Source organism: Microcoleus sp. C2D2 (assembly GCF_036702495.1).
Lineage (GTDB): Bacteria > Cyanobacteriota > Cyanobacteriia > Cyanobacteriales > Microcoleaceae > Microcoleus.
Genome location: NZ_JAUBTO010000051.1, coordinates 1 through 49,225, shown reverse-complemented (window position 1 = coordinate 49,225; position 49,225 = coordinate 1). Strand labels below are relative to the sequence as shown.

36 protein-coding genes and 4 pseudogenes are annotated in these 49,225 nt (G+C 46.0%); 24 read left to right on the top strand and 16 right to left on the bottom strand.

The annotated features are described in order from the left end of the window. Window positions 1-149 precede the first annotated feature (149 nt). The 3 genes from QUB61_RS17735 to QUB61_RS17725 form a co-directional block, all read right to left on the bottom strand. The gene (locus QUB61_RS17735) at window positions 150-1,217 is read right to left on the bottom strand and encodes an LOG family protein (protein WP_333124189.1); all 1,068 of its coding nucleotides are present in this window, start codon (window positions 1,215-1,217) and stop codon (window positions 150-152) included. 189 nt (window positions 1,218-1,406) lie between these two features. Next, entirely contained in the window at window positions 1,407-1,730 is a 324-nt protein-coding gene (gene trxA / locus QUB61_RS17730) for a thioredoxin (RefSeq protein ID WP_333124186.1), read from the bottom strand. Between the two features lie 499 nt (window positions 1,731-2,229). Continuing rightward, window positions 2,230-3,393, bottom strand: coding sequence for a GuaB3 family IMP dehydrogenase-related protein (locus tag QUB61_RS17725; RefSeq protein ID WP_333124183.1), 1,164 nt, complete (start codon window positions 3,391-3,393; stop codon window positions 2,230-2,232). Window positions 3,394-3,612: 219 nt separating this feature from the next. On the opposite strand from QUB61_RS17725, the gene QUB61_RS17720 reads away from it, so the two are divergent. Next, entirely contained in the window at window positions 3,613-3,894 is a 282-nt protein-coding gene (locus QUB61_RS17720) for a hypothetical protein (protein ID WP_333124180.1), read from the top strand. Window positions 3,895-4,389: 495 nt separating this feature from the next. Here the strand turns inward: QUB61_RS17720 and QUB61_RS17715 are convergent, their stop codons facing one another. After that, a complete protein-coding gene (locus QUB61_RS17715; protein ID WP_333124177.1) occupies window positions 4,390-5,025 on the bottom strand; it encodes a polysaccharide deacetylase family protein in 636 nt (211 codons plus the stop codon). A 366-nt stretch (window positions 5,026-5,391) separates the two neighbouring features. Between QUB61_RS17715 and QUB61_RS17710 the strand changes: the two genes are divergently transcribed. Both QUB61_RS17710 and QUB61_RS17705 read left to right on the top strand, forming a co-directional pair. Then, entirely contained in the window at window positions 5,392-5,607 is a 216-nt protein-coding gene (locus tag QUB61_RS17710) for a response regulator (RefSeq protein ID WP_333124175.1), read from the top strand. A 21-nt stretch (window positions 5,608-5,628) separates the two neighbouring features. Then, a complete protein-coding gene (locus tag QUB61_RS17705) occupies window positions 5,629-5,853 on the top strand; it encodes a hypothetical protein (protein WP_333124172.1) in 225 nt (74 codons plus the stop codon). A gap of 266 nt (window positions 5,854-6,119) precedes the next feature. Here the strand turns inward: QUB61_RS17705 and QUB61_RS17700 are convergent, their stop codons facing one another. After that, the gene (locus QUB61_RS17700) at window positions 6,120-7,319 is read right to left on the bottom strand and encodes a response regulator (protein WP_333124169.1); all 1,200 of its coding nucleotides are present in this window, start codon (window positions 7,317-7,319) and stop codon (window positions 6,120-6,122) included. An 890-nt stretch (window positions 7,320-8,209) separates the two neighbouring features. Here QUB61_RS17700 and QUB61_RS17695 point away from each other — a divergent pair. From QUB61_RS17695 to QUB61_RS17670, 6 genes and pseudogenes are all read left to right on the top strand, one after another. Next, window positions 8,210-9,556, top strand: a complete 1,347-nt coding sequence (locus QUB61_RS17695; RefSeq protein ID WP_333124166.1) for a sigma-70 family RNA polymerase sigma factor — start codon at window positions 8,210-8,212, stop codon at window positions 9,554-9,556. A gap of 934 nt (window positions 9,557-10,490) precedes the next feature. Then, complete coding sequence (locus QUB61_RS17690; protein WP_333124163.1) at window positions 10,491-11,480, top strand: serine protease; 990 nt, start codon at window positions 10,491-10,493, stop codon at window positions 11,478-11,480. A gap of 253 nt (window positions 11,481-11,733) precedes the next feature. Next, window positions 11,734-12,699, top strand: coding sequence for a hypothetical protein (locus QUB61_RS17685; protein ID WP_333124160.1), 966 nt, complete (start codon window positions 11,734-11,736; stop codon window positions 12,697-12,699). 257 nt (window positions 12,700-12,956) lie between these two features. After that, a pseudogene (locus QUB61_RS17680) lies at window positions 12,957-14,093 on the top strand (condensation domain-containing protein); the annotation flags it as partial. A gap of 60 nt (window positions 14,094-14,153) precedes the next feature. Continuing rightward, window positions 14,154-14,450 (top strand): AMP-binding protein, encoded by a 297-nt coding sequence (locus QUB61_RS17675; RefSeq protein ID WP_333124198.1) that lies wholly within the window; start codon window positions 14,154-14,156, stop codon window positions 14,448-14,450. Then, window positions 14,390-14,740 carry an AMP-binding protein gene (locus QUB61_RS17670; RefSeq protein ID WP_333124158.1) on the top strand — a complete coding sequence of 117 codons (351 nt, stop codon included), beginning with the start codon at window positions 14,390-14,392 and terminating at the stop codon, window positions 14,738-14,740. Before QUB61_RS17675 ends, QUB61_RS17670 begins: the two co-directional genes overlap by 61 nt. Here QUB61_RS17670 and QUB61_RS17665 read toward each other — a convergent pair. From QUB61_RS17665 to QUB61_RS17655, 3 genes are all read right to left on the bottom strand, one after another. Beyond that, window positions 14,723-15,328, bottom strand: coding sequence for a hypothetical protein (locus QUB61_RS17665; protein WP_333124155.1), 606 nt, complete (start codon window positions 15,326-15,328; stop codon window positions 14,723-14,725). The two genes, QUB61_RS17670 and QUB61_RS17665, sit on opposite strands and share 18 nt — an antisense overlap. Before the next feature lie 69 nt (window positions 15,329-15,397). Continuing rightward, a complete protein-coding gene (locus tag QUB61_RS17660) occupies window positions 15,398-15,619 on the bottom strand; it encodes a hypothetical protein (protein ID WP_333124153.1) in 222 nt (73 codons plus the stop codon). 34 nt (window positions 15,620-15,653) lie between these two features. After that, window positions 15,654-16,271 (bottom strand): hypothetical protein, encoded by a 618-nt coding sequence (locus tag QUB61_RS17655; protein ID WP_333124152.1) that lies wholly within the window; start codon window positions 16,269-16,271, stop codon window positions 15,654-15,656. Between the two features lie 923 nt (window positions 16,272-17,194). Here QUB61_RS17655 and QUB61_RS17650 point away from each other — a divergent pair. The 3 genes and pseudogenes from QUB61_RS17650 to QUB61_RS17640 all read left to right on the top strand — a co-directional run bounded on the left by QUB61_RS17650 (window position 17,195) and on the right by QUB61_RS17640 (window position 20,625). Continuing rightward, a complete protein-coding gene (locus QUB61_RS17650; protein ID WP_333124149.1) occupies window positions 17,195-17,542 on the top strand; it encodes a VOC family protein in 348 nt (115 codons plus the stop codon). 347 nt (window positions 17,543-17,889) lie between these two features. Next, window positions 17,890-19,149, top strand: coding sequence for a rod shape-determining protein RodA (gene rodA / locus QUB61_RS17645; RefSeq protein ID WP_333124146.1), 1,260 nt, complete (start codon window positions 17,890-17,892; stop codon window positions 19,147-19,149). Between the two features lie 358 nt (window positions 19,150-19,507). Then, window positions 19,508-20,625: pseudogene (locus tag QUB61_RS17640) on the top strand (transposase). 118 nt (window positions 20,626-20,743) lie between these two features. On the opposite strand, the gene QUB61_RS17635 reads toward QUB61_RS17640, so the two are convergent. Both QUB61_RS17635 and QUB61_RS17630 read right to left on the bottom strand, forming a co-directional pair. Next, complete coding sequence (locus tag QUB61_RS17635) at window positions 20,744-21,925, bottom strand: NarL family transcriptional regulator (protein ID WP_333124142.1); 1,182 nt, start codon at window positions 21,923-21,925, stop codon at window positions 20,744-20,746. A gap of 567 nt (window positions 21,926-22,492) precedes the next feature. Then, window positions 22,493-23,716 (bottom strand): NAD/NADP octopine/nopaline dehydrogenase family protein, encoded by a 1,224-nt coding sequence (locus tag QUB61_RS17630; protein ID WP_333124139.1) that lies wholly within the window; start codon window positions 23,714-23,716, stop codon window positions 22,493-22,495. Between the two features lie 152 nt (window positions 23,717-23,868). On the opposite strand from QUB61_RS17630, the gene QUB61_RS17625 reads away from it, so the two are divergent. Beyond that, window positions 23,869-24,450: an NADPH-dependent FMN reductase gene (locus QUB61_RS17625; RefSeq protein ID WP_333124137.1), complete on the top strand. Its 582-nt coding sequence runs from the start codon at window positions 23,869-23,871 to the stop codon at window positions 24,448-24,450. A gap of 64 nt (window positions 24,451-24,514) precedes the next feature. Here the strand turns inward: QUB61_RS17625 and QUB61_RS17620 are convergent, their stop codons facing one another. Beyond that, complete coding sequence (locus QUB61_RS17620; protein ID WP_333124136.1) at window positions 24,515-25,846, bottom strand: MFS transporter; 1,332 nt, start codon at window positions 25,844-25,846, stop codon at window positions 24,515-24,517. A 493-nt stretch (window positions 25,847-26,339) separates the two neighbouring features. Here QUB61_RS17620 and QUB61_RS17615 point away from each other — a divergent pair, with 493 nt between their 5' ends. The 3 genes from QUB61_RS17615 to QUB61_RS17605 all read left to right on the top strand — a co-directional run bounded on the left by QUB61_RS17615 (window position 26,340) and on the right by QUB61_RS17605 (window position 29,544). Further along, window positions 26,340-28,283 (top strand): FAD/NAD(P)-binding protein, encoded by a 1,944-nt coding sequence (locus QUB61_RS17615; RefSeq protein ID WP_333124134.1) that lies wholly within the window; start codon window positions 26,340-26,342, stop codon window positions 28,281-28,283. An 89-nt stretch (window positions 28,284-28,372) separates the two neighbouring features. Further along, window positions 28,373-28,870, top strand: a complete 498-nt coding sequence (locus tag QUB61_RS17610; protein WP_333124132.1) for a VOC family protein — start codon at window positions 28,373-28,375, stop codon at window positions 28,868-28,870. 311 nt (window positions 28,871-29,181) lie between these two features. Then, window positions 29,182-29,544 (top strand): hypothetical protein, encoded by a 363-nt coding sequence (locus QUB61_RS17605; RefSeq protein WP_333124129.1) that lies wholly within the window; start codon window positions 29,182-29,184, stop codon window positions 29,542-29,544. Between the two features lie 1,000 nt (window positions 29,545-30,544). On the opposite strand, the gene QUB61_RS17600 is transcribed toward QUB61_RS17605, so the two are convergent. Continuing rightward, window positions 30,545-32,311, bottom strand: a complete 1,767-nt coding sequence (locus QUB61_RS17600; RefSeq protein ID WP_333124126.1) for a multicopper oxidase family protein — start codon at window positions 32,309-32,311, stop codon at window positions 30,545-30,547. A gap of 625 nt (window positions 32,312-32,936) precedes the next feature. Between QUB61_RS17600 and QUB61_RS17595 the strand changes: the two genes are divergently transcribed. The 5 genes and pseudogenes from QUB61_RS17595 to QUB61_RS17575 form a co-directional block, all read left to right on the top strand. Next, entirely contained in the window at window positions 32,937-33,848 is a 912-nt protein-coding gene (locus tag QUB61_RS17595; protein WP_333124124.1) for a phosphate ABC transporter substrate-binding protein, read from the top strand. Beyond that, on the top strand, window positions 33,805-34,686 hold the full coding sequence (gene pstC / locus QUB61_RS17590) for a phosphate ABC transporter permease subunit PstC (RefSeq protein ID WP_333124120.1): 882 nt from the start codon (window positions 33,805-33,807) through the stop codon (window positions 34,684-34,686). Before QUB61_RS17595 ends, pstC begins: the two co-directional genes overlap by 44 nt. 52 nt (window positions 34,687-34,738) lie before the next feature. Then, window positions 34,739-35,674 carry a phosphate ABC transporter permease PstA gene (pstA, locus tag QUB61_RS17585; protein ID WP_333124118.1) on the top strand — a complete coding sequence of 312 codons (936 nt, stop codon included), beginning with the start codon at window positions 34,739-34,741 and terminating at the stop codon, window positions 35,672-35,674. Then, window positions 35,671-36,543: a phosphate ABC transporter ATP-binding protein PstB gene (gene pstB, locus QUB61_RS17580; RefSeq protein ID WP_333124115.1), complete on the top strand. Its 873-nt coding sequence runs from the start codon at window positions 35,671-35,673 to the stop codon at window positions 36,541-36,543. The genes pstA and pstB overlap by 4 nt, the downstream gene beginning before the upstream one ends. 495 nt (window positions 36,544-37,038) lie before the next feature. After that, window positions 37,039-37,323: pseudogene (locus QUB61_RS17575) on the top strand (helix-turn-helix domain-containing protein); the annotation flags it as partial. A 159-nt stretch (window positions 37,324-37,482) separates the two neighbouring features. Here QUB61_RS17575 and QUB61_RS17570 read toward each other — a convergent pair. The 4 genes from QUB61_RS17570 to QUB61_RS17555 all read right to left on the bottom strand — a co-directional run bounded on the left by QUB61_RS17570 (window position 37,483) and on the right by QUB61_RS17555 (window position 41,720). Then, window positions 37,483-38,493, bottom strand: coding sequence for an IS630 family transposase (locus QUB61_RS17570; RefSeq protein ID WP_333124112.1), 1,011 nt, complete (start codon window positions 38,491-38,493; stop codon window positions 37,483-37,485). A gap of 385 nt (window positions 38,494-38,878) precedes the next feature. Then, complete coding sequence (locus QUB61_RS17565; RefSeq protein WP_333124109.1) at window positions 38,879-39,025, bottom strand: hypothetical protein; 147 nt, start codon at window positions 39,023-39,025, stop codon at window positions 38,879-38,881. A 61-nt stretch (window positions 39,026-39,086) separates the two neighbouring features. Beyond that, window positions 39,087-40,448 carry a proton extrusion protein PcxA gene (locus QUB61_RS17560; protein WP_333124107.1) on the bottom strand — a complete coding sequence of 454 codons (1,362 nt, stop codon included), beginning with the start codon at window positions 40,446-40,448 and terminating at the stop codon, window positions 39,087-39,089. Window positions 40,449-40,505: 57 nt separating this feature from the next. Continuing rightward, window positions 40,506-41,720 (bottom strand): RNA-guided endonuclease TnpB family protein, encoded by a 1,215-nt coding sequence (locus QUB61_RS17555; protein WP_333124106.1) that lies wholly within the window; start codon window positions 41,718-41,720, stop codon window positions 40,506-40,508. A 193-nt stretch (window positions 41,721-41,913) separates the two neighbouring features. Here QUB61_RS17555 and QUB61_RS17550 point away from each other — a divergent pair, with 193 nt between their 5' ends. The 3 genes and pseudogenes from QUB61_RS17550 to QUB61_RS17540 form a co-directional block, all read left to right on the top strand. After that, window positions 41,914-44,124, top strand: coding sequence for a recombinase family protein (locus QUB61_RS17550; RefSeq protein ID WP_333124104.1), 2,211 nt, complete (start codon window positions 41,914-41,916; stop codon window positions 44,122-44,124). A gap of 363 nt (window positions 44,125-44,487) precedes the next feature. Continuing rightward, on the top strand, window positions 44,488-47,745 hold the full coding sequence (locus QUB61_RS17545; protein WP_333124102.1) for an Ig-like domain-containing protein: 3,258 nt from the start codon (window positions 44,488-44,490) through the stop codon (window positions 47,743-47,745). Between the two features lie 34 nt (window positions 47,746-47,779). Next, window positions 47,780-49,225 (top strand): annotated as a pseudogene (locus tag QUB61_RS17540) (calcium-binding protein); the annotation flags it as partial.

Sequence of the window (49,225 nt, the reverse complement as noted above, 5' to 3'; positions counted from 1 at the left end):
GACTAATGACTAATGACTAATGACTAATGACTAATGACTAATGACTAATGACTAATGACTAATGACTAATGACTAATAACTAATGACTAATAACTAATGACTAATCACTAATGACTAATGACTAATGACTAATAACTAATGACTAATAACTACTTTTGTGCTGGATGCGCCGCCGCTGGCGAAGCTGCACCCATTTGATTTATAGCAGCAATTAGCTGATAAAGCCGCCCCAAATCCCGCTGGTTAAAATGCAAAACTAGGCGCGGCAGCTCGAAAGTTGCATCTCCTATTTCCGGAGGCAAAGCTTGACTTTTTTCAATTTTTCCGGTGACAACAATATCGCTAAAATCAGCATTTAGCCGATCGACATTCTCCTCAGAAAGCTCTGTTTTCAAGCGAATTACCAATTTTTCGCGCACGTAGCGGCACGAGTGATAAACCAGATAAAAACTACCGATCGCCTCGCAAGCGACATTTACATCGTCAGTAATCGTATACAGGCTGCGATCGTCGGCTGAAATAAAACCCCGGCCCCGCATTTGTTTTTGCACAAAAATATTCCAATCGTGCCAATAATCTCCTCCCGGTCGATCGATCAATACCACAGGAGCAGGCCCGAACTTGCCAGTTTGAGTCAAAGTCAGACACTCAAAAGCCTCGTCCAGAGTGCCGAAACCGCCCGGAAACAGAGCTAAAGCATCGCTCTCCCGGAGAAAAAATAACTTGCGAGTGAAAAAATATTTAAAATTGAGCAATTTGGGATCGCCCGCAATAAAAGGATTAGAACTCTGCTCGAAAGGCAACTGAATGTTGAGCCCAAAAGAACGTTCAGCAGTCGCCCCCTCGTTCCCCGCCTGCATAATCCCGCCACCGCCGCCAGTAATCACCATAAACCCCTGCTGGGCCATCGCCCGCGCAAAGTCTCTCGCCATCAAATATTCCGCCGATTGCGGTGACACCCTCGCCGAACCAAAAATCACAATTTTGCGAACGTGGCGGTAAGGATAAAACAGCTCAAAAGCGCTCTCCATATCTCGGAGCGAGGCGGCAATAATCTTCCAGTCTAGGCGATCGAGATCCTCTCCGGCCATTTGCACTATAGTAGAGAGCGATCGTTCGATCCACTCAGAGTGCTTCAACATGGGGAAGCGATGGATCAAATCGATCAATTCAGCTTGGAGGGACTCAAAACCTTGACCAGACCCTGAAGGAATCATGAATTTTTCCGAAACGGTAACAATTTGTCGCTACTAAAAATTAAGGGGCAAGCCAAACTTAGAAGCCAATAGCCACCAGCAAATAGCCCTGCAGGTCACTAATAACTTTTCCAGTAGCTTTGCCCCGGTTCTGAAGCGAGTTAGCTTTCGCGGCCCAAAAAGAACAGCGCGAAACCGCTCGCAGTTCAGTTAAATGTACTTTTCCAGAGTGTTAGCCAGAGTAGTTTTCGGAACTGCCCCAACCACCATATCCACCCGTGCACCGCCCTTAAATATCATCAGCGTCGGAATGCTGCGGATACCGTATTTGCTTGCTGTGTTAGGATTCTCGTCGGTATTAACTTTTACTACCTTCACCTGCCCTTCATATTGCTGGGCAATTTCGTCTACGACGGGCGCCACCATCCGACAGGGCCCGCACCAGGGAGCCCAAAAATCCACTAGAACTGGAACTTCGCTATCGAGCACTTCCTGATTAAAGGTAGAGTCGGTTACTTGCGCGGCTGCTGACATCCCTAGCCATCCTTGTAAATACTATTTCTCGGATAACAAGTTTAGCAAAAAGTGTAACCACTTGCGTCAACGATTTTAACAGAAGGTTTCTGAACGAAGAAGGAAGAAGGCATTCGGCTTCCGACGCCAGAAGGAAGAGGGTATTCGGTTGAAGGAACTTATGTTTCCCAAGGCATTCGGCACTTATGTTTCCCAAGGCATTCGGCATTCTGCAGAAAAATTCTCCCCCTCTTGCCCTCTCCCCCACTCGGACACTCGGACACTCTCCGGAGCTAAGAGCCTCAGCCCTGTACCTAGTAAGCAAGAGCGAAGATTTCGCGCAAAAAAGGAACCGCCCGAACAGTAGTCCGGGCGGAGTGTGGTGTGAGGAGTGAACGGAAACCTTCGTCTCCGCTTCTTATATTGTGACATCTCCTTCTCGATAATTCCACAACATTCTGTAAATTTCGAGACTCTTGAACAAATTTTGTCAAGATACCCTGGTATTCAGTCAGTAAATCTACTTACCCATGCCCAACTGCTGAGCTTTTTGATAGACTTTACCCTCAGTCAGCAGAGAAGGAGCAATGACCACTTCCACTTGCTGCATCTCCTTAAGATCCTTAGCGCCCAAGGTGCCCATGCTAGTTTTCAGAGCTCCGAGCAAGTTGTGCGTACCGTCATCTAGCAGCGCAGGCCCGCGCAAAATTTGCTCCACAGTACCCGTAGTCCCCACGCGAATGCGAGTGCCGCGCGGCAAAACCGGGCTGGGAGTCGCCATTCCCCAGTGAAAGCCGCGGCCGGGAGCTTCGGCGGCCCTGGCAAAGGGCGAACCAATCATCACTCCATCCGCACCGCAAGCAATGCACTTGCAGATATCGCCGCCGGTAATTAAACCGCCGTCAGCAATCACCGACACGTATTTTCCAGTTTCGCGATAGTAGTCGTCCCGCGCGGCGGCGCAGTCTGCTACCGCTGTGGCTTGGGGAACGCCGACACCCAATACGCCTCTAGACGTGCAAGCAGCCCCCGGCCCAATGCCCACGAGAATGCCTGCAGCGCCAGTTTTCATTAAATTCAGGGCGACTTCGTAGGTGACGCAGTTGCCCAAAATTACTGGTATCGGCATCTCTTGACAAAATTGAGTTAAGTCTAGAGGCACTATCGACTCAGCGGAAAGGAAAGCTGTCGAGACTACTGTTGCTTGCACAAAAAATATATCGGCTCCCGATTCAGCAACCGCCCGGCCATATTTGCTCGCAGCGGCCGGTGTACCGCTGACGGCGGCAATCCCTCCTCCTGCTTTAATTTCTTTAATTCTGAGCTCGATTAATTCTGGCTTGATCGGTTCGGCATAGAGTTGCTGCATCAGGGAAACAAATTCGTGGTTTCCGACACTCGCGATGCGCTCTAATATTGGCTGGGGATCGGCATAGCGGGTTTGAATTCCTTCTAGGTTGAGCACCCCCATTGCTCCCAATTCCGACAGCAAAATCGCCATGCGGACATCCACTACTCCATCCATTGCGCTGGCGATAATCGGGATTTCTCGATCGATCCCGCCAATCTGCCACTTGGTATCTGCCAAACTCGGATCGAGGGTGCGCTGTCCTGGTACGAGCGCGATTTCATCTATGCCGTAAGCTCGGCGAGCACTTTTGCCCCGCCCAATTTCAATATTCACGCTGTTTCTCTTCCACAATGTATTTAAATTAGAGTAACAAAATCGTAGCCTGTCGGCAGGTAGCGATCGCGCGAATCAGTTTAAAAAGCCCGATCTCGATCGGATTCTATCAAATCGAAGGGGATACTTTTCCTCAGCAACGGCCACGGGGAAGACGCGATTAACTGTCAAATTCTCAAAGCTTTAAGAGCATCTGGCCCGGATGTTGATGTTTCGAGGATGCCGGTTGTCGGTGACGGGGCTGCTTACAGCCGATCGACCGTGCCAATTATTGGGCCTACCAGTAAAATGCCGTCAGGCGGCGTTTTTTACATGAATCCCCTGTTTTTGCTCAAAGATATTGGGGCCGGGCTGATTGCTGTGACGGAAGCAGCAATTGCACGCTGTTTGGACGCATTCGCGCCGCTGCGATTTGGTGGTGGCAACTGGGGATATTGTCGCGGCGGCGATCGCCCATGCCAGCAACCGCCCCTATATAATTTTTCTATCGGCTCATTCTAGTTATTACCAAGGGCGAGTCGATTTGGGTTTAATCTTGTGGCAGTTGCTTTGCTCCGAGAAATGTCTGGCTGTTTTTACGTGGCAAACTATCTTTAATCCCAAATCCGGGTTGGCGTTTTAGTCCCCTGGCGGTAAAAAAATAGTATGTGACACTTTTCTTTGCACCAAAAGCCCATCAGGTCATTAAGGTCGTGTATTTTGTTCTATACGACTTAGAAGGTCAACGATCGCTATCAGTGCTTGAGTAACAACGTAAATTATCCCACAGCCAATGCTTAATTGTAACAACAAAAAAAGAAGTGCTACAACTGCTAAAGGACTCTGTTGGAACACACCTCCAGCCAAAGCAAAAATCAAAAAACCCAACAAAACTACAACGAAGTAGCCGAGATACTGAATTGTTTTTAGGATTAGAATAAATCGGGTATACAGTCTGACTGGATTAGAGTTAGTTTGTCCCATTTTTGTCACCCAGCTAATTTCTTTTGATCTGGTCTATTTTTTCAGCAACTCAGAAACAGTCTTAAATGCGTAACCTTTTGACTGCAAAGTCTTGACGATCGCCTGCGTTGCTGCTAGTGTTTTAGATCGATCGCCCCCGCCGTCGTGCCTCAGCACAATCGAACCCGATCGCACATTGTCAATCACCAGATTTGCGATATCTTCCGCCGTTAGTGTGTTTTCATAATCTAGGGAATTCACATCCCAAATTATCATTTTTTTCTGCATTTGGGATAGCAAATAAGACAAAACTACACATCGCCGACCAAAAGGCAGCCGAAAACTGATACTGTCTTGCTTCACCCCCAATTCCTGCAAAATTTTGTCCGTTTTTTCAATTTCAGACAGCAAAAATTCCCGGGGTTTAAACATCATATCTGTGTGAGAGTAGGAATGGTTTGCCAACTCATGTCCCCTCGCCACAATCATCGGCACTATTTCTGGATGTTTCTCAATATTGCGGCCGATTTCAAAAAAAGTTGCTTTAACTTGGTAGCGGTCTAAGATATCTAAAAGCTGATTTGTAGAGGGAGGAGAAGGGCCGTCGTCGTAGGTGAGTGCAACAACTTTCACTTCGGTATCGGCGCGCTTGATGCCGAAATAATTCTGAACTTTAGTAACTTTAATCAACAGCGATACTGCGAAAAATAACGCTAGGGTAAAAAGCAGAAATTTTGGGAAATTTTTACCTATTCGCATAGCTGCACGCACTCGATCGAGAATCAAAGTGGATTGTTATCAGATTACCACAATTGGGAAACTGAATCCTTAAGCTATTTTATCATTAATTATTGTCCGTTCCTAGATTTTCTAGTTTTGGCGATCGCACAGTAGCTAGACGCTGCGCCAGTACGGTTGTACGCTACGTATAACATACTTGCGTAAGTTCTGAAAATTCAGACTATCTAAATTAGTCTTCACATTCTGCTGAATAAAAATGTTAGACTCGTAGAGAATCTTACCTACTCATACTTCATGCACATGAGAATGCCCGTTATGGATGGGTATGAAGCCACGAAACGCATTAAAGGCACCCTTAAAGGTCAAGCTACTGCTGTTATTGCTATTACTGCTAGCGTGTGGGAAGAAGAAAAGGCAGTTATTGTATCGGCTGGTTGTGATGATTTTGTGCGAAAACCGTTCCACACAGAAGCTATCTTTGACATCATGGCTAAACATTTGGGAGTCGATTATATTTATCAGGATCGATAGCTACCGTCCGACTCCTATAATGTGACTGGAGAACAGTTAAATCAAACGGATGTATTAGCAGCGATGTCAAAAAAATGGATAGTAAAATTATATGAAGCAGCTATTGACGCGGATTTGGAATTGGTTTTTCAACTCTTTGAGGACATTCCTGAATCTCACGCTTTCGAGCTTCAAACTCTCAGAAATTGGGTGACGAATTTTCAGTTTGAGAAAATTCTCGATTTAACTGAACCATTAAGTTGGTGAATATTGATATTTTTTTTTAGAATTACACAGGGGTGGTCAGAAACCGGGTTTTTTTACCATAATACTTGGTTACAGCCCGTAGATTCGCTAAAAAACCCGGTTTCTAGGCGTCGGATTGCGTAAGTCTTGTTTATCTGAGATGTTGCACCATTCTCAAGAACAGGCTTTCGGGCCTCTTCCACAATAAACATTATTTCCTGTGCGGTGGGCCCCTGATCCCGCCCTTGAAAGCCTTATTGAGAATAGTGCAATATCTCAGGTTTATCCTATTTGATTGTGGCAAGTGGTTGGTTCAGTTCCATCATTGACTTTAATGGCGACTGTTTTAAGTCTGTAATATCGCGGATGGTAATTGAGCAACCGTCTCCCAATCTCACAGCAGTGAAATAATAGCATTTGCCAAGGTAATCACTTTCTAGATGAACCTCTCTTTCAAGCGATTCTCCAGTCTCAACAACTTCTACTAATAAATCAAACAATCCTGGACTCAATTGATTAAGCAGTTTTTTCAGCAAGGGTTCGCCCGCGAGTTCTGTTCGTTTTTTCCCTAATATTCTGGCAAATACAGGGTTAACTACCAAGCAGCGAAAATCTTCAATTTCTCCACCGATATCTCCCCTCACCGCCTGCACTGCGGCTATTCCATCCAGAGATGAGTTTAGCAAATTTGCCAGCAGGGCGCGAGATTGGTAGGCAATTTCTGCGGCTTGCTGGTTTCGCTCGATTGCTTCTTTAAGCTGGCGTTTTTGGCGCTGGATAGTGACCTGAGTTTCGAGGCGCACTAGCACTTCTTCCGCCTCAAAAGGTTTAGAAATGTAGTCAACTCCCCCTACCTTAAAAGCTTTAACTTTCTCAAATACTTGGTCAAGTGCGCTTAAGAAAATAATCGGAATTTCTGATGTTTTTTCATCGGATTTGAGGGCTTCGCAGACTTGATAGCCGTCCATGTCTGGCATTTTAATATCTAGCAACACAGCATCGGGGAGATGATTGCGAACACTCCTCAAGGCCATCGTACCATTGGTGACGCAGCGAACTTTATACCCCTCCTTAGTGAGAATTTGTGCTAGAAAACGCAGATTTTCTAGGATGTCATCAACAATTAAAATGTTGCCTTTGGGAGTTCCTAATTCATTGATGTCACTTTCTCCTACCGAAGCCATCACCATAGGTTCGCCTTCGACTTTGACCTGGGCGAGATCAGTTGTGGTGCTTTGCTTCTCTAGCAGAGAGCGGAAGTTATTTTTAGTAACTTTTTCCCCCATTACGTCTGAAAGGCGCTGCCACAGGATGGCAGCTAAATCTTTGATATGTCCTAAACTGAGGTACAAGCTCTCAGCCAGAGCACTATAAGTTGCGTTTTTCCAAGCAGCTTTTAAGATTTCTTTTTCAAGCAAAGTTAACGTTTTACTGCTCTTGGATTCTAAGGCTGATGCGATAAATTCTAGGGCTTCTTCAAAACTCATATACCAATCAATCTCATCGGGTAAGGTTTTTCCAGCTTTGCACCCTAATTTTGAGTTATGCACCGTAGTGTTGATTGTAGGCGATACCGCCTTGGCGGTTGCTATACAAAAAATATTTTACTATATAAAGTATAGCATACAACCTGCTTTAGTCGGGTCTGACCACGGCGTCGGTAGTTACTGCTTGGTGAATTGGTGGTGGATGGCAGCAGACCGATCGCCATTTTAGCTGTAAGTTTGTCACTGTAAAGGTTTTGTGTATATTATACATTGTGAGTTTGCAAAAATTTATTAGAGATCCGACTTATCCGACTTTACGATCCGACTTTTCCGACTTGCTTTATGCCGATCGGTCAAACATACTATTGAATAGAATCCACCAAAAAACATCTACCAAAAAACAGAAAACAGTAAACAAAACAGAAAACAGTACCGGATCGGTCAAGGTGTTGCTCAGATCCATCTCAAGATAGATAGTAGCATCATTCAGTTGGTCTATTATCTGAATTTAAACGCTGCGGGTAGCAGTGGTCTTACCTAGTAAGGACTTGTTTGACAGAACTATCTTAACCAGCCAATCAATCGGTTTGCTCAATGAGCTGAACTCGCTCTAATTTTCCAAGCTGAGTTCGTCGCTGCAAAGCATACAAACTGCAAAAATTGCAGCTAACTTTCTGTGGAAATTAATAGCATTTTGAAGGATACATTGTTTCATTTATGAAGCAGTTAATAGTGCTGGCAAAATTAGATTGTTTACGGATTCTATACCGAGGGGGCGATCTGTTTTCCGTTCCTTTTGCTTAATTTTGCTGAGTCGGGGTGATTCATGAATCACCCCGACAACCATAAACCTTGAATATTGCCTTTCAATTAATTGGCTAAGTGAAATTATGATGGTGCCAGCTACTACTAACCACATCCTAACCCCAACACAAGAACACCAACTCTTACAACGCCTTGCCGCCGGGGAAATTAATGCCTTCTGGCAAATCTTCCAACAGCACCGAGACTACCTGTTTCGTTGCTGTCTCAAGTGGATGAACGGCAACTCAACCGAAGCGGAAGACCTGCTGAGTCAGGCGATGGTCAAAGCCTGGGAAAAGGCGCAAAAGTACGCGGGAAAAATTGATAATTTCAAATGTTGGCTAACGACGCTGACTCGTAATTTCTGGATCGATCTAACACGCCGCCGAGGTGCGAACCAAGTTGAGGATATAGAAGTTTACGGCGAGCAAGACGAGGTAGGACTGGTTTCTGTTGAGGAGACACCAGCAAGCGCCTTGGATTGTGACGAGAAAAAGAGGGTGATTCGCGCTGCTATTGATGATTTACCGACCAGACTGCGCGAGACTTTTATCCTGCATTTTTATGAAGAACTGTCTCATCAAGAGATAGCCGATCGGCAAAATATTACCTACCAGAATGTCTGCAAGCGCATCTCCCAGGCGCGAGCAATTCTGGCTGTTGAGTTGCGGGGATATTTTATCGGAGAGGAGGGGACTGAACCGGATACAGCCAATGTCGCAGCAAAACCAGCCAAGCCCCAGAAGACCCAGAAGATGGCCGATCGAGTTGAACCGATTCTGCCTGAGACTGTGACATTATCGGAACAGTTAGAGAAAGAGGAGAAGACAAAAACGGGATTAGCTGCGACATCGGCGGGAACAGAGCCGACAATTGAGGAAATATCTGAGGGGAATGCGGAAGTTGAAGCCGGTGCAGGGGAGCCGGTGACTTTATCTGTTGCGATCATCGCGGAAGTGGGGAGTGTTGGGGGTGAGGAATTGCCTTTTGTAGCGCAATCTGAGCAGCATTCTGAGTCGGATTCTGTTGCGGCGACTGCTGATGGGAAGTTAGAAGTAAGGAGGGATGGTTGTCGGTGCGTTGAAGTGACACTGGGTGAAAGGGAGCTTGCACCGATTTTGGCGTTGGCACAATTAGCACAATTAGATGAAGAAACAGGAAGTTGGGGGAGTTCCTATGTGTCGGTGCTGTGGAGGTGGCAACATTATCAGGTGGGGAAAGTGGTGGGAGAATTGGTGCGATCGTCCCGCTCTCCTCCTTATTGTTTTCCCTATTTTCAATCCAATGTCCACGACTCTGTTGGGGATGATGATGAGGTGAAAGTTTATGTTGAGTCAAACTTCCTTAAATTAGCCTTATCCAAGGGTAACTTTTGGCGATGCCTTATTATGGGAAGGCTTGCGCGATCGGTGTGGAATTTTGCCATCTATTAGGAAAGAGGAATTAAGTCAGTACGTGTAGCGGTCGTTAGAGCCAGCTAAACTGCAAATACGAGTACTTTATTTGCTTGGCTCAGTCTACTATACAAAACTAGGGTATTACTCTGACTCATCTTTTAAAAAGGAAAAAGTGGAAAAAGCTCTCAACAAATTCAAGGTAAACCTAAATGACATCGAAGCAAAAATTCGAACAGAAGATAGCAAAAGGCTGGTTTCTTACAGATATTTGTTGCCTTCAAATATTCCTCAAAGCATAAATATTTAATAAATATATAGCCTTTCTCAGTAACATGTTCCGACGTGCATAGGGCATAGGGCATAGGGCATAGGGCATAGGGCATACCTCACCACGCGATCGAACCGCTATAGAGCTTGAGAAACTGAAACACCATTTGACGTAGCAAGAGGTAACTAGGGTGGCAGAATATCGTAAAGTGACTTAGACGAAAGCTATCCTTAAAATAGGCTCAAACCTATTCATTAAAGTACTTTGAGGTCAATTTATGCTTTTTCTTACTTTGACTGGGTTTGAGCCTCATTTACCTGTGTTGAACTAAATCACTTTGCCATAGAGAAATACAGCCTTATTTTAGCCACAAAATTGTCTAAGTCCCAGTAAGATTTGTTGAGCTGTTCCAACGATTCTTGAAAAATTCAGAAAGTGATTGCTAAAAGCGTCTAATAAATAGAGACAGAACAAAAGTTGAAAAGGAGATGTTTATAATGGATAAGCTTCAAGGAACTATCGGTGAAGCCCTACAGGTTGGTTCAGCGCAAAGCAGTCATGGGATGAACAAATAGTGTGCTTCTAACGGGGCTTAAATAAAAGCCATCTTGAAAATAGGCTTCAACCCATTCTTGTAGTCTATTTAAAATCAAATTTTCATCCTAGTACACATAAAAATCATCTAGATAGAAGGAGAAAAACATGGATTTGTCACTGCAACAAGCTATCGAAAATCTACTTGACCACAATGTAGATGTATCTGATGACATTGAGGATATTTTTAATGACGAAGAAATAAACAAAGAACTGCACGATCGAATTTCATCTTTAGATATTTCTTCCTTACCGACTCCTATTTCTGCGAATAAAAAGGATGATACTTTAGAAATTGCCGAAGCAATAGTTTTGGTCACTGGCAGACCTGTATTATTCGTTCAAAATAACTCTTTCATCGCACCTGAAAGCGATATTTGGCAAGAAAGGTTGAACAAATCAAAACCTCTTATCGAAGCTGCGATCAAGGCAGTTGGTCGAGTTGAACTTGGCAACCATCCTACACATGACTGGGGGGGAAGCGCTTGGCTTGTTGCTTCTGATATTTTAGTGACAAACCGCCATGTAGCGCGTGAGTTTGCTGCAAAGCAAAACAATAAATATGTTTTTCTCTCCAATCCTCTTCGCAAGACAATACGAGCAGCTATTGACTTTACAGTAGAACACGAGGTAGATGTGGATGCTCCTCACTTCAAAGTGAAGGACATCCTTTATATTGAGGATTCTGCTCCACTGAAAGACGGTTCACAAAGTCCCGACATTGCTTTCTTACGGGTATCTTCTGGTGATTCACTAGCTACTCCAATCTCCTTGTTCTCCGAGCCAATCGAGCCAAATAGAGATGTAGCGGTAATCGGCTATCCAGGAAGAGATGGTCTTCGAAATGATTATCAGGTTATGGAGCGAATTTTTGGAGGTGTATATGATGTAAAGAGATTACAGCCAGGCAAGATTACAGGTGTATATAATAATGTGATAACACATGATTGTTCTACACTTGGGGGTAATTCTGGTTCTGTTGTACTCGATCTAGAAACAGGAAAAGCTCTGGCACTTCACTTCGCAGGAAGTTATAGAAAAACTAACTATGCAGTCCCAGCATCGGTGATCAAAGATCGCCTTGACAGAATTCGTTAATTTGCCAAAACTAACACACAAGCCTGGCAATTAATAGCTAATCTAGTACCTGTAAAAATATAAAAATTTTACCTACAGGTACTAGGTTTTAGTATTTACACAAAGGCGCATAATGTAGGAGAGAAGTCGCAGGGTAGAAGCCAACATTAAGATTTTAAAAAATAATTTTAAAATTACACACTTCTATTCAATTACACTATTTTTTGAGATATTTTTTGTTAAAATAAGAGAATAAGTTTTGCTAGGGGTTACTATGTTAAACATTACTGTCGAAGATTATAGAATAGCTATTGGCGAAAGATTTTCAGTTGAGTTTCAAAGGACATTAAGAATTCCTGATGACGATCAAATATACCCACTCCCGCCTGGATTGGGAGGACTTCCAGTTCACCGTGTTTCTGACTATCTAGATCGTGTCCCAGATAATTGGAAGAAGCCAAATAGCTTCTTCATTCCCATGTATCAGCGAGAAGCACTATGGCTTTGCTTTAACGGGGCAGACTGGAAGCCAAACGCAGTTAAAATAGGGGTTGGCAAAGTCAATGCCATCTCTGGTGATGTATGGAATGAAGAACTGCATGATGACCCACAGGATTATATTGTTTGTCCAGACCAACCTTGGCTAGATGGTATCAATGTTGGGGAAGGTTTTATCCGTCAATTTGTTGCCGTCCCTCTGGGGTTAGGAGATACAATTGAGGCTCAAGTAACTGGGGTGGAGGAATTTGGGGGAATCCAAATTTTAGTCTATGAACCCAAACCTGGTAAATTTCCCGACCAGCCACCACCTGAGTCAGACATATTACTGGAAATGGTGTCGATGTCCTTCTCAGATGAATATGAAATGGGACTTGGGGCAGGAGGGAAGATGCAACAGAAAATCTATGCTGACGAGTATGGAATAGAAACTTGGGATCTAGAAAACAACGGCTCTATTTTTGTCTATATTGTCAACAGCGAAAAGTACCTAGAGATAACTGGTCTTGAACCTCCTCCAACACCAATTAGCGCTCAGACTTATACCGGGTATGGATTACCCTGGTTTAGTCTCTACGATGAAGAAAAAGCCGACCTTCCGGCATCTGCGAGATTGGCAGAAGTCAAAACAATCCGAGAACGAGAGGCTGCCAGAGAAATTAACAATCAGGAAGATGATTTATCAGTAGATGTGCCTGAATCGAATATCAAAAAATTGTATTCTTCAGGAGATAGTGAATGATTTTAGCGCAACGGGCATTTGGGGATGTCTTAGAGAGCGTCCCTGCATTGCCGACTTTGAGCTAAAACATTTTGTCCGAGTTGTGTCTAAAAAATTCGTGCGAGAAATGGGCTACGAGTCCGATGTAAAAACATCCTAAAAAACTAAAGTCTTATGAATTTATCTAAAATGTAAGAAAGCGCTTCCGAGCTTTTAATACAGGGCTAATTCGCTCAACAATAGATATTAAAGCTTTGCATCGTGCGTGGCAAAAGATTGTGAATCGCCATCCGATTCTCCGAACTTCTTATACGAACAAAAAAGGAAAAGCCTTTCAAATTATTCACGAACAGCTAAAATGTTCTATACACATCATAAATGCTGAAAATAGGAGTGAAGACTATTTAAAAGGACAAATTATATTAGAAACCGAGCGTCTATTTAATCGGGAGAAAGCTCCTGTGCGGTTAAATCTGTTTACTAGGTCAGCACAAAAACACATTTTATTGCTGATAGCGCATCACATTTGCGCTGATTTGTGGTCTAGTGATTTGCTCTTTAATGAATTGCGACTCTGGTATGCTGCCGAAACAGAAAAAGTTAGCCTTCAGCAGATAGAATATTCGCTTCCTACAAATCCGCCCTATACCAAGTTTGTACATTGGCAGTCAGAAATGCTATCGGATCCAAAGGGAGAAAAGCTTTGGGAATACTGGCAAAAAAAATTATCGGGTGAGTTACCAATGCTAAACTTGCCAACAGACAGACCCCGACCGCCGGTGCAGAGCTTTCGGGGAGAAACGCATATTTTTCGGCTAAATGAACAATTAATTCAGGGACTGCCAGAGGTAGCTAGAGCTACAGGTACAACTCTTTATAAGCTGATGCTGGTAGCTTATTTTGCCTTGCTTTACCGCTATACAAATCAAGCAGATATCCTTGTAGGAACCCCGATGCTGGGGAGGCAGGGTCGAGAGTTTAAAGGAGTTGTGGGTTACTTCGTAAACTCCGTCGTTTTGCGGGCTTCCCTTTCGGAAAACCTGACATTCAAAGATTTGTTGGCTCAGGTAAGTAGCAAAGTTAAAGAAGCCCAGAGATATCAGGATTATCCTTTTCCACTGTTAGTTGAAAACTTTCAGCCTCAACGAGAGCCCAGTCGCTCTCCTCTGTTCCAAATCAACTTCACTTGGCAAAAGCAACGTTGGTGTGAGCCAGAAAAAGAGCTAGGCTTTAAGATGGAGCCATAGCCAATCGGTCATCAACGGGGAGCAAGCTTTGACCTGGATCTGATGGTGATGGAAATGGGAGAAGTTATCCAGGTATGCTGGCAATACAATACCGACTTGTTTGATGGGTCAACGATCGCTCGCATGGCGGGGCATTTTCAAACTCTGCTAGAGGGGATTGTTGCCAACTCCCATCAAAGACTGTCAGAGTTGCCCCTGCTAACTGCTACCGAAAGACATCAGTTGTTGGTGGAATGGAACAACACAAAATTTGATAAGTGCGTCCACCAGCTATGTGAAGCCCAGGTTGAGCGATCGCCCGATGCCGTGGCGGTGGTGTTTGAAGATCAGCCACTCACCTACCGCGAGTTGAACGCCAAAGCCAATCAACTGGCGCACTATCTGCAAAAATTGAGTGTCAAACCGGAGGTGCTCGTTGGCATCTGTGTGCAGCGTTCCTCCACAGCATCCAGCAAATACTCAACGTGCCAAATGCGAGTTTTGCCACCGTTTCTACCTTCGCCGCCGACTTGGGCAACACGGTAATTTTTCCCGCATTATGTGGGGGTGGGTGCCTGCATATCATCTCCCAAGACAGGGCAACCGATCCTAAAGCCTTAGAAGAATATTTTCGCCAGCAGGCGATCGACTGCCTGAAAATCGTTCCCTTTCACCTGAAAGGATTCCTCGCCCAAACGGCATCAAGTTTGCCTCGCAAGCGGTTAATCTTGGGTGGGGAAGCGCTGAGCTGGGAGTTAGTCGAGAAAGTGTGGGAATACGCGCCAGACTGCCTTATTTTAAATCACTATGGGCCAACACTACTCTTCCTGCCCTGATTGAAGCAGCGCCTCCTCGAGCAAATCTGTTAGTTTGAGAGTAAGAGCCCACTGGTTCAAGTAAGCTCGATCGAGTCCTTCCCCTTGCACCTTCAAAACCCCCAACACATCCCTCCACTGTTTTTGAGAACGGCGGGGAGTTAGTTTGTACCAACTGAGTTTTTGTAGGACGATATCTTCCGGCGAATAAATGTAGATTCCCTCTTCTGTTAAGCCGCTAACAGGGTGAAGCTGACGGCGGCTCATCACCGAAGCGGAAAAAGGGTCATCGCTGCCCATCACAAAAATGTGCGCTTTCTCCAGAGAAGGCAAATAGATAACATTGAACGATGATTCGCGGGGTGCTGTTCTTGACTTGGCAATCGCTTCAGTCACAGCCGACTCGCTGATGTAAAACTCGGCTGACATGACATCAATTAGCTGAGGTGCTATTCGCGCCTCCAGGTCAATTACTAAGTCCAAATCTTGCGTAGATCTGTTTTCTCCCAACAGCGAACTTGCCACGGAACCTCCTACCACATAGGGAATATTCAGCGGTAGCAAGATACTGGCTATTTTTTGCGCTAACTCAATCGGATCTGCAATCACGAGCTTCTCCCAATCTTTGCTATTTGATAAAACTTCTATCCACTCAGCACCCAAGCACCTTTTAATAAATTATTGCCGAACTTTTGCCTTGGTAAGATTGGGATACTGGCTCTCCATTCCGAATATTGCCAGCTTTCGGATCGCTCGATTGAAAGCGCAAGTCCGCTGTACTTTTTGTTGGGGCGTTAACTGTCGCAATAGCTGAAACATCAGCACATCCGCCTCAATGCTGGTATCAATAGATTGCTGCTTGTATCCTGACTTGACTGTGACTGTCGGTATGGGCGGCACGGTTAAATCGAGTGAAACTGCATAGATGGCACAATTATATTATAGGTGACGACAAAGAGTGTACTCCGTTTGCCAAAATTCCTAAGATTTTATTGACATCTTTCAGATAATACTCTGTCGCGTCAACTCTCAGGTGCTTTTCTTCTAATTGTAAAAACCTCCAAATATTTCCTGAAGTAACTGCTCCTAAAATTACTGGTATTTTATTGCCCTCCCGTTCGTTAAAAACTTGAGCAGCTAACATTTCTGAAGTACACTGACCTAACCCTCCTACAATATTTTCCTTTTTAGCCTCTACCAAAATAATGACCGGAGATTTAACAAATAACTGTTCTGTAGAATTACTGATTATATAGTCGCAGGTTCCGTTTAATCCCCGTTCATAATCCACATTAAAATCGACTCCAGAAAATAAACTAATTTTCGAGGAAACCTGTTTTCTGAAATCCAGCAAAATCGGCGCAATAATCATTTCCGACCGCGCTTTTTCTGTATTAATTTTTAATGCCAGTTGTGCATAGTCTGCTAAAAATTCAGTGAGTAAATTACTAGGTTCTAACTCAGGAACATTGGCAAAAATATCCAAATCTTCTGAAATAGTCAAATCAAAATTCTTTTGCACTTTTTCTAAAGTAAAATCACTGTAAGCCATTTGATTTTTCTCCCTTTTCTAGGTGTAATGGTAGCGCTTGCCTGACATCCCCAACGTTTGAAGGAGTAGTCTTTTTTTGGGAAACCTCTTCGGGTCAAGCAAGCTTGAGAAGATTTTAGCGCTTCCTGCGAACAAACCTGACTCAACGGAGTACCGTTAGACCGCAGGCTTCTTTTTCCCTCGACGCAAGGGCTTTTTTGATTAATTTTGGCACCCGCACGGCGTCACCGCTTGACTGCTACCTAGCGTCTTTTTTTTGTTAGTCCCTGCCTTTTTAACTCTCGACAGATGGTACTAGAACCGATCCAGCGTACTTGCGTAAATCCTGTTCAACATAGTTAATAGAGATGATGGATTTCTCCTGAAGATAGGTTGTAGAGCGATTTGGGCGCAGCTATTCCAAAGTAGAAACGCAGTCGGGACAAATTGTTGCTGCAGAAGTGCCGTCAAAGCCTGTACCGAGAACGGGGAGAATTTGACAAGCGAATTTCAAAGGTGGTACCCGCCACGTGATTTATCCGTGGAATCAATCCAAAATCGCAAATCGAAAATCCTCAAGCCCCCGCATTTATCCGTGGGGTCAATCTAAAATCTAAAATCTAAAATCTAAAATCTAAAATCGATTGACCCTCGCCATGCAGCACCATGCAGAAGCAATCCAAATACTCGATCGGCGCTCTCATTAGACCAAGCCGAAGCTTGCTATCAATTAGCACTGACAGAGCAAAAACTTGGTAACATCGAGAAAACCCAAGGAAATTTTGACCGCGCCGTTCAAGTTTTTAGCGAAATGGACGCCAGCAAACAAGTAGAAAAAGTACAGTTATGCACGACACCCAAAACCAAAAAAATACCTAATTAATCGAGCAATAAATGAGAAAATAGATACAATAAACTAAAGCACAACCATAAATTTGGTAGATATGAAACTAAAACGATTGGGACACGTAGCCGTCTGTGTGCAAGACATAGAGAAATCTGCTGAGTTCTATCTAAACTTGGGCATGGAGTTAGTCTGGAAAGATGCAGACTGGGCTTATTTGAAAGCAGGAGAGGACGGGCTGGCGCTGTTGAGTCCGAGTTACGACCAAGCAGGGCCGCATTTTGGGTTTGTATTTGACGATCGCGCCGAAATGGAATCGGCTTACCAACAACTCAAAGCCGATGGTGTTTCCGTCACCCACATTCACGAACACCGCGACGGTACAGCATCTTTTTACGGCAGAGACCCCGACGGTAACGGTTTTGAATACCTTTACGAACCAGCCTGAGTATTCTAGAACTTGCCGATCGCGATGGGCTATTGTGCGATCGCGATCGGTCCGCTATCACCTCGAACCTTGATTTGTGGTTCCAAATTCGGGTAATGTGCGCACTGTGCACCCTACAGGTCGATTGGTACTCGGTGCCCCGCGCGCACTCTACGAGATTGGTGTGTCCGCGCACGATGCGGCCCGTTGCTGACGGCCCGGAACCTCGGTACAACTCGCCGAATAAAGTGACATACTGACACCGATGCTTCTACAGTACGGTGCAGGCTCTGAATCCCAACTATATCCACAACTTCCGAAAATCGGCTCGATAATCTAAAATCTAAAATCTAAAATCTAAAATCCTCATGTTGCAGAGAATACAAGTCAGAAATCGCTGGAAATCCATCTTCAAACCCTGGGAAGAATCAGACCCTTGGCTGTTTGCCACTTGCATCGGCCTCACCATCTTCGGGGGAATCATGATCCGCAGCGTCGAAATCAACCAGGGGCTGATCGACTGGTGGCGGCACTGGGTAACTGGCGGAGTCGGCTTGTTCCTCGCCATCATCATTTCCCGCTGTCGCTACCAAATACTGATTCAGTGGAAATGGCCGATTTACATATTAATCAATTTGTCGCTGATCGCAGTGCGTTTTATCGGTACTACAGGGCTCGGCGCCCAACGGTGGATCAACGTCGGCGGCTTCTACCTGCAACCGTCAGAATTTGCCAAAGTAGGGATGATTGTCACTTTAGCAGCTCTCCTGCACGACAAGACTGTCCCCACGGTGGGTAATATGTTGAGGATGCTGGCGATTATGGCTGTACCCTGGGGATTGATATTTGCCGAACCAAATTTAGGTACTTCCTTGGTGTTCGGCGCAATCACAATGGGGATGTTTTACTGGGGAAATGTCAATCCCGGCTGGCTGATATTGCTATTCTCTCCTCTATTCTCAGTTCTCCTCAACAACCTGTCTACACCGATTTGGGTAGCCTGGGTAGTTCTTGCGGGTATTATCGCTTGGCGAACCCTGCCTTGGCCATGGTTGGGGACTTTCGGTGCTGTGCTGGTGAACGTTGTTTCTGGACACGTCGGACATCTTTTTTGGAATGTGCTGCAGGATTATCAAAAAATGCGTCTGACAGGGTTTTTAAACCCGGAGAAAGACCCTTTAGGCAGCGGATATCACTTGATTCAATCTCGGATTGCTATTGGGGCGGGGGAACTCAAAGGTAGGGGTTTGTTTCGCGGAACGCAAACTCAGCTTAACTTTATTCCCGAACAGCATACGGACTTTATCTTTTCAGCTATTGGCGAAGAATTGGGCTTTATTGGCTGCATTTGCGTGCTGGTGGTGTTCTGGATAATTTGTTTCCGGTTGGTGATGATCGCTCAAACTGCTAACGATAATTTTGGTTCTTTGCTGGCGATCGGCGTACTGTCAATGTTGATTTTTCAGGTGTTCGTAAATATTGGGATGAACATTGGCTTGGCTCCGGTTACGGGCATTCCGCTGCCTTTCCTCAGTTACGGGAATGCGTCGCTGCTGAGTAATTTTCTCGCGCTGGGACTGGTGGAGTCGGTGGCGAACCAGCGACAGCGCAAGAAGCGTTGGAATTAGGGAATTGGCAATTAGTAAGATCGTGTCCGGTGAATTAACCATCATCAGGACTTACGCAGGCACACTATATATAGTGTGCCGAAAAAGGGTTCTCGCGTTTTCTCTCATGAAGAGCGTCAGTCACCAGATTAAAAATTTCATTGCTCAAAAAATCACCGACTCTCTTGCTAAACAATAAATAAACGTATAAGCTGCTACGCAGCTAAATCGGATAAAATAGCATTGCCTTTATTTGGGATTTTTCTATCCCATTTAATAACCATTTCTCCTTCATTTAATAATCTATAGCAATCCTAATTGATTTGTGAACACCCATGCGATCAAATATAAAAAGCATAATAAACAGAGAAGTGCCAAAATGGATAGCCAGGTACTCGATCGCAAAAAGCAAGAGCTAGAGTTAGATGATTTTATTCAATCAACTTCATATCATCGAGAAATTAAACGAGCATTGGTAGTTAAATGGAGTTTATCAGGGATATCTTATCGTCAAATTATTAAACTGTTAAACGTTTCGTTGGGATTTATTAGTAAATGGAATAATAAATTTTCAATTTGGGGAGTGAAAGGGCTAAAAATTCTGTAAAAAGGGAAGCATGGCTATTTAAGTAAATCAGAAAAAGCCTAAATAATTCTCTGGCTAAGTCAGAGAGAAATGTGGGATTTGGCAGAATTAGCTATCTATATAGAATCCAAATAGGGAGTCATTTATCAATCACAACAGAGTTACTATAGCCTTTCGAGCTCTCATATGAGGTACTCATGGGCATAGGCCTCCGTGGGCATAGGGCATACCTCACTTTTTTGAGAACCGCTATATTCTTTATTTGAATCAGCTCAAATTAGTTGAAAAAAGTCCCAAAAGAAGAATCCTAAAGGAGACCCCAAATTGGTAGAATCTCAAAAAAAAGAAATTAACGAGTATTTAGAAACCTGGCAGTCAGATATAAAACAAGGTAAGTTATGTGTGTTCATGTTAGATGAATGTCATTTGTTGTGGGGAGATGTATGTGGGTATGTTTGGGGAAAAAGCGCTCGGAGTAGAAGTAGAAATGACCAATCAAAAACAGAGGCAAATCTATTATGGAGCCTTAGACTATGGAAATAAATAATTTTTAGTACAACCCTATGAAAAAGGAGATTCAGCAAATACAATTAGCTTTTTAAAATCTTTGATTAAACAACGCCAAAACTCAAGACTGATAATCATTTTGGAGGGAGCGACCTATCATAAATCACAACAATTAAGATAATATTTAGAATTAGTAAATAAAGGAAAATATCCCGAAGAATTGCAAATAAATTGTATCTCCTAAGCCCCGAACAAAATCCAGTAGAAGATATTTGGTTATAAGAAAGAATCTCTTAAGGAAATTTGCCTATCCCTGTAAATCTTTTGCCATAGTAAAGAGGTTATTTATGTTTTTTATGAATCGTCAAATATTTGGATTTCCCAAACTTTATATGTATGGTTAGTGTTCACAACTCAATTAGAATCGCTATAGTCTTCAAACCCTTATTTAACTGTTAGTTTCTTGTCCGAAGCTCGAAGCGAGCTTCGGACAAGAAACCAAGCGGGGAAAAGGTTTGGCAGTTATTGGAGATGTCTGTTCAGTGAGTTCTCGTCACAAGGCTCAGAAAATCCGTAGTCTTCAAGTTTTCCATCTCGTCGAACATCACAGGTTGCACAGTGGAATGAACCTCCAAAGGTGTAAAAGTGTCGGAAATCAACAGGAATTACTTTAAAGCCCAAATCTTTCAGGAGTTTCTGCATCGGTTCTTCCTGCTTTTCCACAACAATCCGTTCTGTATCCAAGCACAGAAGATTCATACTGATCCACTTGCTAGCAATGGGAAGTTCCCAAGAGTCTGGCGTGGTGGGTTGCGCTGCTTCGACGAGTTCCCAGCCAGCTTTCTTGAAGATTTCGCTCTGATAACACGGTCTTTCCGGGTTAACTAGCGCTAATCCAGGCTTTAGGGGTACAAGGCTGGCATCAATGTGCATTGGGTTGAAATCCTTGAACTTGACTGTATGAACCCTAAACTGGTCGCCCAGGTGCTGCTTGAGCCAAGTAATCCCGATTTCGTTAGTGACGTGACTGCGCTGCACAAATAGGTCGCGCCCACAGCGCACAATATCAGCAGCATCAAAGCAGGGTTCAAACTCTGTTGTCACATACTGCCCAATTTTAACTAATGCTTCTTGCTCTTCTGGCGATTTGGCAGCGAATTCAAAATCGTAGAGTTCATCTGACATTAAAGGTTTCGGAGCTGTTGTCCACTTGGCTCCTCCTTTGAGGTACTCTTTCATTAAGGAACGATATGCACGATATTCAAAGAAACGCGATCGCCACGCCATTGGAGCCTCGATAATTTCATTGCCGATAACAATCAGGACATCGCGAGGCATGGCAGCATACAACCCAGAAGCTTCAAAATCTGGAGTTTTATACGAGTTAGAAAAGTCAATTATATCGGGTCGCCGCACGGTTACACCTTCGGCTTCTAAAATCTTGCAGAACTCATTGAGTTCCTTTGATGCTGTCTCAACTAGGTCTTCAGGGAAAGGTTGACCCCCATACTGTTGAAAAAAATTCCAGTATCTGGGTGGGGCATCCATCTTAACATTCGCTTCAAATTGTGGTATTGCAGAGCCTTCAACGCGACCGACAATTACTTCTTGGAGAGTATCCCATTCCTTGTAGCTGTTAACCACAGGGAGTTTTCTGTGGGAAATTATACTTGCACCAGTTTTTAATGGTAAATTGGTTGCCATCTTGTGCCATTTATCTTGGATTCCCGTCCATTATAATAACAGATTGTTGCCTAATTCTTAACAAAAAAATAGTCGGAAAAGTCGGAGGGGCGACGACATCAACTCAAAAATAAACTTGCTCAGCTTCATAGCCTTTAGACCTCGTTAATAGCACTGAAGCTTATTGCCATTTGTTTTTATTAATTCCGCTACTAATTCCATACAAATGTATTTGAAACTAATCCCAGTTTGACCCTACCTACGACTGTAAAGAGTATGTCATTAGTCGCAACGCGATCGCATTACGGTATTTTTGCTTGCATAGAGATAGACCCCAGCTAAACACCAGAGCCAGCGTATTTCCAGACATAGCCAATTACCAAACCTGTAGGATATACTTTTGGAGCGACGGCTTCTTGACCTTATAGTACCCCAGCGACGACTGTTGCAAGAGGTCTAATATCTCTTGGGCAAACAACAAGACAATTGGAGAAATTTCCCGAACTACCTCAAAATATCGACGAGCTATTGCCTCCGATCTGTTTGAGTAATGAAACAGCTAGGAGAGAATCTCTATTTTCGTATTTACTAGAGAGTGTTCGTTAGAATATCAGCCAGAGTTTTACAGCCGTATCTCTGGGGACACCGGGTAGTCGCCAGGTCTTTCCCCACCAATCTAGAGCCCACTAAATACTCTTTCTCCAGTTTATTCTGGCACCACGATAGGACTGTATCGATGTAAGGGGTTTGGACGCCAGCGATCTCGGCGATGCCACGAATAACAACCAGATTAAACGGCACATCTTCTGTGATAAAACGCTGATTGAAGTTTGGCATATACTTGCCATCTATCGTTGGGAGCATTGGATGAGTAATGCCTTCATATCTAGAGTGGGTTCTAAAGATTGTCATTAAGTTCGTTTGATCTTTAATGTAATTTCCGTAATGGATGATAAACCACTCATAGAAAGAAATCACCTGAGAAAGATCGACATTGGGAAATTCTGTTACGATCGAGTAGCTAATCTTCAGAATTTCATCACTGATCTTCTCAATCAGTTCTGATGTATATTTATCAATCTCATGATAAAATAGGGGCGGTTCTTCAAGGAGACTGCCATTCCAATCTTTCCAGCGCCCATACATCATTATAGGATGGCAACAGTTCAGTGACATAAGCGTTATCCCAAGTAAGTGTCCTGAGACAAATAGTTTTGGCATATCTCCCACAAGGCTTTGCAGACACCCAACTGGATCTGGGATCCTCACCTGAGTAAGATCACCCTCTAGCGCACCAGTCAGTTGTTTCTTGGTGCCCAAGATATTCACAGCCTTACCCAATTCAACTAAGCTGCAGACCCAGGGTAGGGATTCAAAATTCATCACAACACAGGTATTGACCTTTGGCCCTAATGCATTCCTCACATCAAATTCAAATCCACTGTGGCCAGGGAGACCGACGATAATGGCTCTTTCTTCAATGTACCGGGCCAGTAAGTTCAGGTACTGCCAATGTAGAAAAGCCGGAAGAGCCAAGATAATGAGGTCACACTGGCGGGCTGCCTCTTCTGGGTTATCAGTGACCAGAAACGGATTGGCGACGAAGTTAACCCGATCGTTGTTTTCCTTCCAAACAGTGACCGTCAATCCGTGACTGTTCATCTCCTCTCGCCATCTACAAACTTTGTCAGCCTTGTCGATGAAAACCCGAACTTCCACACCCGGATGCATCGAAATAATTCCCGCTAGAGCATGGGCAGCACTACCAGCACCACAAACCAGAACTCGAATCGGCTCCACCATAATTGGCATAGATCTTCCCTTGATAGATGGAATATGTTTCACCAGAATACAACCAGAAGGCGTTACCGTTTTTGAATTATTATCAATCGGAGACGAACACCCATGGGGAGTAAGTCTATTCAGGCTCAATCACTTCCATAACACAAACTGGAGATCAACTAATGAAACCTTATATTCCTATCCTGCTCGGTACCTATAGAAAGGGGCGGCAGAGCCTCAAGGTAGCCGAGTGGATTCTTGCACGCATGCAAGATCGCGATCGACTCAAAACAGAGCTCATTGACCTAGAGACCTATCAACTTCCGATCATGGAAGAGCGATACGATCCTCACATGGAAAAACCTCCCTCCAATCTGCAACAGTTTTGCGATCGGCTCAGTCAGGCTGATGGGGTGTTGATTGTGGCACCGGAATATAAAGGCAGCTATCCCGGTATTCTCAAAAATGCTCTGGATTACATACCGGCTCAGGCATGGAAACACAAACCTGTTGGCATCTGTACAGTATCCGCAGGCCAATTTGGTGGGATCAATTGTCTCGCTCAATTACGCCTCCTCAGTCTGGCTTTGGGGGGCTTACCGATCCCCGAGCCATTCCCCATTGCTCAAGTCCGCGAGATGTTTGATGAGCAGGGACAGGTGCGCGATGTAAAGCTCAATGCACAACTCGATGGTTTTATCAATTCACTGCTTTGGTATACCGAGGCTTTGGTCAACAAACGACAGATGGAGACAGCTCGTTAGGGATTGGCTCCAGTGGTTGAGGTTCTGACGGGGTGACAACCCCGTCAGCTTGAGGTCTCTGCGATCAGGCAGGCAGCTCTACGGTGAGCTTTGTTTCATCAGGGAGCTCATCCTCTAGTTGCCGCAGACGAGGGTACTGATAAACACAGAGGGTTGCTATGACAAGCAACCCCCCCATGACTATATCTAAAAGAGCCATGCCACGACCTGAACCGAGCCCAATCGTCTGAACAATGGTGTTTGCAAACAACCCATCTGAGGTCATCAAGGGTTCAAACACAAGCTCATCCAAAGGACCAGCTATGGCATACCCCACGGTTATACCAGCAGTAGCAAGTGGCTCCTGTAGACTAAATACGCGACCTTGGACATCAGGTGCAACTTTTTTCTGGAAAATTACTTGTACCAAGCCTGTGATAATGGGAAACATCATACACAAGAAAAAATTAGCGGTGGTAAATAGATAGATGGAGGGGCGTAATCCTGACACTAGGATAAACAGCCCAGCAGCTACCATACATCTAAATAGGGTTTTGATGTGCTGTCCTTGGGATTTCCAAATCCCCATCAACAAGCTTCCAACCACTAGACCACAACTACTGATAGAGAGCGCAGTTCCCAATCCCGTTGGCGATGTCAGCGTCAAAATCAGAGGAGTTGATAATACACTAAAGGCTCCGATCGCAACGTTGCTGGCAGCTAAGAAAATCATCAGTCCTAAAAGTCCAGGTCTCGTGATTAAGTACTGCCAACCATAGCCCACTGCCTCGAAAAAGGGTTGAGGTTGAGTGAGTTCTCCATCATCGCGAACTTCAGGGAATCGCAGGAGAAAAAGGGGCACAAGCGCAACAAGTAAAGTGGCAAAGTCAATCAGAATAATGCCTTCAAGCTGGATCGCTTCCAGAAGGATCCCGGCCACAAAAGGCGCAATGATTTTAGTGACAGCGCCTCCCAATCTTGTCAGACCGCTGGCGCGGATCAACTGGTCTTTTGGAACAAGCAAGGTTGTCGCAGACAGATAAGCCGTAGATTGAAATGCCTCAAAGCAGGAACTGAGGGCAGTAAGGCCATAAAGAGTCCAGATTGAAAGATGATCCGTAGCAAATAGCCAAGCAACAGTCAGGGTACATAGCCCTACACAGGAGTCTGCAAGGATCATCGTCCAACGTCGGCTCCAACGGTCAACGAAGACCCCCGTCACTGGAGAGAGTAGTAGGCCGGGCACGCTGCTACACAGAACGAGTAACCCAAAGCCGGTGACCGATCCTGTTTCTTGATAGAGCCAGAGGTTGAGACCAAACGTCGTTAGGCGAGAGCCAATCAGGGAGACAAATTGACCGATCCAAACCAAGAAAAACACTCTAATTTCGTTAAAGGAACGATAGAACTCTAGCACCTATGTCGAGCCTCCAAGGTTAGCAAATAGTTAACATTTTAGAGGATAACTAGAATTGTGAGTCTATCCAGAGGGTAAAAAAAGCACAACATGTCTGGTAACATAACTGATAAAAATAAAAAACTATAGTATGCTTGCAAAAGTCGTAAATTTTTTACCCCACCCCAGCCCTCCCCTTACTAAGGTCCGGGAGTAAGAAATTCACAAATGATTTAGGATCGCTGTATAGCATGCTTGCAGTATCTCCAAGGAAATCCGCCTAAGCTAGTTGTCTCAGGACAGTTGTTTGGGATTACTGCTCGTGTGAAACAGGAAGAAAACGCTAAAGCTAATTATTGTCTGCCTTGTCAGGATTTGTAAGGTTTTGGGGAAGCTTTTCAGAGTGGAAAAGATATTCAAAAGAAGACAACTGAGGAGTAATGATGGTGTTGCTATCGTTGCATTGTCCGGGAATTTTCTGTATTGTGTCGCGTAAATGTATCAGAACAAACCCATGTCTGGACTAATGTCGAGAAGAGTTGTTGCAAGCAGCGGAGAATCGACCCAAGAGTTTGAGGAGCAACAGGTTCATACAGTAGCCATTGTGGGACTGGGACCGAAGGGGTTCTATTGCCTTGAAAGGCTGTTGGCCCAGTTCAATGCTCGCCCTTTGAACACTCCTCTTCGTATTCATGTTTTTAATCGTTCCCCTCATTTTGGGGCTAGCCCTATTTACGATCCGGATCAGCCTGAATACATCAAGGCTAACATTAACGCTGCGGCGATTGATTTGTGGGATGCACCCGATCCGCCGATCGTAGCCGGGAGAGGAGCCAACTTTGTGAACTGGTACCATGAGACGGTTCAGCCACCTCAGCCGTTGACCGGGGAAGAGTATCTCTCCAGGAGCGTTATAGGCCGCTATCTCATGGAGGGATTTCGTCATCTCCTCAAACAGGTTCCCTTGAATGTAACTGTTTTCTGTCATGTGGCAGAGGTAGTTGATATTCGACCCCAACAACAGGGATATGAACTAGAGTTTGTGACCCAGAAGGGATATAGGGAAACTATTAAAGCTGACAAGATCCTGCTTGCTACTGGTCATTCTTCCCTCACAGCGGGCTATGAGGAAAAGCGCTATCACGACTTTACTCAACAGCATCCCAGCGCAACATTCATCCCCTTTGTGTATCCCGTAGTAGAGGTTATGGACCGGGTTTCAGCAGGTGCCAAAGTCGCGATGAAGGGCATGGGATTGACGTTTATCGATGCGGTTCTCGAATTAACTGAAGGTCGCGGTGGTCGTTTTGAGCGCTCAACGGACGGGACACTGTCTTACATAGCCTGTGGCAAAGAACCCCGATCGATCTTCCCCTTTTGTCGTAGTGGTCTGCCGATGGTGCCTAAAGTTGATAGGGTGATTGATTTACCACCGCTCACTTTTTTGACTGACAGTGCGTTGGCTAACCTGAGGCGGCAGGCACCTGGGGGCAAACTTGACCTGGAGAGGGATGTATGGCCTCTTGTGGAGTTGGAGATGCAGCTTTGCTACTACCGAGTGGAGATGAAGACTGATGAGGATCGAGACCGACTGGTAGCTTGCGGGAATGATGCGGAGGCGGTACGCCAGGTCATTGAAGACTACCTGCTGGCCCATCCGGATCGGGCTCGATTTGACTATTGGCAGGTGCTCGATCCAATTGGTGACCGTCATTTTGCAACTGGAGAAGAGTTAACCGACTTTATCGGACGCTACATGGAGCAAGAAATTGCCCGCGCTTACCGAGGCCCCACACAGTGCGGTATCCGGGCTGCTATGGATATTTGGTATGGAGTCCGCAAAACCCTAGGTTCAGTTCTACAGTTTGGGGGGCTCACCCCGGAGTCACACAAGAAGCTAGTAGAGTATTACTTCCCCAGGTTCAAACGAGTTTCCTTGGGTCCTCCCATTCTTAATATTGAAAAGCTCCTGGCCCTCCTCAAGGCTGGATTTTTGGATTGTTCAGTGGCACGTAGCCCTCGCTTACGGCTCGATGAGGTGAATGAGTGTTTTGAACTTCTGTGTGATGAAATTCCCAAAGTTGTGGTGCAAGTTGATACTCTGATTGATGCTCGGTATCCAGATATAGATATCTCGCGAGATGTAACTCCTCTCTACCAGAATCTTTTCCAACGCGGCACGATCGGGCTTTACGAAAATAAGTCGATTCTCCCAAATCAGCAAGGGTATTACTCGGGCGCGATCGATATGACTGAGCAGACCCAATTTGTTGTCAATAAAGAGGGGGTTAGCAACGAAGATATTGCCGTGATTGGCATTCCAACTGAGGGAAACTCAGTCGGTAACTTTGCTATGCTGCGGGATAGCTACTCAGGGATCTGGGCTGTAGAGGCGATCGAGCAGTTACGATGCCGAGAGCAATCCTGGTTGACTCAAAAGATGGAGAATGTCCTGTAGCAGTTGCATAGCAAATGTTGACAGAGTTTTCAGGCTGTCTTATAATCCCCATCACGTCTTGTTAGTCAAATCTATTAGTAGGTTTTTCAATGGTTGCCAATCCCCCTAAAAATATGCCCCGCATTTTCGCACACATGTTCTATGATGACGTGGGTGCTGCTATTGACTGGCTGGTTGAAGCGTTTGGCTTTGTAGTTCGTATCAGAATGACTGATGATGAGGATGGCATGGTTTTCCACGGTCAACTGGAAGTTGAGGATAGCCTCGTCGCGCTAGGGCTTGCTGCCGAGCACGAAGGCTGCGAAAGCCCTCGCTCACTGAACGGTCAAATCACCCAACGACTCTTCATTTATGTGGATGATGTCGATGCACATGCTGAGCGTGCCCGCAAGGCAGGAGCCAAAATCCTCTACGAACCCACTACCAGCTTCTATGGCGATCGTGTTTATGAGTGCGTAGATCTAGAGGGTCACCATTGGAAGTTTGCTCAGCACGTTCAAGATGTAGATTGGACAACCTTGAATCGTCCCCCTCAGATCCAAGAAAAAATGAGAGCGGTTCGGTCAAAACCAGTTGGTGATGTATAGACAATTTCTCTGCGTCCCCGCGTCCCCGTGTCAGTCTCAACCAACTATTTATGACCACACCCAAATGAAAGTGTCAGGACTTATGGAAATGTCACGGCGATCGCCAGCCCGTCTTACGCCAAGGTCATAGCGAACGGTGGGCGTTTTAGTTGTTGAATCAGGTAATTTGAGAGTAAGCCATACTTAATTTGATAAACAGTTTTGCCTGTAGAATATCTTTCTATAAAAATTTTTACCCTACTATAGGATGAGCAAGCTGCTAGCATAATAAGATATAATTTAATTTTACTGAAAAAACATACACAATTGCTATGTGGAACTCAATTTTTGTCAAAGTCATCCTGGTTGTTGTCTTGAGTGTGTTCCTCGCTCAATTTAGTGTTAGTAGTGCTTTAGCGCACAATGCACCCGATATTGACCGAGAACTCACAGGTAATAGACCCCTTCCTGAACTCCCAGATTTGTCACGTTCCGAAATCCCAGATTCGTTCGCCCCTGAAGTCTTACCTAATTCGCCCGCCCCCAAAGTCTTACCTAATTCGCCCGCCGAAGCAAGCCAGAAGGGGGTTGAGGATTTATCTACTCTGTTCTTCAGGACACGCTCTCAAGCTCATAGAGGATACGATCTTGAAAAGATCCAAGAGTTCGATGATGAAGTATATGGGGATGACTAATATGGGCGAAGAAGCCAACTGAGTTTAGACTATCCCTCTTGTGTCAATCTCGGAAAAACAATAGCCGAAATTCTTTGACTGCAAGGATATTCTTCTGAGATTGACAAAGGCCGGTATTTATTTTCCTCTGCTTAGCGTAACAGAAGAAGTTTATAGCAGCCCTCAATGATTCGCGAACAAGGAGATTCAGAAACTGCTGTCCTTTCTAGATATGCCTCTTCTGTCACTCTCCGAAAACTTTTGCCATTTCCGAATTCTAGAACTTTTGTCTGCGAAGCGAGCGCCAGATTTTTTATAATAACAAATACAACGAGCAAGTTTTTGTAATAGGATAGCTTGCATTAGTCAAAAATCTCTACCCCATAGCGAAAGGGGAAAGTTAATAGAACTTTCCCTTTTTGTGCAAGAAACCTAATCATACCAAATCCGGATGGTAAACCCCTTTAATCCTTCTGGTAATGGGTAATGGGTAATGAAAATTCCAAACCAATTACCAGTTAAGCTGTCGTGCATTTAAATTACATATTGTCTGTTCCCCGTGAACCGTTCCCTGTTCCCTTTCACCAAATCCTCACACCCTATTTAAATGCACAACAGCTTATACCAATTGGGTTGGCATTTGACACCAATGGAACAAGTTAGTTTGTCGGGGCGGGTTTTACCTCAGTACGAGAAGAAAGTAAAAAAGTCTCTGTCTACAAGAACCCATGTATATCCACATTGTGGATTCATTAAACCTCTCCAACAAAGAATTTACAGACGCGAAATTTCGCGTCTCTACAATAGTTCTATGTAATGCACCTTTAATTTCTCGAGAGGTCTATTGAAGATAGAGACATAAATGCTACCATCAATATCCTGAACTTAGCACCGTGTACCGTGGGGTACACTCCGAACTAACGCTTGGGGAGATTTGCCCTACGCAAGGGATTGGAGCAATCCTATCGTCTAACGGCGAGTCCGTGCACCAATAATTTCCGCGTCTTTAGGCCGGAGAGTGTCAACTACCTGGATCGGGTACATGCATGTTGGCACATGATGATGGGAATGGGGGCGTTAGCTCAATTGAGTATTCCTTATAAATTGGGTCTTTGGGCACAAAACCTGGTGGCAGGTTCTGCGCTGGTGCGGCAAGTGGGCTTGTAGGTTGTTCCTTACCTGTTGGATCGAACACTGCAAAGCTAGTCATCATATCGCAGTCTTCGTGATCCAAGTTATGGCAGTGCATCATGTATTGACCTACATGAGGTCCAAACTCACCAACAATGTCTATGGCTTCCTTAGGTCTGAGGTAGAAGACATCTTTCCAAGAGTCCTTTTCATAGACAGGGAGAGCAAGTTCCTGATGGGTGTTAAGATCAGTACGGCGGACGATCTGAAAGTCGAGTAAATGAATATGAACAGGATGAATTGGTTGGGGTAGAGGGTTGATTAAACGCCACTTCTGCCAAGTCTTTAATCCTGCATAGGCTTGAATGGAGTCCGGATCCCACACCTCGCCGTTGATCGATCCGGCTCGATCGTCAGGCGAACAACCAGCTTTGCCAACGAAATCAAAAATAAATTCCTCGTCTGCGCCATGGTTTGGAGAAGCTACTTCGGCGTTCACAGGTCGATAAGGGCGTAGTTGCAAGGGAAGCGAACTGTTATCCTCCACTTCTTGAGCAACCTCAAAGAAGATGAGCGGCGTATCACCTTTTCCGTCAACTCTATCCACCAGCGCTATCCTACTGCCGATTTGGCGGCGGCTAAAGTCGATAATAATTTCATAGCGATCTGCCATCACAAATGCTAACTTTTCCGTTGGTACTGCAGTGTTTCTCAGTCCACTATCAGTGCCAATTACAATGATGGATTCATCTACGGGTTGGGTGCTTTGGTCATAGGAGACCAGTACAAGGTTGTAAATTTGATTGGCTGTTGAATTTAATAACCGGAAGCGGTACTTATGAGTGTCCACCTTCAACAGAGGTTCGTAAACACCATTGATTAAAGTAGGAGGGGTATAAGTACGAGGAGGAGGGCATTTGGGTTGCTCAGGAGGGGTTGGGATTTCCTGGCCTTGTATCCAGGTGAAAGGGGGAGTCTGAAAGATTAGCGGTGCATCGTATTTACCCTGAGGTAGATTGAGATCGTACTCTGTCTGATCTTGCAGAATCCACATACCTGCCAGCCCCATTCCCACATTACGCATAGTTCTGGCAGCTTGATGGTCGTGATACCAAAATGTAGCAGCGCGGTTGTTGGGATATATATAGGTCTTGAACTGCTCTGGCCGAATAAAGTCTTCAGCAAAGCCATCGTACTCGGGTAAGGAAGGCATGCCGTGATTATGTATTACTGCTTTAATCTCTTCCAGCTGTTCTCCTTCAGCGAAAGGGCACCCCTGCCAACCAATGTTGGTTTTGCCTAACTTATTCACGAAACTAACCTTTACTTGCCGACACGTTCTTTTCTTGATTGTAGGACCAGGGAACATACCATTGTAGCCCCAAAACTCATATTCATTGGGGTCGTTTGCGAATCTTCCCTTTTCCTTCCTCATAACAATTTCATAGTAATCAAATTCGTCATCAGAATTGTAAGGCTGAAGAACCTTTGGAAAGGTTAGGGGGGTTGTAAAGGATGCCCAAGGAGTAGTTGTAGCAGATGTAGCGCTAGCTGATGTAACGTCAGCTAAAGCTTTATTGGGAAATTGTAGGGGTAGTAGGAGCGCTCCACTCGCGGTCAACCCGTATTGAATGAGTTCTCGTCTAGTTAGGCTCATATTCTAATTATCTCCAGATACTTTCTACTTCCAAATAATGATGACTGTGACGCTGGCTCTCCCGCACTTAGGAGTCGTATAAGAATAAGCCCTTCGTGCGCGAATCTCAAGCTTGTGTCCCTAGTCGCTAGTCACTAACTCACGGACTAAAGATAGGATTACTTTCCCTAGGTTTAAAGTGGCGGCCTTATTTTTTTTGGACGACCCCTTAGACTGGAAAACTCCTGTTTCGTTGATAGCTTCCTGAAAAATTTTAGATTAAAGTCGTTTCTGGTAAGGCTTACCCAAAAATCAGATTGGCTTACCTCTGCCAAAAACGGGAGAGCTAGGACGCTTTGTCATACAGAATTCATTATCCAAAAAATGGATTCTATTTCTATAACTAGCAATAAAACTTCACAGTTTCTGGATATTCCCGTCAAATAAGCTATCCTAAGATACAGTTTGTGACTGAAGCATATGTCGGTTTTCAGCACAAGAGTGAAGTTCTAAAAGTTTTTATTACTTTACAAACTTTTTCCTACTTTTTCTACTTTTCCCGAAGTACGATGAAGCCTATAATCAAGCCGAACAAGAAATTTTTAAATTGCGGTTAAAAAAGTTAATTTTTTTGAGGCAATTTCTTATGAAGGGAGAAGATGAAGCTGCTAGACTAATGAGAATGTTCTTGAACTCGACAAATAACTGCCAAATAGGTATGCCCATGAGTCTTAGAGTAACGCTAGGTTTAGCGATCGGTGTAATTCTCTGTCTGCAGAGCTGTGCCGAACAACCAAAATCTGGATTGAAGCAGCAAAAGTTGATTATTACCGGAGCCAGTACGATCGCCCCTTTGGTTTCAGAGCTGGGTAAACGGTTTGAAAAACAGCATCCCGGTACTCGCATTGATGTCCATACAGGCGGTTCGGCGCGGGGGTTGACAGATGCACGTCAAGGATTGGCCGACATCGGTATGGTTTCGGAGGCTCTAACTGAAGAAGAGCAAAAAGGGATGCAGGTCTTTCTCATTGGTCGTGATGGGATTAGCATAATTGTTCATGCAGACAACCCCTTAGATAAAATTGTCAGCAAACAGGTTGTTGCTGTCTATACTGGGAAAACCAAGAATTGGAAAGACTTAGGCGGTAAAGATGCTCCTATAACGCTCGTACACAAGGCAGAGGGACGTTCTACACTGACGCTATTTTTGCACTATTTTGGGATTGACAATAAAGCGGTTAAAGCTGATGTTGTCGTTGGGGATGACCAGCAGGGGATTAAAACAGTGGCTGGAAATCCGAACACGATCGGCTATGTTTCTATTGGTTCTACAGAACAAAGCATTCAGCAGGGTGTAAAGGTGAAACTTCTCACTCTCGATGGTGTTAAAGCAACAAGTGCTGCTGTTGCGGATAACAGTTTCCCCTGGCAGCGATCGCTCAACTTAGTGACAAAGGGACAACCTACAGAATTGACCAAGCAATTCATCGATTTTGTTCAGGCTCAGGAAAACTATGACATCTTCCGCAAAGAAAACTTCGTTCCCGCAAAACGTTGATCGGTTACTTATCTGGATCCTGCGGGGTATTGCAGCGATTGTAGGAACAATTGTCCTGTTTATTATCGGATTCTTGGTTCTGGAGTCGGTGCCGGTGTTCCGGAAAGTAGGTGTACTTCCATTCTTGAGGAACACTTCTTGGAATCCCATGGAAGGAGTCTACAGTCTCACACCGATGCTGATCGGTACGCTGCTAGTTGTAGCGGGTGCGGTTCTACTAGCTGCTCCTATAGGGATTTTGTCAGCTTTGTTTTGCCACTACTACGCCCCCAAACCGGTTGCCAATCTGTATCGACGATTGCTGGAGATCATGTCAGGAATTCCCGGTGTTGTCTACGGTTTTTGGGGATTAGTGGTACTGGTTCCGCTGATTAATCGCTTACACCCGCCAGGAACCAGCTTGCTAGCTGGTATTTTGTTGCTAGCGCTCCTCATTACACCCACAATTGCCTTAATTGCTGATGCCAGTTTAGCTGCAGTACCTCAAGAGTATTTGCAAGGTGCAGTGGCTCTTTCATTATCTCGCTGGGGAACCATCAGGGAGATTGTTCTACCTGCTGCGCGATCGGGATTGTTCACAAGTATCATCCTGGGAACGGGTCGGGCGATCGGAGAAACCATCATCGTTTTGATGGTTTGTGGCAACATTGTTCAGATTCCTAGCAGTGTATTCGAGCCGATTCGGACTCTACCTGCAAACATTGCTCTAGAAATGGATTTTGCTTTGGGAGATCACCGCTCGGCTTTGTTTGTTAGCGGCCTGCTGTTGATGGGGGTAAACCTTGTTTTAGTGCTACTGGCAGAGGCGATCCCACAAGAGGAAATTTATCACAACTAGGTTTTGAGAATCTTGCATCTGAATTCACAGTTAAGAAAGATGTTTTAGCCAAATGTCAAGACACAATATCCCTCCAACTCAGAACAATCCAGCAGGCGTCGCCCTCCGTCCGGCGACAACAAAATCTGACCTCATGGCACTAAGCCAAAAGATTGCCTATGCAGACATCCTACTTAGTTTGCTTGTTTGGGCAGTGGCAATTTCTGTCACCGCAGTTTTCCTCTGGATCTCAGTTGATATTGTTTGGCATGGTGCCGGACAGTTGTCGTGGGAATTCCTGACGAAAGAACCCGAAGAGGCCGGTCGCCAAGGTGGCATTGCCTCAATTCTAGTTTCGACAGGGCTGCTTTTAAGCGTTTGCTTGGGAGTTGCCGTACCCCTAGGATTGGGGACAGCGATATTGTTGGCTGAATTTACTGCATTGAATAACTGGTTTGGACGGTTGGTGCGGCGCAGTTTAGATATGCTAGCCAGTGTTCCATCTATTGTTTTCGGTTTATTCGGTAATGCCTTTTTCTGTGTGACGCTGGGACTTGGATTTTCGATTCTTTCGGGAGGCTTAACCCTGGCTTGCATGGTGCTGCCCATTCTGATCCGTTCTGTAGAAGAAGGGCTGCGGTCTGTTCCCCATGAATACCGCTTGGGAGCTGCCTCTCTAGGACTCTCACGCACCACAACCCTCGTCAACCTGTTATTGCCCGCAGCATTTCCTAGTTTAGCTGCTGGGTTGATTTTGGGTATCGGACGGGCGATCGCTGAAACGGCGGCTCTGATGTATACGAGTGGTTACGTTGAGCGGATGCCAGAGTCCCTGCTGGATTCTGGTCGTACTCTATCCCTGCACATATACAGCTTATCGATGAATGTTTCTGGTGGAGATAGCAGTGCTTATGCCTCAGTTGTGGTCTTGATGATTCTACTATTAGTGACTAATGGCGCTGCTATTTGGATAGGAGAGCACTGGCTTCATAGTAGGATTCAAAATTGATATCTGCTTGCACCAAGTCTTGGGACTTCGATCGCGACTCGCTTATGGATATGCCTTCATCAGAAACAGAATACATTTCTTCTCCTTCTGAAAATGATTTGCCTTTACCTTGCCTGTACACTGAGCGGTTGAGCCTATACTACAACTCTAACCTTGCCCTGCAAGACGTGACGCTCTCCATTCCCAAAGGTTCTATTACTGCGCTTATTGGGCCTTCTGGATGTGGCAAGACTAGCTTTTTGTCTTGCCTCAATCGCTTGACTGACTTGATTCCCAACTGTAAAATATGCGGTCAAGTCCGGCTGGAGGACTTAGATATTCTCCATCCTAAAACCGATACAGTTGCCCTTCGCCGTCGGGTGGGCACCATCTTCCAAAAACCCAATCCTTTCCCCCTCTCAATTTGGAAAAATATCGCTTTTCCACTAAGGGAGCATGGAGTCAAAGATCGCCAGAGAATCGATGAAATTGTTGAACAGGTTCTGGTAGATGTAGGTTTGTGGGATGAAGTCAAAGACCGGCTGAAGTCTCCGGCACTTCGCCTTTCTGGCGGTCAAAAACAGCGCCTCTGTATTGCTAGAACCCTAGCATTGCAGCCAGAGATTCTGTTAATGGACGAACCTTGCAGCGCTCTCGACCCTATCACCACGCATATTGTGGAAGACCTAATTGTAAATTTGCGAGGAAAATACACAATTTTAATTGTTACCCACAACCTGGCTCAGGCTCGACGAATTGCTGATTATGTCGCTCTGTTCTGGGTCAAAGATGGTAGCGGCAGACTGATTGAAGCGGGTTCGGTTAAACAAATCTTTGAAAATCCTCAGCAACCTACTACAGAAGCCTATATCAGCGGTAGTCGAGGGTAGCAAGGGTTCCCAGTTTCCGAAAAAGCAAGTTATATCATGTCCGGTAAATTAGTTATAATTTGTCATTGCGAGGGTCACTCCGTGAAGCGAAGCGATCGCCACCATCTGAGATTGCGACAGGATCGTGAACAATGAGAAGTGATTAGCCGAACATGATATATCACGGGAATTTGTGTACAAATTGATGGGGGATTTGTTAAGAGTTTGTTTTGTTTAGGGAATAGAGGAGTAAATCAAGAGGGTGGTCATGGAGAAATCAAGTCAAAAAAAACTTTCAATTCCTATCCTTTTAGGAAGCTGTAGAATTGGTAGGGAGAGTTTAAAGGTAGGTAAATTTATTTTATAAAAACTGGTTGCCAACAATCAGATTGAAACTGAACTAATTGACCTGGGTAAGTATAATCTGCCTAGGTTAGAGGAGCGATTACAGGACAATTCAAATCTACCCTTTAATTTAAGCTGTTGTGCATTTAAATAGGGTATAATAGAAACTTAATTTATTCAACTTTTCTAAAAAATCCAGCCAAAAATTATCTCACTCTCCAACAAATAGAGAAACTACAGAAAGCTTTAAAAGAGGAAGAACACGGAGATATTAGAGAAAGAATTCTGATTTTATTATTACTCAAGGATGGGAAAACACAAGCTAAAATTGCTGAAATTTTGGGCTGTTCATTAAATAAAGTGTCCTATTGGTGCGTTCATGCAGACCCAGACAATTTAGCAAGTCTAAGAGACGAGAGGATGAAGGGCAACCATAAGAAAGCCACAGATGAATATAGCCTTTCTCAGTAACATGAGGTGCTCTGGCGGGCATAGGCCTCCGTGGCCTCCGTGGGCATAGGCATAGGACTCGCCCCCATACCTCACCACGCTTGAGAACTGCTATATAGCAATCCTAAATGATTTTCTATATCTAGAGCAATCCTAAATGATTTTCTATGTGTAAGTATATTGACGTATTTTGGGGAAATCAAATTTATGTTCGTTAGTAAAAAACTCAAACAAAGATTTGACAATCTTAAAAGACCTACATAAATACCAATACTTTCTTAAAAAGTTTTTAGCTGGTAACCAAATATCTTCAACGGGATTCTGTTGGGGAGCATTGGGAGGAAATAAAATACAATTAATTGACCAATTATCAGGTTCTTTGTCACCATTTAGTTCTAATAAAAAGTCTTTAAATTCTCCATATTTATGATAACTAGCTCCCTCCCAAATCAAGATAATCTTTCGAGTTTTATATTTATTTTGTAAGTATTTTATGAATTTAACTGTTGATTTTCCATCACCAGATGGATGGCTCTGAACATGGAATTCTTTGCTTTGATAATTGAGTGCGCCCAAATAAGTTTGTCTATCTTTTTTATTGGTAATTGGGACTTCAATTCTGATTTGGGATTGACCCCAAACATAACCAGTCAAATCACCATGAAGTAGATGACATTCATCTAAAAACAATACTATTATTTCCCCATATTCTATACCAGCCTTGTTTTTAAATAAAATATCGTTAATTTCTTCCGGATTTTTTTTTACCAGTTCTTTATCAAATTTAGGATTGGTTTTTTGAGTTTTTTTCCAACTAATTTTCGCCCGCTCGAAAAGTTCATAGTAACTCTGTTTTGATTTATATATCACACCAAATTCTCGCTCTAAATAAGTAACCAGCTCATCTAAATTCCTAGATTGTTTATTCTTTAACCACTCGATTACTTCAGTATTTTGTCGAGCTGTTAAATACCCTTTTGACCCTTTATGTTCTAGTTTAATTCCGGCGATGCCTTTGGTTTTAAATTGCTTTTTCGAATAACCAATAAAAAAATTACTTACACCTAAAACTTTGCTAATTTCATGGTAGATATTACCTGAGAGCGCCATCCTTACAGCTATTGCTCGCTTGAGTTCTCTGGCATCGATATCGCTTTTAATGAAAGATTCTCTCACAAGCTATTTCTTTTTCCTTATCTTTTTGTGGCAGTTGTAAGTTATTCATTTTTTTATTGTCACAATCAAGTATTGCATATAATTGTATCATAGTCTTGATAATGATTTAGGATTGCTATATATAGCCTTTCTCAGTAAGATGAGGTGCTCATAGGGCATAGGGCATAGGCCTCCGTGGGCATAGGGCATAGGCCTGGTGTGGGCATCAGTTGCGAGCGGTGTGTACCTCTTTTTATTGAGAACCGCTATATAAATTCTAAACCATTATAAATCTCTTCTTTAAGTGGCATATCTTGGATATTTCCACAAATAGAGCAAGTTTTTTAACTTGGATAAAACCTGCTAAGTAGTCGGACATAAATAAACAGTGTTGTGTAAAGAAAGATTAAGGGAAAGACTGAAGGGGCGATCGCACCCGTGCGCGCGGGCTGATTGCGATCGCTTTTGATTTCTTTTGAGGGATGCGGAGGGCGATCGCATTCTGGCGAACCAACAGACTGCGGAGTGATGCCTCATAGCTGATTGCAGCCATTATTGAGACTTGTTGCAAGATGTCAATGTCGATCGGCAGTTCTTAACTTGTGGTTAGCTGATTACTCGTTCATATTCTTGTATGTAGCAACTGCCGAAGGCGAACTCCGGTTTAAATACCGGAATATCCAATACTTAAATACCGTATCCAAAATAACTGGAAACGTCGCAATGAACAAAAATATGAACTGCCTATTTTCTGGTAGTCCCAAATGCCTCGATACACCTTCGAGAATTACTTCCCAACCGTGAGGCGAGTGGAATCCGACAAACACATCCGTAAACAAAATAATTACGAAAGCTTTAGCACTGTCGCTGAGGCCGTAAATCACGTCGTCCATGAAAGACTTTAAAATCTCAATCTCTTTCTTGTTAGTGATGATAATCGCGGCAAAGGCAATGCAGGAAATCAAATCGGCAAAAATATTTTTAATAGCTCCACCACTTTCCGTGCGGTATTCCTCTGCTAGCTCAACTGCTTTCTCGGCAATCTTCTTTTCCGTTTCCTCTACAGAAAGCGACGGAGCCCTGCCTATTAACTTTTCAAATTTGAGGTGCTGCTCAAATCTCTCTAGTTCTTGGAAGGCTTCTTCTTCTAGGTTAATATTTAGGAAGACTGGAGCATTTTGCTTGGCTCTAACATAGTCTACTACGGGTCCTACTATAAAATTTTTGGAAAGTTGATTTGTCAACAGCGGAACTAAAATCAAAAGCAAAATAAATCTCAGAGAAATGACTGTTTTTACTTTGGAGTTGCGGAAATTCTTAACTACTTCTTTTTCCGCTTCCGGGTCTAACTCTTTAGTAATTCGATTCAAAGTTCCCAAAAGCGAGCGAGGCAATAAATTGACCTCTTCCGAGTAAATGTCAACCTCGCCCTCGTGAATTTTAACAGAATTAGCTGAACCTTTATTTGCGTCAGGTTGAGAGCTGCTATTTGTAGATTTTACCTGCTGATTTACTGAACTGACAACGGGAATAATTGCAGTCGCTCTACTATTATTAATATACTTGTCGGTGACTCCATCAATAAACTCTAGCTTCTCGAATATAAGGGATGCTCGCTCTTTATTGTCGAGATGTAATCCGTGCTGGTGACGATCCGCGCTGTGTCCCGCCTTCGGTTTTGCCCCCACTCGATCCGGCAGTTCCAAAAAAAAACGGCTAGCATTAAACTCAACCATTCGGGTTTGGATGACCTTGAGGTATTTTTGCAGTTCGGATTTAAAGTAAGACAGGGTGCTGTGTCCGTAATCTCCCGATCGAGCGGAGATTTGTTGGCCGCCAAAATGCTCGTCTTCGATCGCCTTAATTGCTAAGGCAGCATCATAAGCCTGTTCTAGGGCCCTGTGAGGCGTTTCTCGATACCATTGGTGAGCGCTGTAGAGATATTTTAGAATCCTGTGCCAGAGAGAAGTATTCATAGCTAAAGCTGGTTAGTTGGCTGTAGACATTAGTGAGTGAACTACCCAACGCCAAGCTTACGCTATGGCGTGGGCTTCTGACTTCACGGGGGATTGCGTCAGCTTAGACTTTCGCCCTTGCTTCGGACTCACCTCCCCTCCATCAGCAGCAGTCCTGGTTCCCAAGACCGATAGCATTCTGATTCCTTCTGCTCTGATATTTATTGAAGCATTGCCATCTCTATCGTGATGAGTACAGCAACTAGGGCAAGTCCATGTCCTAATATCTAATGGCATTTCACTCACCTGATAGTGGCAATTGGAGCAGAGTTTCGAGCTAGGGAACCATCGGTCAATCTCTACCAACACTTTACCTTCGCGGTCTAGCTTGTAATGCAAGAAATTGACAAAAATTCCCCAACCTACATCATCCATTGCTAAGGCAAGTTTGTGATTGCGAACCATGCCCTTAACATGAAGGTTTTCCACTACGATGACTTGATTATCGTCAACAAGCTTTCTCGACAGCTTATGCAAGTAGTCTTGACGGACATTGCTAACTCGTTCGTGAACCCTAGCTACTAATTTTCTGGCTCGATCTCTTGACTTGCTTCCTTTCTCCTTTCTGGCTAGTTTTTGTTGTTTTCTTTTGAGGTTGCGCTCATGTTTTGCTAAATGCTTAGGATTGGGATATTTAGAGGTTTTAATGCCATCATTGACGATGGCAAAATCCTTAATCCCCAAGTCAATTCCAGCGACTTTTCCGTCAGTGCTAGGTGCTGGATTGTCCCCTTCAGACTCCATCAATACAGAAGCATAATACTTCCCTGATGGAGTCATGCTAACGGTTACAGTCTTGATTTTCCCTTCAATCGGTCGATGAAGTTTAGCCTTGACGATACCTACACGCCCGGGAAACTTGAGGCAACTATCAACAATTTTGACTGATTGGGGATACTGGATTGATTGCCTATTCTTCTTGGCTTTGAATCTAGGGTATTTAGCCCTACCCTCAAAGAAGTTTTTATAGGCAGTCACCAAATTGAGCGTAGTAGCCTGCAAAACCTGAGAGTAGCATTCAGAGAGCCATTCAGTTTCTTTCTCTTTTTTGAGATGAGGTAAAAACTTGTTCAATGCCACCTGAGTCAAGCCTTTGCCCGTTGCTTTGTAGGTTTCAATGCACAAGTTGAGTGCATGATTCCACCACCAGCGAGAGCATCCAAAGTGCTGAGATAGTATCTCTTGTTGTTCAGTTGTTGGATACAGTCTGACTTTGACGGCTTGATGCTGCATTGTTTTTACCTCCTCTTATCATTATATGCACTTTCTGATAAGAACATTCCAGAGAGGCTGAAAATTTTACGCCTGATTGACCGGATAAAATTTGCTTGGGGGATGTCCATGTATCCCGGCGCTCAATCACAGATTACAGCGCGGGACTTATAGCCTCCCCCAAGCCCCCACCATTAGTTAAAGTATTCATGGTATGGTAACAAATTTACATAAATTGGGAACCGATGTCTCAGATTCAATTTGGATTGTCGGATCCGCCCGCAGTGGCAAAACCGCTCGTTTAGTCGAGCAGTTCTGCATTTGGAGCCAAACTGTCAAGCCTGTCCCATCAAATGTTTCAGACGGCTGGCGTTCCGGGCGGCGCCGGGCTGGACAAACTGCCCCAGCAATTTTAGTCTTAGCAGCTAATGGGGACAACCGGCTAGAATTAGCCGATCGCATCGCCGTCGCTACCGAAGGAAAATATACCTTTCACTCGACAACACCCTTCGGTTTTTTTGAGCAGGAAGTATTGCTATTTTGGCCGCTGCTAGTTCAGTCGCTGGATTTGAGGGCTCAATTTCCCCTGCGGCTGCAACCTGAAACAGAACTGGAACTTGCCGCCAGACTCTGGCGTCGCGAACTAGACGAAGGCATTTTGCAACAAACAGGGGTAAGTCCAAACCGAATGGTGCGTCGAACACTAGACTTATTACAACTTGCTGCTGTCAGCGGTACGCCGAGAGAAGAGATTCCCAGCATTCTGGAACAGGGATTTGCTGGTGACGGCGGCTCGAACAACCTGTGGACTAGCATGGGAGAGTTGCTGGAAAGGTGGCGGGAATGGTGCTTGACGCGGGGGCTGCTGACTTACGGGATTGTTTGCGAACTCTACTGGCGCTATTTGTTGCAGGATGGCACTTACCAGCAGCATTTGGCCTCTAGATACCAAGCTGCGATCGCAGACGATGTTGACGATTATCCGGCTATCTGCGGCCATTTGTTCGATCGAATGCTCGACTTCGGTGCGGCGGGGGCGTTCTCCTACAATCGGGATGGAGGAGTGCGTTTGGGCTTGGGGGCTGACACGGAATACCTAGCGCGACTCGAGGGCCGCTGTCAAACGGTGGAAAATTTGGACGCAAAAGCCGGTTTAGCCCCAGAGATTGGGGATTTAGCGGTAAGTTTAGCCGTTAATTCTGAGGGTTTTTATCCTTTAGGCTTGAGTTTGCCGGGTAAAGTTCGATCGCTCCAAACCACTTCCCGGGCTCAATTGCTGCGAGAAACCGCCGAAATTATCGTGGATGCGGTGAAGTCAAAAGCCGCCCAAGCGCAGGAAATCGCTGTAATTGCTCCCGGGATGGATGCGATCGCGCGTTACAGTTTAACGGAAATTCTCGCCCAGCGTCGGATCGCGGCCACCTCCCTCAACGATCAGCGTCCCCTATCGAGTACCCCAGAGATTCGAGCTTTGCTGACTTTGTTAGCGTTAGTTTATCCGGGACTCGGCCGTTTAGTCGATCGAGACGGCGCAGCCGAAATGCTGGTAGTGTTGGGTAGCCAGAAACACCGTTCATTGGAAACAGAAGATTCTAACCCCACGTTCAATCTAAAATCTCAAATCCCCAATCAAAAATCGATCGACCAAGTGAGAGCAGGTTTAATCGCCGATCACTGTTTTTGCCCAGATATCGATCGACCTCAATTGCTGGCAATTACTGCCTTTCCCAGGTGGGACAGACTGGGACACCGAGCCGCCGCGGCCTACGAGCAGATTGTGGAGTGGATCGAACAACAGCGGTCGCAACAGCAGGAGCGGCTGTTGCCGAGTCCAATTGCCCTGCTCGATCGAGCGATCCAGAAATTTCTCATGAACGACAGATACCTGCCTTACGATCGGCTATCCGCCCTGCGCGAGTTAATGGAAACCGCCGGTCACTACTGGGAAATACAGGGGCGCCTGCAGCGCGTAGAACCAACAAACGGCGGTGACTCAGAAACGATCGCCCACTTCATCCAGTTGTTGCGCCAAGGAACCGTCACCGCCAACCCGTTTCCAGTCCGTTCAGAAGGCCCAGAAGCCCAAGCCGTCACCCTCGCCAACATCTTCCAGTACCGCAGCAGCCGCCGCGCCCACAAATGGCACTTTTGGCTGGATGCCGGCTCGCCCCTGTGGCTGAGTGGCGGTGCGGCGACATTGTTTGGTGCTCCCTTATTTTTGCGATCGCAACAGGGGAATCCCTGGCAAACCGAAGAGGAAACGGCTGCCGACCAACAGCGGCTGCGGCGAATTCTGCTAGATTTGTTAAGTCGCTGTTCCCTGCTTTACCTTTGCCACAGCGAACTAGCCGTCAACGGACAAGAGCAAACCGGGCCGCTTCTGCCCCTCATTCACAGCTCTGTTGCTTGTCAGCAGTCAGCTTAAGGAATTTGCCTCTTATGTATTTGGCAAACGGCCGGAGGAAAGAAAAAAATATCTATCCAAAGATTTTTCTTTTTCCCCTTCTGGATAAATACCCCGGGCTGACTTGAAGCCCGGCTTCTACCTTCGCTCGAAATGGGGCGATATTAAAGTATACCCAAACTAGGCATCAAAACGTGCAATCATTAATATTTTGAGATCGAAAGATGCCCAGGTTAAAAAATATCTGTAGCCGTTGCAGTTTTGATTTAGTATGCTAGAAATGATCGGGATTATTAATCAATTTTAAGCCAGATTTGTGGCAACAAACTGATACTAATCAGTTCTTAAAGTTAATCAGTATCGTCGTTTAAAGGAGCCAAAATAATGCCAAGTGCAGTGCCATCAATACCAATAACACCACCAACACCAACACCGGCTCCAACACCAACGCCGACTCCAACTCCGACGCCGACGCCGACGCCAACACCAACTCCGACTCCGACGCCAACACCAACTCCCACTCCCTCCGGGGACGACACATTTGGCGGCATAGACGACACATTGGGCGGAGGCGGTACCTCGCCCGGAATCATCGGCGGCGTAGTCCGCGGCGGAGATACCAACGACTCCTTAGTTGGCAGTCCCGGGCCCGACGTGATTTCCGGGCTGCAAGGCAACGACACCCTGCAAGGAGCCGGCGGCGATGATTTAGTATTTGGCAACGACGATGACGACGTGCTGTTCGGCAATGAGGGCAACGACGTTCTCGACGGCGCTTCAGGACTCGATACCCTGTACGGAGGCAAAGGCAACGACTGCGTGGACGGGGGAAATAACCCCGACCTGCTGTACGGCAATGACGCCAACGACACGGTAATCGGAGGCGAAGGCAGAGACACGGCTTACGGCGGAAAAGGCAGCGACAGCTTGCGCGGGGGCTCTGGCGACGATAGCTTTTTGGGCGATAGAGGCAACGACATCCTGTGGGGCGACCAAGGTAACGATTCGCTCTTCGGTGGCGACGGCGAAGACTTGCTATTTGGCAACGAAGGAGGCGACTGGGCCTACGGAAACGCCGGCGGGGACACAATTTTTGCCGGCGACGGTGGCGACATCGTATTCGGCGGCGACGGCGACGACATCGTGGACGGCGGTGCTGGCAATGACGTTCTTTGGGGCGAAGCAGGCAAAGACATAATAGCAGGAGGCGAAGGCGGAGATGTCTTCGTCATCGGTGCATTCAGTTCCCCCAGCGGCAGCAGCAGCAACGGCACTAACCCAGCATTTGTCACTACAGGCGGCCCCGACATCGCCGATGCCGACATTTTTACAGACTTTCGCCCAGGCGAAGATTCGATCGGGTTAAGTGGCGACCTCAAGTTTGAAGATTTGGTAATCTTCCAAAGCACCGACACCAAAGCCGGCAGCACGATTATTCGCAACGGCGTCAGCGGCGACTTTTTAGCAGTATTGCCCGGAGTGGACAGCAGAACCCTAGGGCGAAGCTCATTTGTAATTGCCCCCACAGTTCCCGGCAGCGCAACCCCCCTCCCCCTGCCGACGCCGAGTCCGACGCCGACACCGACGCCGACACCGACGCCGACACCGACGGCGAGTCCGACACCGACACCGACGCCGACACCGACAGACACTCCGACACCGACGCCGACACCAAGTCCGGCGCCGGTGTTCCCCACGCCGACAGAGAGTCCGAGTCCGACGCCGACACCAAGTCCGACGCCGACACCAAGTCCCACGCCCTTCCCCAACCAGGCTCCAAGAGCAGTTAACGACAATTTCACCACGGTTGCGGGTCAAGAACTCAGTCTCAACGTTGTGTTCAACGACACTGACCCGGAAAAAGACCCTCTGACTGTCACGACTTTTACTCCAACAGGCAAGGGGAGCCTGATTCCCGTGGGCGGCGGCCTATTCAAATACACCCCGAATCCGGGCTTCTCCGGTACTGACAGCTTCAGCTACTCGATCTCAGACACCGGCGGCGGCACAAGTCAGGCGGTAGTAACCATCAGCGTCAGCAGCCCGCCGCAGCTAGTAATTAACGACGGTGTGGTGGTTGCCAAAAGCGATCCTACCCAGACAATCACCGCCGCGGATTTGTTAGTCACAGATCCCGACAACGCCCCGTCGGAAATCGTTTACACGATTACCAAAGCCCCCGACGCTAACAGAGGTTTTGTCCAAAGGGGCACCACCTTTCTCAACGTCGGCAGCAAATTCACCCAAGACGATATCAACAACAACATCGTCAAATACAACTTGCTGGCAGGAGGCGGCAGCGACAGTTTCACGTTTACAGCCTCCGACGGGTCTGCAACTATCGGGCCGGCATCCTTCAGCATCACGGTGGTAGATAATATTGTCGATCGCAGGGCACTCCCGGCGAGCACATTTACAGGCAGCAATCTCAGCGACTTCATCATCGGCGGGGCAGGCAACGATACCCTCTCTGGGGCCGACGGCAACGACATCATCGACGGCAGGGGCGGTAACGACCTCGAATTCGGTGACGCAGGCAACGACTCGGTGCTCGGTTTTGAAGGCAACGACACCCTCGACGGCGGACTGGGCAACGACACCCTCGACGGCGAAGACGGCATAGACTCGCTCATCGGCGGACTGGGCAACGACCTGATGTTCGGCGGCAATGACAATGACATCCTTTTGGCGGGTGACAACAACGATACCGTTGACGGCGGAACAGGCAATGACTCGATATTGGGAGAATCCGGTGACGAGTCGATACTTGGAGGAACCGGCAGCGACACCTTACTTGGTGACATTGGCGACGACACCCTCGATGGCGGTGCAGGCGACGACATCCTCGACGGCGGACTGGGCAGAGACTTGCTCGACGGCGGTATCAATAACGATTCCCTCTCCGGCGGCGACAACGATGACACGGGTTTGGGTGGACAAGGCAACGACACGGCACTCGGAGGTCTGGGCAACGACTACGTGTTGGGCGAGGCCGGCAGCGACTCCCTGTTGGGCGAAGCGGGCGACGACACTCTCGACGGCGGTGCCGGCAGCGACTGTCTCAGCGGCGCCTTCGGCAATGACTTGGTGTTGGGCGGCGATGACAACGACTCGCTTTCCGGCGGTGCGGGCAATGACATTTTGGGTGGCGGGGTCGGTTCTGACTTGGTCACGGGCGATGCTGGCGATGATTTCTTCTTCTACGAAACTCCCAGCGAAGGCGTGGACGTGATTGCTGACTTTAACGCTACCGGCAGTGAGACCGATCGATTCTTGTTCAGGTCGTCAAATTTCGCGGGTTTAACCAACTCAGGAACTACTCTCGATTTCACCAGTTTTATCGTCAGGAATATCGGGTCTGGCGGCGACAACATCACTAAGCAAGAAGTCATTTTGTTTGAATCTAAATTTGATGACGCTCAAGCAGTAAATGCAGTGTTGAAGAATCAAAACGGTTCGAGCCAAACGGGAGCTTTCTTCGTGTACCTCAACAATACTTTTAACAAGTACGTTCTCGGCTTCGACCCGAATGTGGCAGATGACAGTCTCCCAGCTTTCGATTTGGCAGTGTTGAATTCTATTCCTACAGTGCCCGGAGCGCTCAGCACCGTCATTAATGCATCTGACTTTAAGTTTATTTAGTAGTTTTTGAGTAGCGTCGCAAGGAGGCCCAACAATGCCCAGTGCAGTACCAAGTGTTTTTCCCCAACCGACACCGACGCCGATGACGGAACCGACGCCGTCCCCGGAACCGTCGCCGTCCCCGGAACCGTCGCCGTCCCCGGAACCGTCGCCGTCCCCGGGGACGGAACCCTCGCCGATGACGGGGACGGAACCCTCGCCGATGACGGGGACGGAACCCTCGCCGATGACGGGGACGGGCACGGACATTACGATCACGCCGGTGCCGCGGCCACCTTTGACAGTTCCCACGCCTCCCCCAGAGCCACTTTTTGTCGATGGCTTAGTTGTCGTAAATGATGGGAATAACTATTATTTAATCGGCAGCTTGTTCAATGACACTATTTCCGGGGGCGGCGGCGACGACACGCTTCTGAGTCGGGACGGGGACGATAGAGTCAAGGGCGATGACGGTAACGATTCTCTCAACGGCGGCGCTGGTAAAGATATTGTTGAGGGCGGGCGCGGCAATGACACGGCGCGGGGCGGCAAAGGCGATGACTTGGTTTCTGGGGACGAAGGGGAGGACGTAGCTTTTGGCGACCAGGGCAATGATATTGTCTTGGGTTCTGAAGGCAACGACTCGCTGTACGGCGGTAAAGGCAATGACTGTCTGCGCGGAGGTGGCGAGGACGACCTGATTTTTGGCGACAAGGGCAGTGACAATCTTTTTGGCGACACGGGTAATGACTGCCTGATCGGCGCTGCCGGCAATGATATTTTGTTGGGCTCCGAGGGCGGGGATGTCATCAGCGGCGGTGTTGGTAACGATACTGGTGACGGCGGCGAGGGTGATGACCTGATCTTCGGGGGTGACGGCAATGATTGTTTGTCTGGGGGGCCAGGGGATGATATTCTTTCGGGCGATCGCGGGGCTGATACTCTCAGAGGAGGCGAGGGCTCGGATATCTTTGTTCTCGGTAGGGTGGGCACGTCGACTGCTGCCAACGGGTTTCTCACTACTGGCGGCCGCGAAATCGGCGATGCTGATGTAATTACAGATTTTAATGCGGGAGATTCGATCGGTCTGGCTGGAGGTCTGAACTTTACAGATTTAGAAATTGTCCAGGGCCAAGGCTCGAATTCTAGCAACACGATTATTAGGGACAAGCAAACTGGTGAATTTTTGGCGGTGTTGATTGATGTTCGATCGAACTCGCTAGATGAATCTAGGTTCACTACAGCTCAAATACCGCGCGTAAACGACAATCCTTTCACCATTGAGGGGACAACTCCTTCTCCGGCACCATCACCCGGGACAACTCCTTCTCCGGCACCATCACCCGGGACAACTCCTTCTCCGTCACCATCACCCGGGACAACTCCTTCTCCGTCACCATCACCCGGGACAACTCCTTCTCCGTCACCATCACCCGGGACAACTCCTTCTCCGTCACCATCACCCGGGACAACTCCTTCTCCGTCACCATCACCCGGGACA

Coding starts and splice junctions, on each gene's coding strand:
- QUB61_RS17615 (WP_333124134.1), top strand. CDS start 26,340: ATGTCTGGACTAATGTCGAGAAGAGTTGTTGCAAGCAGCGGAGAATCG.
- QUB61_RS17710 (WP_333124175.1), top strand. CDS start 5,392: ATGGATGGGTATGAAGCCACGAAACGCATTAAAGGCACCCTTAAAGGT.
- rodA (WP_333124146.1), top strand. CDS start 17,890: ATGTTGCAGAGAATACAAGTCAGAAATCGCTGGAAATCCATCTTCAAA.
- QUB61_RS17690 (WP_333124163.1), top strand. CDS start 10,491: ATGGATTTGTCACTGCAACAAGCTATCGAAAATCTACTTGACCACAAT.
- QUB61_RS17555 (WP_333124106.1), bottom strand. CDS start 41,720: ATGCAGCATCAAGCCGTCAAAGTCAGACTGTATCCAACAACTGAACAA.
- QUB61_RS17595 (WP_333124124.1), top strand. CDS start 32,937: ATGAAGGGAGAAGATGAAGCTGCTAGACTAATGAGAATGTTCTTGAAC.
- QUB61_RS17600 (WP_333124126.1), bottom strand. CDS start 32,311: ATGAGCCTAACTAGACGAGAACTCATTCAATACGGGTTGACCGCGAGT.
- QUB61_RS17550 (WP_333124104.1), top strand. CDS start 41,914: ATGGTAACAAATTTACATAAATTGGGAACCGATGTCTCAGATTCAATT.
- QUB61_RS17605 (WP_333124129.1), top strand. CDS start 29,182: ATGTGGAACTCAATTTTTGTCAAAGTCATCCTGGTTGTTGTCTTGAGT.
- trxA (WP_333124186.1), bottom strand. CDS start 1,730: ATGTCAGCAGCCGCGCAAGTAACCGACTCTACCTTTAATCAGGAAGTG.
- QUB61_RS17625 (WP_333124137.1), top strand. CDS start 23,869: ATGAAACCTTATATTCCTATCCTGCTCGGTACCTATAGAAAGGGGCGG.
- QUB61_RS17685 (WP_333124160.1), top strand. CDS start 11,734: ATGTTAAACATTACTGTCGAAGATTATAGAATAGCTATTGGCGAAAGA.
- QUB61_RS17565 (WP_333124109.1), bottom strand. CDS start 39,025: ATGGCTGCAATCAGCTATGAGGCATCACTCCGCAGTCTGTTGGTTCGC.
- QUB61_RS17630 (WP_333124139.1), bottom strand. CDS start 23,716: ATGCCAATTATGGTGGAGCCGATTCGAGTTCTGGTTTGTGGTGCTGGT.
- QUB61_RS17635 (WP_333124142.1), bottom strand. CDS start 21,925: ATGGCAACCAATTTACCATTAAAAACTGGTGCAAGTATAATTTCCCAC.
- QUB61_RS17720 (WP_333124180.1), top strand. CDS start 3,613: ATGCCGGTTGTCGGTGACGGGGCTGCTTACAGCCGATCGACCGTGCCA.
- pstC (WP_333124120.1), top strand. CDS start 33,805: ATGACATCTTCCGCAAAGAAAACTTCGTTCCCGCAAAACGTTGATCGG.
- QUB61_RS17695 (WP_333124166.1), top strand. CDS start 8,210: ATGATGGTGCCAGCTACTACTAACCACATCCTAACCCCAACACAAGAA.
- QUB61_RS17700 (WP_333124169.1), bottom strand. CDS start 7,319: ATGAGTTTTGAAGAAGCCCTAGAATTTATCGCATCAGCCTTAGAATCC.
- QUB61_RS17650 (WP_333124149.1), top strand. CDS start 17,195: ATGAAACTAAAACGATTGGGACACGTAGCCGTCTGTGTGCAAGACATA.
- QUB61_RS17610 (WP_333124132.1), top strand. CDS start 28,373: ATGGTTGCCAATCCCCCTAAAAATATGCCCCGCATTTTCGCACACATG.
- QUB61_RS17735 (WP_333124189.1), bottom strand. CDS start 1,217: ATGATTCCTTCAGGGTCTGGTCAAGGTTTTGAGTCCCTCCAAGCTGAA.
- pstA (WP_333124118.1), top strand. CDS start 34,739: ATGTCAAGACACAATATCCCTCCAACTCAGAACAATCCAGCAGGCGTC.
- QUB61_RS17560 (WP_333124107.1), bottom strand. CDS start 40,448: ATGAATACTTCTCTCTGGCACAGGATTCTAAAATATCTCTACAGCGCT.
- QUB61_RS17545 (WP_333124102.1), top strand. CDS start 44,488: ATGCCAAGTGCAGTGCCATCAATACCAATAACACCACCAACACCAACA.
- QUB61_RS17655 (WP_333124152.1), bottom strand. CDS start 16,271: ATGGCTTACAGTGATTTTACTTTAGAAAAAGTGCAAAAGAATTTTGAT.